This window comes from Chryseobacterium takakiae (genome assembly GCF_900129385.1).
In the GTDB taxonomy this organism is placed as follows: Bacteria; Bacteroidota; Bacteroidia; order Flavobacteriales; family Weeksellaceae; genus Chryseobacterium; species Chryseobacterium takakiae.
Map to the genome: position 1 here is coordinate 1 of NZ_FQVO01000007.1, position 57,671 is coordinate 57,671.

Annotated in this window: 39 protein-coding genes and 2 pseudogenes (1 of these 41 running past the window's edge); 33 read left to right on the forward strand and 8 right to left on the reverse strand. The window is 38.3% G+C overall.

The genetic code is table 11. The annotated features are described in order from the left end of the window. Positions 1–380 precede the first annotated feature (380 nt). The 4 genes and pseudogenes from BUA76_RS19575 to BUA76_RS10095 form a co-directional block, all read right to left on the reverse strand. Positions 381–494 (reverse strand): annotated as a pseudogene (locus BUA76_RS19575) (IS982 family transposase); the annotation flags it as partial. 427 nt (positions 495–921) lie between these two features. Continuing rightward, positions 922–2,481 (reverse strand): Rne/Rng family ribonuclease, encoded by a 1,560-nt coding sequence (locus BUA76_RS10085; RefSeq protein ID WP_072884694.1) that lies wholly within the window; start codon positions 2,479–2,481, stop codon positions 922–924. Between the two features lie 362 nt (positions 2,482–2,843). Next, positions 2,844–3,134, reverse strand: a complete 291-nt coding sequence (locus BUA76_RS10090) for an HU family DNA-binding protein (protein ID WP_027388329.1) — start codon at positions 3,132–3,134, stop codon at positions 2,844–2,846. Between the two features lie 140 nt (positions 3,135–3,274). Then, positions 3,275–3,946 (reverse strand): response regulator transcription factor, encoded by a 672-nt coding sequence (locus BUA76_RS10095; RefSeq protein WP_072884695.1) that lies wholly within the window; start codon positions 3,944–3,946, stop codon positions 3,275–3,277. Positions 3,947–4,124: 178 nt separating this feature from the next. Between BUA76_RS10095 and tssO the strand changes: the two genes are divergently transcribed. From tssO to BUA76_RS10230, 26 genes and pseudogenes are all read left to right on the forward strand, one after another. Beyond that, positions 4,125–4,661: a type VI secretion system TssO gene (gene tssO / locus BUA76_RS10100; protein ID WP_072884696.1), complete on the forward strand. Its 537-nt coding sequence runs from the start codon at positions 4,125–4,127 to the stop codon at positions 4,659–4,661. Between the two features lie 11 nt (positions 4,662–4,672). Further along, a complete protein-coding gene (locus BUA76_RS10105; RefSeq protein WP_072884697.1) occupies positions 4,673–5,200 on the forward strand; it encodes a type VI secretion system transmembrane protein TssO in 528 nt (175 codons plus the stop codon). A 53-nt stretch (positions 5,201–5,253) separates the two neighbouring features. Beyond that, positions 5,254–6,159: a PKD domain-containing protein gene (locus BUA76_RS10110; RefSeq protein WP_072884698.1), complete on the forward strand. Its 906-nt coding sequence runs from the start codon at positions 5,254–5,256 to the stop codon at positions 6,157–6,159. Between the two features lie 45 nt (positions 6,160–6,204). Further along, a complete protein-coding gene (gene tssR / locus BUA76_RS10115; protein ID WP_072884699.1) occupies positions 6,205–8,604 on the forward strand; it encodes a type VI secretion system protein TssR domain-containing protein in 2,400 nt (799 codons plus the stop codon). A gap of 95 nt (positions 8,605–8,699) precedes the next feature. Next, positions 8,700–9,203: a DUF4280 domain-containing protein gene (locus BUA76_RS10120; RefSeq protein ID WP_072884700.1), complete on the forward strand. Its 504-nt coding sequence runs from the start codon at positions 8,700–8,702 to the stop codon at positions 9,201–9,203. A 24-nt stretch (positions 9,204–9,227) separates the two neighbouring features. Further along, a complete protein-coding gene (locus BUA76_RS10125) occupies positions 9,228–12,374 on the forward strand; it encodes a peptidoglycan DD-metalloendopeptidase family protein (RefSeq protein WP_072884701.1) in 3,147 nt (1,048 codons plus the stop codon). Positions 12,375–12,387: 13 nt separating this feature from the next. Then, a complete protein-coding gene (locus BUA76_RS10130) occupies positions 12,388–13,050 on the forward strand; it encodes a hypothetical protein (RefSeq protein WP_072884702.1) in 663 nt (220 codons plus the stop codon). A 302-nt stretch (positions 13,051–13,352) separates the two neighbouring features. Beyond that, positions 13,353–13,883, forward strand: coding sequence for a hypothetical protein (locus BUA76_RS10135; RefSeq protein ID WP_083573208.1), 531 nt, complete (start codon positions 13,353–13,355; stop codon positions 13,881–13,883). Between the two features lie 94 nt (positions 13,884–13,977). Further along, the gene (locus BUA76_RS10140; RefSeq protein WP_072884703.1) at positions 13,978–14,940 is read left to right on the forward strand and encodes a hypothetical protein; all 963 of its coding nucleotides are present in this window, start codon (positions 13,978–13,980) and stop codon (positions 14,938–14,940) included. A gap of 188 nt (positions 14,941–15,128) precedes the next feature. Then, complete coding sequence (gene tssD / locus BUA76_RS10145) at positions 15,129–15,533, forward strand: type VI secretion system tube protein TssD (RefSeq protein ID WP_029296853.1); 405 nt, start codon at positions 15,129–15,131, stop codon at positions 15,531–15,533. Between the two features lie 272 nt (positions 15,534–15,805). Further along, the gene (locus BUA76_RS10150) at positions 15,806–18,301 is read left to right on the forward strand and encodes an ATP-dependent Clp protease ATP-binding subunit (protein ID WP_072884704.1); all 2,496 of its coding nucleotides are present in this window, start codon (positions 15,806–15,808) and stop codon (positions 18,299–18,301) included. A gap of 45 nt (positions 18,302–18,346) precedes the next feature. Then, positions 18,347–19,219: a lytic transglycosylase domain-containing protein gene (locus BUA76_RS10155; protein ID WP_072884705.1), complete on the forward strand. Its 873-nt coding sequence runs from the start codon at positions 18,347–18,349 to the stop codon at positions 19,217–19,219. 42 nt (positions 19,220–19,261) lie between these two features. After that, positions 19,262–21,199, forward strand: coding sequence for a type VI secretion system Vgr family protein (locus BUA76_RS10160; RefSeq protein ID WP_072884706.1), 1,938 nt, complete (start codon positions 19,262–19,264; stop codon positions 21,197–21,199). Positions 21,200–21,201: 2 nt separating this feature from the next. Continuing rightward, positions 21,202–22,833: a T6SS phospholipase effector Tle1-like catalytic domain-containing protein gene (locus BUA76_RS10165; RefSeq protein WP_072884707.1), complete on the forward strand. Its 1,632-nt coding sequence runs from the start codon at positions 21,202–21,204 to the stop codon at positions 22,831–22,833. Beyond that, positions 22,826–23,902: a DUF2931 family protein gene (locus BUA76_RS10170; protein ID WP_072884708.1), complete on the forward strand. Its 1,077-nt coding sequence runs from the start codon at positions 22,826–22,828 to the stop codon at positions 23,900–23,902. The genes BUA76_RS10165 and BUA76_RS10170 overlap by 8 nt, the downstream gene beginning before the upstream one ends. A gap of 379 nt (positions 23,903–24,281) precedes the next feature. Continuing rightward, positions 24,282–24,692, forward strand: a complete 411-nt coding sequence (gene tssD, locus BUA76_RS10175; protein WP_083573209.1) for a type VI secretion system tube protein TssD — start codon at positions 24,282–24,284, stop codon at positions 24,690–24,692. Between the two features lie 210 nt (positions 24,693–24,902). After that, on the forward strand, positions 24,903–27,065 hold the full coding sequence (locus BUA76_RS10180; protein ID WP_072884861.1) for a type VI secretion system Vgr family protein: 2,163 nt from the start codon (positions 24,903–24,905) through the stop codon (positions 27,063–27,065). A gap of 11 nt (positions 27,066–27,076) precedes the next feature. Then, the gene (locus BUA76_RS10185) at positions 27,077–28,336 is read left to right on the forward strand and encodes a tetratricopeptide repeat protein (protein ID WP_072884710.1); all 1,260 of its coding nucleotides are present in this window, start codon (positions 27,077–27,079) and stop codon (positions 28,334–28,336) included. Between the two features lie 137 nt (positions 28,337–28,473). Continuing rightward, entirely contained in the window at positions 28,474–33,186 is a 4,713-nt protein-coding gene (locus BUA76_RS10190; protein ID WP_083573210.1) for an RHS repeat-associated core domain-containing protein, read from the forward strand. 9 nt (positions 33,187–33,195) lie between these two features. Continuing rightward, positions 33,196–33,798 carry a hypothetical protein gene (locus BUA76_RS10195; protein ID WP_072884711.1) on the forward strand — a complete coding sequence of 201 codons (603 nt, stop codon included), beginning with the start codon at positions 33,196–33,198 and terminating at the stop codon, positions 33,796–33,798. A gap of 102 nt (positions 33,799–33,900) precedes the next feature. Beyond that, a complete protein-coding gene (locus tag BUA76_RS10200; RefSeq protein WP_072884712.1) occupies positions 33,901–34,251 on the forward strand; it encodes an immunity 51 family protein in 351 nt (116 codons plus the stop codon). 136 nt (positions 34,252–34,387) lie between these two features. Continuing rightward, a complete protein-coding gene (locus BUA76_RS10205) occupies positions 34,388–34,945 on the forward strand; it encodes a YdeI/OmpD-associated family protein (protein WP_072884713.1) in 558 nt (185 codons plus the stop codon). A 431-nt stretch (positions 34,946–35,376) separates the two neighbouring features. After that, a complete protein-coding gene (locus tag BUA76_RS10215) occupies positions 35,377–35,775 on the forward strand; it encodes an immunity 22 family protein (protein WP_072884715.1) in 399 nt (132 codons plus the stop codon). A gap of 28 nt (positions 35,776–35,803) precedes the next feature. After that, entirely contained in the window at positions 35,804–36,133 is a 330-nt protein-coding gene (locus tag BUA76_RS10220; RefSeq protein ID WP_072884716.1) for a hypothetical protein, read from the forward strand. A 17-nt stretch (positions 36,134–36,150) separates the two neighbouring features. Continuing rightward, positions 36,151–36,537, forward strand: a complete 387-nt coding sequence (locus tag BUA76_RS10225; protein ID WP_072884717.1) for a hypothetical protein — start codon at positions 36,151–36,153, stop codon at positions 36,535–36,537. Positions 36,538–36,680: 143 nt separating this feature from the next. Beyond that, a pseudogene (locus BUA76_RS10230) lies at positions 36,681–37,232 on the forward strand (FEKKY domain-containing protein). Positions 37,233–37,343: 111 nt separating this feature from the next. On the opposite strand, the gene polA reads toward BUA76_RS10230, so the two are convergent. Beyond that, the gene (polA, locus tag BUA76_RS10235) at positions 37,344–40,181 is read right to left on the reverse strand and encodes a DNA polymerase I (protein WP_072884862.1); all 2,838 of its coding nucleotides are present in this window, start codon (positions 40,179–40,181) and stop codon (positions 37,344–37,346) included. Positions 40,182–40,572: 391 nt separating this feature from the next. Between polA and BUA76_RS10240 the strand changes: the two genes are divergently transcribed. Continuing rightward, positions 40,573–43,437 carry a M16 family metallopeptidase gene (locus tag BUA76_RS10240; protein WP_072884863.1) on the forward strand — a complete coding sequence of 955 codons (2,865 nt, stop codon included), beginning with the start codon at positions 40,573–40,575 and terminating at the stop codon, positions 43,435–43,437. Between the two features lie 231 nt (positions 43,438–43,668). After that, positions 43,669–44,235 carry an REP-associated tyrosine transposase gene (locus BUA76_RS10245; RefSeq protein WP_072884719.1) on the forward strand — a complete coding sequence of 189 codons (567 nt, stop codon included), beginning with the start codon at positions 43,669–43,671 and terminating at the stop codon, positions 44,233–44,235. Between the two features lie 174 nt (positions 44,236–44,409). Here the strand turns inward: BUA76_RS10245 and BUA76_RS10250 are convergent, their stop codons facing one another. The 3 genes from BUA76_RS10250 to ligA all read right to left on the reverse strand — a co-directional run bounded on the left by BUA76_RS10250 (position 44,410) and on the right by ligA (position 49,851). Next, positions 44,410–46,548, reverse strand: a complete 2,139-nt coding sequence (locus BUA76_RS10250) for a S46 family peptidase (protein ID WP_083573211.1) — start codon at positions 46,546–46,548, stop codon at positions 44,410–44,412. Between the two features lie 528 nt (positions 46,549–47,076). Next, on the reverse strand, positions 47,077–47,721 hold the full coding sequence (locus BUA76_RS10255; protein WP_083573212.1) for an MgtC/SapB family protein: 645 nt from the start codon (positions 47,719–47,721) through the stop codon (positions 47,077–47,079). Between the two features lie 114 nt (positions 47,722–47,835). Continuing rightward, positions 47,836–49,851, reverse strand: coding sequence for an NAD-dependent DNA ligase LigA (ligA, locus tag BUA76_RS10260; protein WP_072884720.1), 2,016 nt, complete (start codon positions 49,849–49,851; stop codon positions 47,836–47,838). Positions 49,852–50,037: 186 nt separating this feature from the next. Here ligA and BUA76_RS10265 point away from each other — a divergent pair, with 186 nt between their 5' ends. The 5 genes from BUA76_RS10265 to BUA76_RS10285 form a co-directional block, all read left to right on the forward strand. Next, a complete protein-coding gene (locus tag BUA76_RS10265) occupies positions 50,038–50,778 on the forward strand; it encodes a glycerophosphodiester phosphodiesterase family protein (protein WP_072884721.1) in 741 nt (246 codons plus the stop codon). Positions 50,779–51,104: 326 nt separating this feature from the next. Beyond that, on the forward strand, positions 51,105–54,080 hold the full coding sequence (locus tag BUA76_RS10270; RefSeq protein WP_072884722.1) for a SusC/RagA family TonB-linked outer membrane protein: 2,976 nt from the start codon (positions 51,105–51,107) through the stop codon (positions 54,078–54,080). 11 nt (positions 54,081–54,091) lie between these two features. Continuing rightward, positions 54,092–55,546, forward strand: coding sequence for a SusD/RagB family nutrient-binding outer membrane lipoprotein (locus BUA76_RS10275; protein WP_072884723.1), 1,455 nt, complete (start codon positions 54,092–54,094; stop codon positions 55,544–55,546). 75 nt (positions 55,547–55,621) lie between these two features. Next, a complete protein-coding gene (locus tag BUA76_RS10280; RefSeq protein WP_072884724.1) occupies positions 55,622–57,205 on the forward strand; it encodes a calcineurin-like phosphoesterase C-terminal domain-containing protein in 1,584 nt (527 codons plus the stop codon). A gap of 240 nt (positions 57,206–57,445) precedes the next feature. After that, a protein-coding gene (locus BUA76_RS10285; RefSeq protein ID WP_072884725.1) for a 3-ketoacyl-ACP reductase crosses the window boundary here: on the forward strand, positions 57,446–57,671 show its 5' end (the start). It continues 488 nt past the right edge of the window; 226 of the gene's 714 nt are visible here — the first part of the coding sequence; it begins with the start codon at positions 57,446–57,448; its stop codon lies beyond the right edge, outside the window.

Below are 57,671 nucleotides of genomic sequence, written 5' to 3' on the forward strand. Positions count from 1 at the left end.
TAAGCCCACCAGCGCCGATGGTACTGCTAACGCGGGAGAGTAGGTCGCCGCCAGTTTTTTTTTAAACCTCATACAGCAATGTGTGAGGTTTTTTTGCTTGCTACCGTAAGGGAGACGTAAAAGGTGAGAAGTGAGAAGTGAGAAGTGAGAAGTAAGAGGTGAGAGGTGAGAGGTGAGAGGTAAGAAGTAAGAAGGATATTCAGGTGTACGTTTAACGTTCAGGGTTTAAAGTTTCAGGGTTTAAGTTCAGGGTTTAGAGTTTAAGACTTAACGTTAGGGTTTAAATTAAGATTGAATATTCAGCGTTTGATGTTTTGATATTTAAAATATTTACGATCAGATTGGGAGTCCAGGACTTTATTATTTAACCTGAGTTCGGTTTAAGCAAAATTTAAAAATAATTGACCGTCTTTTACTGTTTTCAGGTTAAGTGACGGTTTTTTGGTAAAGAAGCAATGAGCAGTTAGTACACCCAAAATGTTCATTTTATTATTTAAATTCAGGCAGCATACAGGAACACCCTGTCAATATCTTTCCTCTATCACTCATACCTCTTCTTCACGACCTAAAACTTTACCTCTTACCTCTCACCTCTCACTTTTCTTCTTACTTCTTACTTCTTACTTCTCACTTCTTACTTCTCACTTTTTCACTTCCTCCTAGCCTCGATAGAAACGGTTACCCCGCAGCAGGAGATGAAAAGAAGGGGATTATGCCCGGAAAAACCCCGGCGCGAGGAGTATGAGTGGATAGCGAGAGAAAGCTCCTTGAACAAGATATTATTGCACTATCAGACCTTGAAAATAATAAATGATTGTAATGCGTTAAAGTGCCAAAATTGAAGGTTTTATCGTTAATATGTTTATGCATTATTACAATAAAAAAACCTCCGGCATAAAACCGAAGGCTGTAAATTTTTATTTAATTAGAATATCCTATCAATTCTTCCTTTTTTGAATTGTAAATTCTGTATTCTAAATATTTAAATGAGTCTCTTGGAACGACGATAACCCATTTTTTGTATTTCATGAACCATTTCATCTGGATGCTGTTAAAGCCTTTGGTAAGGTAAGCTTCCACAAATGGATGTACATGCAGGTAAAGCTTGCCTTTTTCCTTTTGCATGATGGTTCTGAGGGTTTCTCCCATTCGTTCGACAATAACGATCGGAGCAACGATTTCTCCGTCTTTATTGGGGTTTTCTTCTTTGGTCTCAATCTGTTTTTCCGGACGGTTTCTTTGTCGGGTAATTTGAATAAGGCCGAATTTGCTTGGTGGAAGTATTTTATGTCGTGCTTTGTCACGTTTCATTTCTTCCTTGAGATGTTCATAAAGATCTCTTCTGTGTTCCGGGTTTGTCATGTCGATGAAATCGATTACGATAATTCCTCCCATATCACGAAGACGGAGTTGCCGGGCGATTTCGGTGGCAGCCATTTTGTTGACTTTCAGTGCATGTTCTTTATTCACGGCTGTTCCGGTAGTAATATTGTTTCCGGAGTTTACATCAACCACATGAAGGGCTTCTGTATGTTCTATGACAAGATACGCACCTTTTGAGCTTGGAATGTTAACGTGTTTTCCAAAACTTTGCTTAAGCTGTTTTTCTACATTGTAATATTCCAGAAGAGGAATATGGGAATCATAGAAATGGACAATATTCTTTCTTTCAGGAGCTATAACCTCGAGGTAATTTTTCATTTCACCCACCATTTGTTCGTCATCACAGGTGATGCTTACAAAATCCTGGTTAAAATTGTCTCTTAATATTGCTGAAGCTTTATCATCTTCACTCAGGACTCTTGACGGAACCTTGTTTTTCTGGATATTTTTAAAAGCAGTTTCCCATTTCTGGATCAGCTGATTCATATCATTATGCAGATCAGCAACTTTTTTTCCTTCGGCAACTGTTCTGATGATTACCCCAAAACCTTCAGGCTTAATACTTTCGATAAGGGTTCTCAGCCTTTCCTTTTCTTCAGAGCTTTTAACTTTTTTTGAAATAGATACTTTATTATCAAAAGGGATGAGCACCAGAAAGCGGCCTGTAAGCGAAATCTGGGTGGATATTCTCGGCCCTTTTGTAGAGATGGGCTCTTTGGTAATCTGAAGCAAAATTACGTCATCTTTGGCGATGACTTTATCTACAGTTCCGTTTTTATCTATTTCGGGTTGTATCTCGAAATTTTTTAAGCTTGATGTGCTTTGCTTTTTGGAAATTGTATCCCTTAGAAATTTTCTGTAAGTAAGATATTGCGGACCCAGATCCTGGTAATGAAGAAAAGCATCCTTTTCATAGCCGATATTTACAAACGCAGCGTTCAGGTTGGGAGCCAGCTTTTTAACTTTCCCGATAAACAAATCTCCAACTATAAAGTCACTTTTGTCCTCTTGCTCATGAAGTTCACATAGTCTTCCGTCTTCCAGCAGTGCAATCTTCGTTAGATCATCTTCATGCGAAACGATTAGTTCTTTCTTCATTTTATTGTAAGATAAAAATTGTTAAGAAGGTAGAAAACAGGCGTATATTTCATCATATAAATTTATCCTTAAATTAAGAATTAGTATTGAATGATCCGTATTTTTTTTAATAAAAATATATAATCCTGATTATCGCATCTTAATAGTTGCAAAAACAAAATATAGTCGGTGAACCTTTAAAAATTTAAAATCACCAACTATATTATATATTTAAATCTCAGGAAATGAGATTATTTTTTCTTATGTCTGTTTGCTCTTCTTCTCTTTTTTCTTTTGTGAGTTGCAACCTTGTGTCTTTTTCTTTTCTTTCCGCTTGGCATAATTATAATTTTTTAGTAACTAGTTAATATTCAGTTAATTCTTTATTTTACGGTAACTTTCGTTTTTACTTTCTCCACAAAAGATTTTGATGGCTTGAAAGCAGGAATGTTATGTGCAGGGATTTCAATTGCAGTGTTCTTGGAGATGTTTCTTCCTGTCTTAGCTGCTCTTGTTTTAATGATAAAAGATCCAAAACCTCTCAAATAAACATTATCTCCATTATACATAGAAGTTCTGATTTCTTGCATAAAAGCTTCTACAACTTTCTGTGTTTCATTCTTTTCGGTTCCCAACTTATTTGAGATGGTGTTTACCAATTCTGCCTTTGTCATTTCCTTATTTTAATTTTAAATTTTAGGTGTGCAAATTTAGTTAAAAAAATTGAATATTAGCAAATTAGTGGCAAAATATTTTTCGGTAAGCGATTGAAAACTGACTGTTTACTTATTATGAATGGACTGTTAAATCACCATTACATACTGGAATTATAGTATCCGTTCTCTACACAGAAGCGGATAAGGTGAAGTTTTGTCTTCAGTCCCAGTTTTTCCGTAAGGCGGTTGATGTAAGTATCAATTGTTCTGGTACTGAGGTTCAGCTTTTCAGCAATTTCTTTATTGCTGAAGCCTTCATAGCAGAATTTCATAAGCTGGATTTCCGTTGGCGAAAGTTCTTCCTGGCTTTTTTTCTGTCGTTCCATGTACTCCATCACAGCCAGGGGCTGCTGCTCCCATTGTTTGCTGTATGATTCATAATCAAAGTTTTCGCCGGTTACTTTCCCTTTGATAATATCTTTAATGATATTGCTTTTTTTCTGGCAGTAATACAAATTGGGAATTTTGGAAAGAATTTCCGCCATATCTTCCTGGTAAGTCCCGGAATAAGTGATGATGGGCGTTTCTGTATTGCTTTTACGGATATATTTTATCGCTTCAAGCCCGCTGAGTACCGGCATAAATAGTTCTACAATAAATACGTCTTCCTGTCTTCTGTAATTTCTGCTGATCAGCTCATGGCCATTATTGCAGTCGTTAAGAATTATATAGAATGGGTTTTCGGTAAGCATTTTAATCAGGATCTTTTTAAAATAAAAATCACTGTCTGCTATGGAAAACCGCACAGTTTTTGTTAATAATTTGCTCACGTTAATATCGATTTGGTGAATGATGATTATAATCAGATTACTAAATTAGGAAAATTAGCTGAAAGTGAAAATTAAACTTAATTTAATTAAAAAATTAATATTATTTCATTAAAATTCGTAAATTTTGTGAATAAATTATTTTTTTATAATTTCACCAGACCAAACAAATCACAAACATATGTCTTCGAACCGGGAGAAAAAATTAAACAAAGCAGACGTCAGGATAGGCATTTGGAAATTTATTCTATCGTTTATCGTTCTATCAGGTGTTTCCTTCATCTGTGTCTTTTTCTTTTTTAAAAGCTACGACATCCAGAGGCAGGGTATTAAAAAAGAAGCAGACGACTACCGCTTCCTTCTTACCAGAAGCAATCTTCTTAAAGATCATGTAGACAGTATATTTTACCGCATGGATCAACTGGATATTAACAGGGTGCAAAATGATATTTTTCTGAGAAATGCAATCATGGAAGATGTGCGTAATGCAAGAAATGCCATGGATAAAGACAGTGCTGATCATTTTAAGCATTATTCCATTCTCATGAAGCAGATCGAGCCTATGCTGGCCTTAAAGAAACAGATTATTGATGTTTCCTACCAAGAACAGGTAGCTTTGAGGAATCTCAATGAATGTAAAGGAAAGATCGGAATCATCAACAATGAACTTAAAGTAGACCCAACCAGAAAATTTTCAGGAATGAGGCGAAGAAGATAAAAACGAACACTATGCAAGGACAAATCACATTATCAAAAAAAGAAAGGCATTATCAGTTTTTATATTTAATCTTAATGCTTTTTGCGGCACTTATTTTTATGGGAATCATTTTCTTACGGGCTTTTCAGTCTCCGTTTTCAGATAACGATATAGTTTCTATACAGATGCTTGAAGAAAAGGCCAAATTCGATCAGAAGCAGAAGTCATCTTTCAAAGTGATGGACAGTACATTTTCTATGATTAATAAACTTACGGATGAAGCTCCACAGCCTTTTGTGGAAAATAATATCATGTACGGAATCAACGATGTGGCCGGATATTATCAAAACGGAGAAAATATCAACGATATCAGAAAAGAGGCATATCCGCAGATCGCAAAGTTTTATAAAATGTATTTCAACGACAAAAAAATTATTTCCAGCAAAACGGAGAATATTAAAAACTTTGAAAAGCAGTTTGATGAATGTTCCATAGGGTTTAAAGAAAAGAGAAGCCAACTCTTTCAGCGAGAAACCGCTTTACAATCGAGATCCCAGTAAACACAAACACCAAAAAATACACTAAAGCACAATACACATCACAATCATTAACTATGAATTACTTTCAGAAAAACAAGAAAAACATTATTATCGGTGTTATAGCAACATTGTTAATAGCTGCGCTGGTGGCATTATGGCTGCAGAAGAAAGTGATACATTCCTCAGACGATATTGTCGGGGTTGTATATCCATCTACCCTGAAAGTGGGAGATACCCTTTCATTTGAGGACAAAACACAGTTCGCCAAAACCAAATTATGGAATTTCGGGGACGGTACTACCAGCAATAAAAACCAAGGCATCCACTTTTATAACAAGCCGGGATATTATCAGGTAACCTTAATTATTGATAATAAATATTCCAAATCTTTTCCCATCATCGTCTCTGCAAGGACAGTACCTAAAAAGGACAGTGTAAAAACGGTAACACTTATTGATGCTCCATCGCAGGCTATGCAGTTTGAAAACGTGCAGTTCCGTGCTATTTCAGACGGGAAACAGTTCACCTGGAAGTTTGGGGAAACCGGAAGAATTGATTCCAAAGACAAATTGGCAATCTATTCTTATCAAAAGCCGGGCGATTATGTGGTAAGCCTTATTACAGATGAAACAGCAGAGCCTGTGCTTCACCAGATTAAAATTTTGCCTGCTTACGATGCACTGGAAGAAGAAGTAAGCGTGGAAGACAGTTATGCTAAAATTGATAATGATTTTAAATACCATCTTCAGCAGATAGCCTACGGAAACAGCTTCAACATGCATTACAATTACCTGTTGAGGACCTACCTGTGTAACAACGAAAATACAGTTGTAAAGGTAAATGACAGCAAGGTTAATAATTTTTATATGTATTGTGCAGGACTTCAGTTTGATAAAAACAATATCATTCAGACCGTTAAAGTAAATTTTGACGATGCGCAGAACTGCGTTACAAAAGTTGACATTAACCAAAGCAAATAACCACGCCTTTTCAGGGCATCACACCAATCATAAAATATAAAAAGGATGAAAAATAAACTTCCTCTAGCAGCATATTATATCGGATTATCAGTATTGCTGACAGCCTGTCAGGTAAAATTGCCGTCCAAAAGAACGCCTGAACCTTCACATTACGGGCAGGTAGATAATTCTTCTGTAGTTAATGGTTTTCCTAAAAAAGCAGTTCCGTGGATTGCCATTTCGGACCGTTCAAGAAATACGGCCTATCTCGATAAAAGTGACGAAAAATCATACAAAGAAGTTAAATTTCTCGAGCCGCTCATGGTCCTTAAGCACAGAAATGGCATGGTGAAAGTAGCGGAATATATTCCCGATGCTTTAATGAAAAAAGTATCCTCCAAACAGGTGAAAACCTACGGCTGGATTCCGGAATCTGATCTTCTTTTATGGAGCAGTTCGCTGAAAAGCGAAAAAACAGGCTTCCCAGTAAAAGTTGCAGTGGTACCCAATAATACTGAAGTCATCAAAAATTCCGAAAGATATTATAAGAATGATTCCATCATGGTGTTCAATTCGCCAAGCCTTATCGAGCAGGCAGATGTGAAAATTCCGAATGGACAGATGGTGTATGTTTATAAACAGGCAGAAAACAACAAGCGATTTCTGGTAGGTAAAAAGCCTAGTATTGATATAGACAGTATCGGAACGAGCCTTTACGGGTGGGTAAGCTCAAACGTAATTTCAAGCTGGGGTGAGCGTTCTGCCGTTAAAATGAAAAATACAACCGGAATTACGGAGACTACTTTAGGCATACATGAAGGATCTCCGGGAGGAAATGATTCGGAAAATCGTGTTGCAGTTCTGCTTACCGATGTTAATAAAAGAACACCGCTTGAGAATATTTTTCCGGTAAATTTACCGCTGAATGAACCACCTGCTCCGGATTCCAAAACCAAATATTTCACCAATATTCTGGATTACAGTAAAAATTATGTATTCAATGTATTAGGAGAACCTATTTATTTTGACAGGTATAGAGAAATCACCGAGAAAAATAAAAAAATCAATATTGTATTTACCCTTGATATCAGTGCTCCGAACGCTCCATATGCTCCAATTGTGAAATCTCTTTTACAGGATTTACAGCTGAGATTTGAAAAACCTTCTTATTTTAATCAGGTACGTTATGGTGTGGTGTTGTATAAAAATAATCCTTGCGGAGACAATGTGGCGGTGTCTCCGTTAAACACAGATTATAGCAAGATCACATCCTTCATTGATCAGAAAAGCAATGAAATGAACTGTGCCAGCAACAGCGGATATCAGCCTGTAAATGAAGGATTGATGGCTGCGGGAGATCTTCTCTCCAATTTTCCGGACGAAACTAATATTGTTGTTACCGTAGGAACCTCAGCCGCACAAAGCGGAAACATGTACGGCGTGATCAATTCTCTTACACAGGCCCAGGCAAGACTCATCATGTTCCAGACAAGCGCACGATCATCAGATACCTACAATGATTTTGTACTAATGTCGGAGAATGTAGTCACGAATACCGCCAAAAATATTGCTGAACTGAAGAAGCAGAAAATTATTAATCAGAATGACGTTTTAACCAAAAATAATTTCAATCTTGTAGAAGGGGATGAAGGTTTCTTTTCACTAGATTATCCTAAACAAAGTATGGCCCAGGGATTTGTTATCTTCCCTAAAAAAGGAGACATTGCAACGCCGGGATATTTGAAAAAATCCGTAGACAGCCTTATCGCCCAGGTAACTTTGGATAATACAACGTTGGATAAATCTTTAAATGATTATTTTCATTCATCGGTTGGAGCCGGAAGAACGGATGTAGACCTGAAGTACAAATATCTTTATCCCGGACTTACAAATCCGGTTCCTGCAGGTATTGCGGCACAGCTTATCAATTACGGAAACCCGTTCCTGGTAAAAGGATATATTCCGAAAGAGCTTAAAGACTTTAAACCCGGACTTGAAAAAGGAATTCTTATTTCTGAAACCGAATATGATAATTTAAAATTATTCTATACCGAAGTCTATCAGAAAACGGGAGCAGAAAGAGCAGATTTCAGTCAGGCAAGAGCTGTGAGGGAATATGTAAAATTGCTGAAAAAATATAATCCAACCTTAAAATTTCTGGATAAAGGCGATCTTTACAAACAACCTATGGCTTATTCTGTGGGGGTAAGCACTGGTTTTGATAATTCAGAAGAAGAATTGATGTCGAAATACATGCTGAAAGGCTGGAAAAAATCTAAAATTGTCACCAACGAAACGGCCCGAAATTATTTCCGTCATTATAAAGATCTGGCAGAAAGAATGCTTTCGCACAGGAATGATCCGGCTGTAAAAATCCAGCAGAACGGACAGACTTTTTATTGGCTGAATGAATATTTTATGCCAACCATGCAGCCTACTGAGCAACCCGAATATACTAAACATTAATAACTTATAATATTAAAAAGCGGAATTTAATTCTGCTTTTTTTATTTTTTAATGTAATTTTTTTTATCTTTGATGCTACCCAAATCATAAATATTATGTCACAGCAATCATCTCCTCATGACGGAAAGCACTTCGTCGTACAGAAAGGTAAAGCCCAGTGCAATCAGGGTGATCAGTTTCCTCAGTATAAAGTGACTTCCCATCAGAAACATTTCTGGAATGACTCTGATGGTAATAATGATTTTCTGGCCGTTACAGAAGATGATCTTCAATTTACACCTTCCGGTCCTAGTTTTGGAAAATGCAAGCTGAAGCCCAGCTCCGGAGGAAATCTTCCTTGTTCTTATGCGCCTGCCGGAAAATGGCAGAAAACCTATGATAAAGTAAAGATCATGGATAAAAAAATCGTTACGGAAGTATCGGAGCTGCAATGTGTCGTTGGTGGAAAAATAACCATTAAAGATCATGGCCAAAGAGGGCAGATGAGCAAAAAGAGTGTAAAGAATGCCGACAATAAAACGGTACAGCATATTAATCCGTTGGTCAACATGCAGGACTATAAAGAAACCGTTCTGGAAAGTGAAATTGACGCTTATTAATTCATCCTTATAAAAACGCTTTCTATGTCTAAAAAAGGAGTTTCAAAAATTTCAGGAAATCCAACACCTGCCATTGGGGAAAAAACCACCTATATCGTTACAGACTGGTATCCTTCGACACCCGCCGGTGAGAGAAATCCCGCTGCTGTAACCTGGGAGCTTTTTAAAAAAAGAGCCAACGGAAGTTTTACCACAACCAATATCAAAAAAAAAGGGGATGGAAGCTTTACTTTCGGTGAAGTTGCCGCGAAAAATACTTATCGCCTGGAAGCGTATCTCCATGAACCCGAAGGCAGCGGTCCGACAACCATCGATATTACTCCTCAGCTTGCAGGAACACCGGAAATTACAAAAGTGGAACTCCGCTATGCAGATGATACTCCGGGAACGGTGTTCAGCTATACCGACAAGCTTATCGCAAAAGCGATTTGCATAAATCTTACGGGAAAAAAGCTGGTATTTACGCTCTGGGAAGATGATGCTGCAGGAAACGGTCATAATGCCGGTAATCTTTTTGTAGACAGCCGTGAAGCTATTGTCGACAGAACCGGAACTGCAACTGCCGAATTTGTTTTAACAAAAGCTTTAATGCAGAAGGCGGCTCAGGGTGAAACGGATCCTCAGAAACTTGAATTTTATGTTACCGTAGAATATTACAGCAACAGAAAGCATGCTACCAATAACGTCGAAGTTCAGAATCCGGAATATAGAGAACCAGCTCAGCAGACACAGCAATCAGGTTCGCCTCAGCAAAATTCCGGACCTTCGCAGCCTTCACAACAACAGCCGGTTTCAAGAACTCAACAAAGCGGAGCGGAAGATAATGATGCAACGCAACCCGATGCTTCTAATCAAACGAACGGAACAATAGAACCGGAACAGCAGCCAACTCCTCAGCAACCGGAAGGAAGAACAACAAGCGTTGTAGAGGAGCCCAAAGCTGAAAGTCTTCTCGATGCCTATTTTGCAAAAGAAGAATTCACAAAGGAAACTGATGAAACGGATGGCAATTACACCTACACATTTGCATCAAACAACAATAATATCAACAAAGATACTGTCGCGCAGATTATTAAAGGCAAAGTTGACCCTGCCGTAAAAAAGGATAAAAAATACGCAAAATTTGAGACCATAAAAAGTGCGCTCACCAAAACCTCCTATGCAAAGGGCGAAACGATTTCGTTTGCTTTATATAAATTAGGACCTGTATTTGTAAAAATAAATAATGCACCGCTGGAAGAAGAAGTATATGTTGTGGCAACTACCATGCTCCTTGATGGGAAAGAAGTCAGCATAAACATAAAAGAAAAGGAAGCGATATTAATTGAAAATGATGCCAATCTTCCTGTATTGGAAGCGAAAGAAAACGGAGCCGAAATAACAACCTTAAAAGCAATAGCACAAAACGGACTCGCTAAAGTTAAAATAAAACTCCGCCCGCAATCCGATGATACGCTGAAAGAGTGGAAGGAAAAATTAACGGGAATAAAAGACGGAACTCATACATATACATTCGGAGGAAACGGAAATAATACAGCAACAGCACAGCAAAAAAGAAGAATCGCAGGAATTATCATCAATAAAATAAAAGCCGAGCTGGCAGAACAGAAAAAATTTGCAAAGAGTGAGGCGATAGAAAAGGCACTTACCAAAGAAGTGTACAACAAAGACGAGCAGATTACCTTTGATGTTTATAAAAGCGTTACCGAATATTTGTGGCTAAAAGCCGAATGCACAGGAAATTTACAAAAGCATGAAGGCGAATTCCTGAAAAAAGACGGAGCCTATTTCGAGATTGGTAAAAAATGCCCTAGATGTACGGAGAAAATTACCATTGAACAAATTGAAGAGCTGTACGGTTCTTTACCGGCTCATAAAGCTTTCAGACAGGAGGTGGTGGATAATCTGAACAAATACATCTTTGATTCGGGTAAAGAAATACACATCAATACGTGTCTTAGAAAAGCACATTTCTTTGCGCAGGTTGGTGCCGAAACATTAGGAATAAACCCGGACTGGATGGTGGAAACAGATAAATTCCGGTACTCAAAATCACGAAGTTTGAGTATTTTCGGGCAAAGAGCTGCCAATCTCAATGCTGCCGGACTGCTGGAAACTTATTGCAGCGAAAATCCGCAGAGACGACTGATGAATTATATGTACGCCGCAGAAAACGGTTTTGGAAACGGAAATGGGAATGAAGCCAGCGGCGATGGCTACCTTTTCAGAGGAAGAGGGCTGAAACAGCTTACCGGCCGCGGAAATTACAGAAGTGCTGCCAATTATATCAAAGAAATTTTCCCTGATGAATACACAGACCTCGAAGCAGATCCTGATAAAGTAAAAGAAGCGAAGTATGCTGTTTTAACCGCAATTGCTTTCTGGGAAAAACACGAAATCTGGAAAACGGCAGACACGGTAAAAGTTTCTACATTGGATAACGTGAAGAAAGTAAGAAGGCTTGTTAATCCCGGACTGGCAGGATTGGGAGATGCCAAATCGTATTTCGATAAAGGGATTACCGTATTCAAAGTAAATTCGTGTTCTCCTGTTGAAGGCGGCGATTCTACTTGGCATGACCCGATAGACAATCCGCAAAGGACTTATTATAATTCCAGCGGTGTACACAGGGAACAAAACGGAGCCTTCGGGCCGGTAAGAACAAGAATCGTAAACGGTCAGGCTGTTCCAAGAAACCATCAGGGGCTGGATATTTTTGCAGACGTGGATACTCCCTGCAAAGCCTGTCTGGACGGAACAATTGTGAGCTATACAAATGAAGGAAGTGCAGGATACGGAAATGTACTCGTTCTGGAAGTCAGTGGAGAAGATTTAAGAAAAGCCAAAAGAAATTATACGCACGAATTTACGGCGGAAGTAGAAAGTGGATCAGGTTTTGATATTAATGCTGATAAATTTTATCTTCGTTATGCCCATTTAAAATCAGCAGTAAAAACCAGCGGAGAAGTTACGGCAGGTGAAACAATCTGCTATTCAGGTGATTCCGGAAATGCAAGCGGGGTTCCGAATCCGCACCTGCACTTTGAAGTTGCTATGAACGCCACCGGAAACGGAACAGGCCTGCAGAACAGATACAACCCAGCCTATTTTGTAAGGCTTACTGCAATCGATCAGCCGGCGCAGCAGGCTGTAAAGGACGCAAGATCTTAATGTAAAGAAAAATATGTATAAATCATTTTTTAAAATATCACTCTTACTGTTCGGGTTTACCCTGTTCAGTTGTAAAGAAAACAGGCAGACGGCGGCAGATCAAAAACACGTGGCAGCGCCATCTGTTGTTCAGGCTGCCAACCTCAACGTTGCCGAAAGCAGTAAAAAAACACCGGAAAATGCAGATCGTGAAATTTCTTTCGATATTGTAAGTCCTTTCAAAAAAGATGATTATGAAAACTGTTATGTTCATGGAACAACAAAGCTTATCCATAAAACCGATAACAGCTTTATGCTTACCAAAAAGGATTTTGCGATTACGGATGTAGACTTTTCAGATATCAATTACGAAGGACCGGGTTATACCATCTATTCTTATCAGTCTTCAGCCAATAAAAATATGGAGGTTGTGATCATTGAAGGACAGGCAGATATCGGTACGGCCTGGTATTATGTAGTAGTTCTGGATGGTGAAGATCTCGTAGACAAATTTTATGTAAAAGAGCCGAGAGCCAATTCGGAAAATACGGATATGAAAGATTTTATCAATGTTGCATTGAAAGATAAAGATCTGGTGCTGAAATTTAAAAAAGATAAAATTGCCGCATATTCAAAGCCTTTGGCGAATTTAAGAACAGAAGGAAGTTATTTATGTTTAGACAAAAAAATTAAATAAATCTTACATTATAAAAAGTAAAGAGACCTGCATCGTGTAAGGTCTTTTTTGTTTTTGAAAAGCTATTAATACGAATATTAAGATTAACCCTTAAAAACACTTAAGATATTTTCCTTACTTATTCTTAAAACCTTACTTCTTCTTAATACTCAAATTGCAAACGCAAAAAGCTTTAATTCAAATCAATAGAAGAAATGCTAATCAGAATCGGTCAAAGAAAATTAGCCTCACATTCAAATAAAATATTTTCATACAGAAAAATATGTATTTTTGATTTATCAATCACATAAGTAAAACTTTTTATGATCAGTAAAAACTTTTCCGTTATAGGCCTTGTTGCTGTGTTTTCTTTGGTTTCATGCAAAAAAAATGAAGGCCAACATTCAAAAAATACTAAAGATTCTTCAGTTGTTTCCAACGTGATAAAGGAAGATCCAAAACCTGTTCAGCATCAGAAAATGGAAAAGACAGATTCTGCTGCCGGAGAAGATGAGCGTAAAGAAAATGCAGCAATACCGGTGTCTAAAAAAAACGTAGACGGGATTTTTGTTGCCAATAGCTGTGACGGCGGAAGATTTTCAATAGAGTTTAAAAATACGGGCGGACAGTCCACATTCAAAATATTTGATAAAAAGAAAATCATTGCAGCAGGAAATGTGTCGGCAGAAACCGATGAAAAAACAGGTGAAATAACCAATCTTGAAATAGGGGAGATCGGAGGTCTTTATCAGGGCGATAAAATCGTTATCCAGAATTACGGAAATTCTATGAATGAATTTGATCATTTTACGCAATGTGGCGACAAATATCTTGAATTCAACAGGATAAAATAACATTTCCAGTACTTTTACCACAGCAATTACTTCAAAAAACTATTTGTAAAATAAAAATTTTACACTAAATTGTGGTAAGCCAAAAACAGAATATATGATCGTTCATTTTATACTTTCCGGAGAAACACTGGAAAGCATATCTGAAGAAATTCATCTTGAAAACCCGAAATACCTTAAAGAATTTCACAATACTTATTGTGCAAGAGAAGATTTTATACACGATACACTCATTCCCGGAAAAAAACTGCTTATTCCCGGCATTAATAAAGTACAAGAGTACAACAGCCTTAACGATGCTCCCTTTAAAAACCCCAAACTGAATCCTGAAATACCTTTCAGTCCGGAAAATTTCAGCAGAATATATGCTGTGGTTAATAAAGAATTATATGAAAACGAGCTTGAAAAAAAGCATGCTGTTCTTACCTACACGGTTTCCGTAAAATGGATTCGCAACGAAAACGGCTTTCATCTCTTTCATCTTTTTAAAAATAATTTTTCAGACGGACAGGGAAATATGATGACAGATCTGGCTTCAGAATCTATCCGTTCGCTTAACCCGCTGGAAATTAAAACTGATCTTAAAGGAAATGTGGTGGCCATACAGCTTACCCGGCAGACGGTAGATCATTTTGGAAAAATTATGGAGCGTTTGTCTAATCTTTTCCCTGATAAATACGCAGAGATTTATCTTGATGAATTTGAAAGGGCTGTGCGGAACAGAAATATTTTTAATGCAAGAATGAAAAATGATGTCTTTATTAAAAACTATTTTGCATCGGTTAGAAATTCATTCGTGAACGGGAAATCAGTTTTTCAGCAGTCTGTCGGAGAAGAAAATACGGACATCATTCTTCGGCAGAAAATTGAAAATCCGGAATACGATAATGAAATTGTAATACTTCAGGATCCTGAAGACCATGAAAGGGATATGGCATTTTCCGGAAAATATACATTATATACAAAAACAGGTTTAATTAAAAATATAGATCTATATTACAAGATCTCTCAATTTGGATTTAAAAATACCAGCTTCTTTACCATCACAGAATTATCCTAAGGTTCATAAACAGGGGCAATGTTAAAGGTTTGTTAAATCATTTGTCGTAGAATTACGACATCAAGTCGTAGTATTACTACAAAATATCAGATAGTGGTGAAAAAACTTTTCTAAGAAATTTTACCCTCCTACCTTTGTTACACAATCACCGAATCACAAAATATTATTAACGATTAAAATTTACCATCATGGCAGCAAATTCAAGAGGAATTCTTAAATTCAATGGAGGAGAAGGTCAAAAATTATTAAAGCTGAACTACAGCGTATCCAGATCCACAGACGTATCGGGAAGAGTAGCTTCAGATCCTTCCAACGCAATCATCAAAGTAACTGTAGAAGCAACTGAAAAATCAGATATTCTGGAAAGTTTACTGAACGGAAAATACAAGCCTACAACAGGCGAAATCACTTTCAACAAATCTCACGAAGAAGGAACGTTAATCACATTAAACTGGGAAAACGGATATGTGATCCAGCATGAAGTGGATTTCGATGCGGTAGACGAAAACAGTATGTTGATCAGCTTTATCATCAGTGCAGAAACAATTGATTACGGAAATTCTAAGTATGAAGGGCTTTGGCCTTCAAGCTAAAATCAAACGTAATTTAATATTCATAAGGGGAAAGACTGTCATCACGAGGCGGTCTTTTTTTACCATTACCAGCAGCCGTGTATTATTTATTAAATTATTACTGCTGCTTTTTCAAAAAAACATATGTTTTTTACTCTCAAAAAAAACTGATATATTAGTAGAAAGGTAAAATTTTCAGGAGGTTATGGATTAATTTTTGCTGCTGTTTAGCGAAATATGACCGATGAAATTACCACACCAAAACAAAATATTAATCTGAGAAAAAAATCGAAATGGGAGTACTAGTAACCAATGATACAGTAAAACAGCTATTTCATATCGCACAGTCTATCGCGAAAGAAAATTATAACGGAACCTACGGCGGACCGCATATTCTTCAGGCATTAATGCATAAAGATATCGGCATTTCGGATTTTCTGAAAAGCATTGATAAAGATCCCGGGTATTTCTACGAATGGGCAGATGTACGAATCGAAGATTATCCCAAAACAACCCATCTTCCGGATGAGGTAAAAGAAGATGAATCAGTAGATACAATCGTAGAAGAAGCGGATGATATCCGTTTGAAGCTTGGTCTGGATGAGATCACACCAATTTGCATTCTGACAGCAATTGTAAAACCCCAGGTGGCTTTTTCATTGCAGCAGCTGAAATCACTGCCGCTCAGAGAGCATGAAATTTTCAATCTTTACCGGAAAGATACGCCCTACGAAAATTCAGGAAATCATGAATTTTCTTCTCTGTTTTCAAATGGTTCAGATTATTCAGATAATTCATTTCCTTCCATTAAAAATTATTGTGTCGACCGCACAGCGCAGGCCAGAAAGGGAGAAATTGAAAATATTATCGGACGAGATAAAGAGCTTAGAATGCTGGTGGAAATTCTTTGCAGGAGAAGCAAACCGAATGTTATCATCATTGGTGAACCAGGAGTAGGGAAAACCGCACTTGTAGAAGGGTTTGCGATCGAAATTACAAAAGGAAATGTTCCGGACATGCTTAAAAACGGAACTTTGCTTGAACTTGATACCGGCGCTTTACTAGCCGGAACTTCGTACAAAGGTGAAATTGAAGACCGTCTAAAAAAAGTAATCAACGAGTGCAAAAAGATAGAGAAAGCCATTCTTTTTATCGATGAAATTCATACGCTCCTGGATCCGAAAGGCAGTATTGGGAATGTTGCTAATTTACTAAAGCCGGAGCTCGCAAGAGGGGAAATCACCGTAATTGGCGCTACCACTCAGGAAGAATACAGGAAAATTATAGAACCTGAACAGGCTTTTAACAGAAGATTCGAAGTACTTACGGTACATGAACCGGATGAGAAAACCTGCGTTAAAATGATCGATGTTCTGCTCGAAGGCTATAAAAAACACCACGGAATTGAAGTTGAAAAAACGGCGCTTCCGGAATGTGTGCGTCTTGCCAAGAGATATGCGAAAGGTAAAAAATTACCGGATGCGGCTATTGATCTGCTTGACAGAACTATGGCTGCTATCAAAATGCTTGATGAGCTTTCGGAAAAAGAACTGGAAAGCTGGAAAAGCAGATATGATGAAATTCTTAATGAAGAATTTTTTGATGAAAAGGATAAAGCAGATGAACTGATCTGGACCTACAATTTACTGAGGGATAAAATCAGCCCGATTTTGTGGGGATCGCTCAGCGAACAGCCGCAAATAGACAATTCAATGCCGGTAGAGCAGATACAGAAAACCATTGAAGACACCTATGCGGAACTGTTGCAGCATGCCGCCAGAAAAAGAGAGAAAGTAGACCGTCTCGAACTCGCAGCTGTAATGGCTGCGAAAACCAATATTCCGATCGGAAAAATTCAGGCACAGGAAAAAGAAAAGCTTCTGAATATGGAATCTTTACTGATGAACAGAGTTGTGGGACAGGATCATGCGCTGAAAATCCTTTCTGATGCTATTGTGGAAAACCGAAGCGGATTGAATAAACCGGGACAGCCAATTGGTTCTTTCTTCCTTCTCGGACCTACCGGAACCGGAAAAACAGAGCTGGCAAAATCAATGGCCGAGCTTCTTTTCAATGATGAAAAAGCGATGGTACGCTTTGATATGTCGGAATTTAAAGAAGAACATTCGGCAGCGCTTCTTTACGGTGCGCCTCCTGGATATGTCGGGTACGAAGAAGGGGGAATGCTGGTGAATAAAATCAGGCAGCAGCCTTATACCGTGGTTTTATTTGATGAAATTGAAAAAGCGCATCATTCGGTTTTTGATGTCTTCTTACAAATTATGGATGAAGGAAAAGTACATGATAAATTAGGGAAAGAAGGAGATTTCAGCAATGCCTTGATATTATTTACTTCGAATATCGGAAGTGACGAAATTGTAAAGCAGTTTGAGGAAGGCAAAGTTCCGGAATCATCTTCTTTAATGCAGATTATGTCTAATTCGGGACGTTTCAGACCGGAATTTTTAGCAAGGATTACAGAAATTATTCCTTTTGCACCAATCACCGAATCAATTGCTGAAAGAATTTTTAATATTCAGTTAAAATCACTTCACACCTCATTAACAAGATTGGGAATGACCTTGAAAATTTCAGATGAAGCCGTGAAAAATCTTGCATTGGGAGGATTCAGCAGTAAATATGGTGCAAGGCAGATTTCGGGAGTAATCAGATCTCAGCTCGCAAGGCCTATTTCTAAAATGATTGTTAGGGAAGAAGTGAAAGCGGGGCAGACGATTCACGTAGACTGGAATACAGAAGAAGAAAAATTAACCTGGAAAGTAGATTAAACAAAAAGATATACGTTAAATTCCCTATTTACGTTAAATAAGTATATGAAACCAAATCTCAACAATATTATCCTCACAGGAATCCTGCTGTTGTGTTCGCACGTTATGAATGCACAGTTTCTTGCTGCCTCAGATACCTCTGAGAATAGTGTGAGAAAATATAAGAGTATCATCAGTTCCAATAAGGAAATCGTTGGATTTATAGAATATTCTCTAGCTCAGAAGGGTCTTCCGAAACACCTCAGAAATCTTGCTTTAATTGAATCGCATTTCAACAGGAATATTACTTCGGGAGCAGGTGCGGTAGGTGTCTGGCAGTTTATGACTTCACATGCCAACCAGTATGGTCTTACCCAGCAGAACAGAAATGACCTTTACAAAAGCACGAAAACCGCAGTCATTTCACTTACCAAACTATATAAAAAATACAACAACTGGATAACGGTAGTTGCTGCTTATAATTGTGGTGAGGGAAATATTGCAAAAGCTATGACTGCAGCCAACTCATCACAATATCATATATTTTATAAATTTTTACCGGAAGAAACCATCAATCATGTAAAAAAATACCTGAACGCCTGCTATGCTACCGGAGAGCTGCAAAGCGTTTTGAGTAATTACAATTCTTCCAGAATGAATACCGTTTTTTTTGTGAACGGCGGAAGCGGAAAAAACAATGAGCAGCTGGCTGAAACAGATATCAACGCAGGATTTAATTTACATGTCATTGCAGATGAACTGGATCTGGACCTCAACAGGCTTCTCACCTGGAATCCCGGGATTTCAGAAGATCTTCAGAATAAAGGAGAAGGAACTCTTTATCTGCCGAAAGATATCATGCCGGATTTTTTATTAAAGAAAAACAAAATCCTTTCGAGATCAGTAAAGGAAACTTACACACCCAACACCAAACAGTAAGAACACAGACGATAATCTTTAACCTTACAAATCACAGGTACTATGAAAACAGAATCTGAAAATATACTTAAAAGCCCTTCATTCCGGCCATCGCAGAATGCTGACGGAATTTCGGAGAATCATCATGCAGGAATCAACAGGCTTGTAAAACTTTCTCTTGTTATCGAAGGAAAAGTTATTAAATATTACAAACACTTTAAACTTACACAAAGTACGAGAAGACATCATGAGTTCAGTCTTACATTGGCTCATGACGCACTTGGCGACCGCCAGACGCATACTCTTGAAGAAGCCAATAAATTTTTAGGAAAGCGGCTTACCGTTGTTATTTCCTACAAAGATATTGATAACAGCCCGGAAAGAACATTTGTAGGAGTAATTACCGGTGTCGGCTTCAGCCAGGAAAGAATGAGCTTGGGAAATATTGTTTTAACAGGCTACAGTCCAACCATTTTATTGGATGGTGCGCCGCATATTCAAAGTTTTGGAGGAGCGTCTCCCGTGAATATGGGAATTATCGCCAATGAAGTCATCAGACAGGGAATCGATTCCAGCCGTTTCGATGTGAGAGTTGATACCAATGACTATTCGCAGATTGTTTACAGCAGTCAGTATGACGAAACACATTATAATTATCTGGCGAGAATGGCTGAAGCATACGGCGAACAGTTTTATTATGATGGCGAAGTACTTCATTTCGGCAAGCTGCCGCCTCAGAATAAACCGATAAAATTAACATATGGAAGCAGCGCAAATGATATAAAGGTTGAATTAAAGGCAGTTCACACAAAACCTCAGTTTTACGGCTACAACAGCAGTAAGAATGAAAAGCTCAAATCTGGGGACACACCGGTTCAGCATGTGGGAGATTTAGCCAAAACAGCCTATGCCCACAATGAAAAAATTTATAAAACTCCTGCACTTCAGGTGGCTCCTATTAAAGCATCAACACATCTTGATGTGGAATACTCACAAAAAAGCACCTCCGGAAGTCAGGCGGTCAATGTATTTTCTTTATCGGGAAATACAACGGTTCCTTTTCTTCATCCCGGCTGTGTAGTAGATGTTCAGATGCGTAAAATTGATACCAATGAATCCTCATATTTTACAAGAATCATGGTGACGGAAGTCTCTCATGAAGTAGATACGAGAGGGCATTATACGGGAAATTTTGAAGGAATTGCTTCCGATACAGGATTTTTACCCAAACCTGAATTTAAAGTTCCTAAAGCAGAACCACAGATTGCAACCGTAATTTCCAATGCGGATCCGGAAGGACAGGGAAGAGTGCAGGTAAGATTCGACTGGCAAAACAGCGATACTACCCATTTTATCAGGATGATGAGTCCTGATGCCGGGGGAACGGATAAGATTACCCAGAACAGAGGTTATGTGGCTATTCCTGAAGTAGGAGATCAGGTGATGGTAAACTTCGTACACAGTCATCCCGACAGACCTTTCGTGATGGGAGGAATGTTTCATGGTGGTGTCGGACTTGGAGGGGGCGCAGACAACAGAGTCAAATCAATCCAAACCAGAAGCGGGCACCGAATTGTTTTTACCGAAGATGAAAGCATTATTATTACCGATAAATCAGGAAATGAGATCCATCTCGACACAACAGGAAGCAATATCACCATTACCGCTCCGGAAACCATGACATTGAATTGTAAAAACATGAATATCAATGTCGGAATGAATATGACCACCACTGTGGGAATGAATAAATCTGATACGATTATGGTCAATCATACCGAAAGCGTGGGATCCATGAAATATCTTTCCACCGGTGCAGATTTCATGACGAATGTCGTTGGAAAAATGAGCCATTACGTAAAAGGAGATATGGAAGTGTATGGAGAGAAAGATCATAAGCTTACTTCAATGAAAGGTATTCAGGTAAGCAGCGAAGGAAAAGTGGAACATCATTCGGAAAAAGAAGTTCAGAATAATAGCGGAGAGAAATCTAAAAATTATTAGTCATGAGCATCGAATATTTTGTAGAGGGCAAAACAGTCACCCAGACAGGGGGGAATTACAGAGCCTATGCTAAAGAAGGTATCAATCACAGCAGCTCGGTTTCGGTGGAGCAAAAAGGAAGAGAAACAGGGGTAAGCTACAATCCCGCTCAGAAAATCAATCCTAATGACAAACCTGTCAGTACTATCGATGTAACGCTGAATCTTTTTTTTGACGGAACACTTAACAACAAAACAAACACACAGGCCGGCGCAAGACAGGATAAGCCAAAAGGAAGCTATGCCAATGACTTCAGTAATGTGGCCAGAGGGTACGATTGTATCGACCCGAATGCACAGAATCAGGTTGCTTATTATGTTGAAGGAATCGGTACGGTAGATCATAAATCTGATAATGATACATTAGGATTGCCGGTGCGAGGCGCGGGGATGGGAATAAGTGCCAGAGGAGTAAAAGCCAAAGCGACAAAAGGCTGCGTAAAAGGAGCGGAGGCAATTCAAAAAAAATTCCAGGGCAAAAAAATTGATGTCCTCACGGTGAATGTTTATGGGTTCAGCAGGGGAGCGGCTGCGGCCCGCCATTTTTTGCATATTGCCGGTACTGCCGTCAATTCACAGAAAATTTCAGATAAACAAATCCTTGTATATCCGCCGGAAGATTACGAAAAATCGGATGCCGAACCGAAGCCTAATCAATATGTTATTGTCAACGAACCCGATTTTCCATTGCTTAAGTATGGATATTTCGGAGCCTGTCTTATTCAGCAGAAGCTGAAGGTTAATACGGTACGGTTTAATTTTGTTGGACTTTATGATACTGTTGCCTCATTTGGAGTCAATCATAAGGGTACTTCATTATTCGGATTCAGCATTATTGATGACGATTCCAAACAGCTTGGGCTAAATGCCGTGAGAAATGCATCTTTTGTGTTGCAGCTCGCCTCATCCGATGAGTATCGTGACAATTTCAGCCTTACCAATATAGACAGTGCGGGAATCAGGGGATTACAGCTTACTCTGCCCGGGGTGCACTCAGATATCGGCGGAGGGTATGTAAATAATGATAAAGAAGATGTTTTATTGCATGAAGAAATTAATTCCAGAAGTGAATGTGAAAGGTTCAGGAATATATTGATTGAGGAAGGATGGTATAACCCTGAAGAAATCACTATTGAATCCGGAATCATTCCATCCCGTACCGCAACCATAAAATATAAATTGTGGGGAAGAAGAAAAAAAGTATCGAATGAATACGATAAGGTATCACTTCATAATATGTTTTATTACTCAAAACAGCTTGAGGTAAAATATGTTGAAGGCTTGGTGGCAGATCATCAGATTAAAGATGGTTTTATTGCAGATGTCAGCAACAAGCTTACTGCAAAATATATCGCTTCCTGCAATAATTTAAGGAATCAGTATGTGAAAGAATATAATGCAGGAAAGCACCCTTCGGCAGGAGAATACATAAGCCGTGCAGGAAGTTATTCTTACCTGGATTCCGGGATAGATATTAAAAAACTGAGGAATGTCTATTTACATTGGTCTGCCAACCGAGATTCATTCGGTATGGGACCGAGATTTTCGGGACCGAAAACAGCAGCAGAACGTAAAAGATATATATTAAATGGATAAATGGAAAGCTCTTATAATCGCTCTGGGAATGCTCCAGCTGATGAACTGTCAGGATATGAAGAAAAAAGATGATATGCCTATGCCAACGTATGATGTACAGATTTCACACCCGTGGAACAACTATCTGATCACCCCTGTTGAAGACAAGATCATAACACTGGAAGGTATTCCGGCCGGTTTGCCGTACGGAAGTTCATCCGGAACATGGGGAGATTCGGGGAAAGGTTTTACGGAACAGTCGGGAACGCCTATTGGCGCAGATATTGTGTACTTCTCCAGATATGAAGATGCTTTTTATCATCTTAAAGCAGATTTTCCGAAGGATAAAGTGCTGGATTTGATCCAACGAGCCTATGCCAACAACGAATCCGACTCTTCCGATGAGCCGTTAAAAGAGTTTATTAACATCAAAGAAGAGCCTGATTATAACGAAAAATATAATAAAGCAGGAATGGCTTATTATAAATTCGGAACCCTCGTATTTGGATTTGCTCCCAAAGGGATGGTTGTTGTATGGATTAAATTCGGATATGTTTCGGTACAGCTCGGTGAATTTCAGGCCGAGGTGGTAAAAGACGACAAAAAATACGCTGATAAGCTGTTTTCTAAAATTTCGCAGACGCGGGAAGAGATCAAAAAAAATATGTTTATCCCTGATGTTTCATCTAAAGAATGGAAAGATTATCAGAAAAGATATTTTTGGAGTCCAAATATTATCTCAGGAAATAAAGATTTCCGTTTATTTAAAATACAATCGGAATATTACAATGGCGAAAGGGAAATTATGCTCCGTCCATGGGTACTGAAGCCACCAATGAAAGAAAGAGCTGTTCCTAAAGAAATCACTTTCTTCTGGGAAACAGGAAAAGGACAGGCTTATGAAGGACGTGTATTTTTTAACTGGGAAAATGCCAACGAAGTACTGGAAAAATCCGGGAAAGATTTTAAACTTAATATTAAGGTAGCGCCAGACAATACTAATATGGAAATCATGATCAATGAGCAGAAGGTTTCTGTAGACAGTACAAGAATTTATCCAAGTGATCTTACTTTTAAGGAATCATATTGATGATACGGAGTTCAATCTTAAAATAACTCGGACATTATAAGATCCGGCAGGTCAAAATTCACTGCCGGATTTTTTGTTGTCCATATGTTAAAGCTAGTTTAAATTACCATAAATAAATCTTAATATTTCCCGTTTTTGTGTAATGATATTTTAAATTACTAGACACATTATAGGATTAAAGTTTTGATTTTTAAATAATTGTGTCTGTTTTTATTTCATTTGTAGTAGAATTACGACATCAAATCGTAGAATTACGACAAAAAATAAAATTAATATTACAAAACTTTCGGAATTAAAAATTGTGATCTATCTTTGAATCAACAAATCAACAAAACCAACCAAATCACAAAATATTATTAACGATTAAAATTTACAAATCATGGCAACAAATTCAAGAGGAATTTTAAAATTCAACGGAGGCGAAGGTCAAAAATTATTAAAGCTGAACTACAGCGTTTCAAGATCAACAGACGTATCTGGTAGAGTAGCTTCAGACCCATCAAACGCATTGATTAAAGTTACAGTGGAAGCCACTGAAAAATCAGACATTCTTGAAAGCTTACTGAACGGAAAATACAAGCCTACAACAGGTGAAATCACCTTCAACAAATCCCACGAAGAAGGTACGCTTATTACTTTAAGCTGGGAAAACGGATATGTTATTCAGCATGAAGTGGACTTTGATGCCGTAGACGAAAACAGTATGCTGATCAGTTTCGTGGTAAGTGCCGAAACAATCGACTACGGAAATTCTAAATACGAGGGTCTTTGGCCAAGCAGCGGTAACTAATCCCTACAATCATCTTAGTAAAAATAAAATTGGTTACAGAATAGCTCAGCTCGTAGGAGTAGCTATTCTGTTTTTTCTTTTCTGAAGAAAATTATTTCATGACTGTCTGCATATCATAACAAACGATATGAAAGAATTTATTTGATGCATTTTCAGGTAAATTTTAGCATTTTTAAAATAAAACACAACATCAACCAAAATATTAAGGCCATGTTTCAAGATGATCATCCACCGAAAATGCCTTCATCCGGTAAAAGTACTTCCTTACCCTCTGCAGATGCTGTTAAAAAAGCAACTGAAAACCAGTTGATAAACCAGGCTTCTGAAAAGATTGGCGAGGAAACGAAAGCTCCTGATACACAAAAAATGTCCCGGTTACAAGCCTACAACGGCTTTGTGCAGAACAATCCCAATTCCGGAATGCTTCTTAACCAAAAGCTGCAGCCTAATACTCCTACTCTGGTAGAAAATAAGGTATGGTCTCAGCAGCCTACTTCAAAAATCCACAATGCTAATGCAATCCCTGGAAGCCAGATCCAGGGAATAAACCGTGTTGTAAAACTTGACATTGTTGTAGAGGGTAAACCGGTAAAACATTTCAAACATTTCAGCCTTAAACAAAGTGCAGTAAAGCATCATGAATTTAATTTAATGCTGTCTCATGATACACTGGGAAATGCCGAAAACCACAATCTTGAAGAAGCACAAAACTTTTTAGGAAAAAGAATTACGGTTACTTTCAAATATAAAGATCTTGAAGACGGCCCTGAAAGAAGTTTTATAGGCGTTATTACAGAAGTAGGATTCAGTCAGGAAAGAGGAAGCCTGGGAAATATTGTATTAAAAGGTTACAGTCCTACCATTCTTTTGGATGCCGCATCACATATTCAGAGTTTTGGAGGTGTGCAGGAAATTAGTCTGAACAGCATTGCCGATCAGGTGATTAAAGAAGGACTTGGAAACGGAAAATTTGATTTCAGGGTTGATGCTCAGCATGGTAATATTCCCTACAGCTCACAATATGAAGAAACACATTACAATTATCTGGCAAGAATAGCTGAGGCTTACGGAGAACAGTTTTATTATGATGGAGAAGTGCTCCATTTCGGAAAACTCCCTCCTCAGGAACAGCCGGTAAAGCTTACCTACGGAAGCAGCGTGAATGATGTTAAAATAAGAATGAAAGCACAGCACGTTAATCCAAGTTTCTACGGCTACAACAGCAGTAAGAATGAAAAGCTGGCTGCCGGAAGCTCTAAAATTACCCATACTTCGGATATTGCAAAACGCGCTTATGAAATTTCGGAAAAGACGTTCACTACTCCTTCATTAAGAGTAGCTCCTATAAAGGCGGTTTCTTTTATGGACGTGGAAACCTCACAAAAAGGTACGGCCGGAAGCAAAGCCTCGGATGTGTTTGTTACTTCCGGGACAACCACGGTTCCCTTTTTATATCCGGGATGTGTTGCAGATATTGAAATGCGAAAAACCGATAGTAATGAAACTTCCTATTTCACCAAATTAATGATTACCGAAGTATACCATGAAGTTGATGCAAGAGGATATTACACAGGAACATTTGATGCAATAGCCTCCGATACAGGGTTTATACCACGTCCGGAATTTCAGTTTCCGAAAGCAGATGCACAGTTTGCTAAAGTTGTCTCCAATACCGATCCGCTGAATCAGGGAAGAGTGCAGGTACAATTTGACTGGCAAAGCGGATCCTCAACAACAGAATTTATCCGTGTGATGACTCCCGACGGCGGTGGCAGTGAAAAAGTAAGCAAAAACCGGGGCTTTATGGCTATTCCGGAAGTAGGAGATCAGGTAGTCGTAAATTTTGCACACCAGCATCCTGACAGGCCTTTCGTCATGGGCGGAATGTTTCACGGAGGAGTTGGCGGCGGCGGTGGCGCAGGAAATAACGTGAAAAGTTTAAGCAGTAAAAGCGGGCATATCATAAGCTTGGATGACGGCGGAGGTATGACCGTAAGGGATAAAGACCAGAATACGGTTTCCCTGGATGGAGCCGGAAATATCAGCATCGACAGTAAAGTGTCTATTGCGCTCACTTGTGCAAGCAGTTCTATTGTCATGGACAAAGATGGAAATATCATGATCAAAGGGAAGGAAATTTTTGTTCAGGGAGATAATATCGGAGTAGGAGGCACAGCTAGTGTCGGAATAGGAGTCGGTCCGGAAGGCGGAAACCCCACTTCAGGAATTGGCATCGAAGCTACAACATTGGATGTAGGTACGACTACACTTTCTATGGGTGCTAAAACAGAGGCCAACCTCAGCAGTGCCAAAATCAATATCGGCGGCGGTAGCGAAACCAACATTGTCAGCGGAACGGTAAAACTGAATTAAACGGAAGCTTTATGAACCCGGTAGATTTGGAATTGGTTAAACTAAAAAGAAAATGGCATCAGGTTATTAAAAGTAATCCGGATAAACCCATGTTGATTGCTTTAGGCGAAAAACATGAAACCGATCTTTTTGACGGATTTATAAAGTCACGCTTATCTGAAGATTATGATGGTGAAGATATTTTCCTTCTGCACTATCAGGAATTTAACGGAATGAATTCTTTCGGGCAGGGTTTATGGGAAGAATGGAAAGAATATTATGAAATGCTTGAGAAAAGCCAGGAAAATATTCCGGAATGGGAAATTACGGGTTCAGATCAGCATTTTAAAACAGATGCATACAAAGCTTTTTATCCTTTATTGGATTTAAAAAATAAATTTCCAGCAATTAAAGATTCACAGATCTTTTTGTATATCGCTCCTGTAAGAATCAGTGATATTGATGAACTGTCATTATGGATAAAAGACTGGTGCAGCCTTTGTGAAAAATCGGGAATAAAAGAGATCAAACTGGTTTGGGCAGAACATCATACCTACAAAACCCTTCCGGAAAATCTCTCAGCCTACCGATTCAGAGTGGAGGTTGATATTCATCAGTTAATGCAGAACACAGCCGCCCATACCAACCGAAAGAAAAACAGTGCAGATACGGATTTTCAGCAGCAGATCCTTATCGCGAGCAATCATCTGAGTAAAGGAAGATTTCGTGAAGCAGAATTTGCGTTGGGTAAAGCGGTAAAACTGGCCCGGGAGCAGAATAATAAACAAGCTGTAATTTCCGCCTATTTTATGCTGACCCAGACTTACGTGGCCGACAGGAAAAAAGAGAAAGCGGAAGATACATTCCGGAAAATATTTGAAGAAGTAGAACCCGGTTCTCCATTGGAAATCCAGATGTATATGAACTACGGAAGTTACTGCCTGGGAAATTCTAAAAAAGCAAAAGCCGAAAAAGCATTTGAAAAAGCAGCGGAAACAGCCTTGAAAATAGCAGAACATGCGATGGCCATTGAATGTTACAGAATTATCGGAACCTTAAATGACACCGTTCTTACCAGAGATAAGATGATTCGTTATTTTGAAAAATGCCTTGAGATAGCAAAGCTTATGAATCCTGCAGCGAGGGAATCAAGCAGCCTTAAATTTGTAGCCTCCATGCTGTTTATCAAATATGAAGGAGACACAGAAAAGATGACGGCATTGGATCATGAAATGACAAATTATTTTGGCAAAGACTGGAAAGTCAGTGTGGAAAAACCGAAATATGATTAACTAGAATCAAATTTCACCATTAAAATTTAGCTAAGAAGTTTACAATTATAATTTCAATGCTTTAAAGGAAATCTATTTTGATTTTTTATTAAAAACTAAAGTTCTGCGGTAAATTATAAAAACCAAATCACAATATCATGGCAGATCACAATAAAATAAAAAAGATTAAGGTTCCAAAGCCAGATATGAATCCGGACCGGTCGTGGAAAATCAATGCGGATGTTACCTCATTCAGCAAAGAAAAGACTACACAAGGCTGGAAAAACGGGATGAAAAATAATTTCGAATCCCTGAATCCTGTTTCAATGGTCAGTTCAGCAGCAGGAAAAGGAAACGGACAACCGCAATCCGGAGGAACCGGCAGTAGCGGAGAAACTTCCGTTACCGTAGAAAATGCAACCCCGCAAAGCAAGGTGAAATTGATTAAGGTTAATTCACCGGCCATTACGCCAACCGCAGTTCAGCACACCAGCAAACATTTTGATATTGTCCTGGCTATTGATATCCACTGGACATTGATTCCGCCGCCTCCGTCTTTTATGCTCATCCCGCTGCCGCTGCCGCATCCTTTCATCGGAATTGTATTTGATGTGATGGATTATATTCAGTTTACCATCCCGATCCCGCAGTTTATCAGAAATTTAAAGCCGGACCTTCCGGAAAGTATTCCAATGGGAGGCTCCATATATGTTCACGGAAGACATAAAGCGACCACCACAACCAGTGTCATGGGAGTTGTAATACCATTCAGGCATATTACTTCTCTCATTCCGGTGTATATGATTCCGTTTCTCCAGGAAGCACCGCACGAAGGTGAAGTGTATTACGGAGCCCAAACTGTTTTGGGTCAGGGAAGTAAAATGAGCGGGAACCAGCCGCAGCAGGTTCTTACCTGTATGGGATTACCTTTCGGAATGACCATGCTTCCCGCTATGCCGGATAAGCCTAAAAAAAATCCTTTAGCCTATTTCGCATTTTACAATAATTTCTCAAGCTTATACATTCAGATTAATACCGGAGCACCGGTCCTTGTTGGAGGAACATTTGTTCCGCATGTCTATACACCGGGTGAAATGCTGATGCGCTTTGCAGGAATGGCTTTAATGAGAGGTCTTACCAAAAAGCTGGGTAAAGCAACTGTAAAATTCAACCATTTTCTGCAAGGGAAATTCGGGAAAAATAACCCTGTTTCAAAAGCATTGTGTAAAGTCGGACTGGAACCGGTAAATTTTGCTTCCGGGGCGATGTTGTTTGAATGGAATGATTTTAAGATTGAAGCGGGAACACCTTTGGAATGGAATAATGTATGGTACAGTGACAGGCCTTTTAAGCAGGGAATTTTAGGAAATGGAATATTTAATGCCCACGATCTTTATATTGTTCCTGATGAGGAAGACCATGTTGCAGCCTGGATTCATCCTGAAGAATTGCAGCCCATGCCTATTCCCGTGCCGCCGGTAACGGAGGAATTAAATTACTATAGAAGTCAGAAAATCTGGCAGTACCGCCCGGATGATAACACATGGATTATTAGAAAAGGAATGGATCTCTATACTTACAAACGTTTTAATCATGCTGCTGAAGGAAGTGTTTTTAAAGTAATCCAAATTGAATACGGCGACGGAACTATCCGCGAGTATGATTATGAAAGCAGAAATATTGTTTTAAAAAGTATCAGAGATGTTAAAAGCGGATTTAGCATCGAAACCGTTATTCATCCTGAACTCAAAAAAATTACGGGAGTTTATTATTGCTATAAAAACCGGAAAGATTTGCAGGTTGTTTATAATTATGATGAACACGGAAATCTTACTCATGTCTGGGATATTCATAAGAAAGCAATTGTTTTTGAATATGATGAGCAAAACAGGGTAATCCGGAGAACCAACAGAAACGGGATGAGCTATCATTGGGAATATGATAAAAAAGACAGGGTTATTCATACAAAAGGTTCCGGAGGTTTTATGGAAGGTTTTTTAAACTATAATGACGAAGAAAGATACACTGAAGTTATCTATCCAAGGCAGAATAATAAAACCGAAAGATATGATTACGATGAAGATTTTCTGGTATACAGACAGATTGACGGTGAAGGAGGTGAAACCTGGTACGATTATACCTCACATCATGAATTGAAAATGACGGGAACGCCCGAAGGAAGAGTTCAGGGATATACATATGATGAATTTGGCAATATTAAAATTTTTCATACTTCGGATGGTGAAGAGTATCATTATCAGTATAATGAATTCGGGCAGGTTATTGCAAGGTTTTCTCCTGCGGGAACTTCGGAAACCTGGATGTATGATGAAGAAGGAAGGCTTATAAAATATACTGATCCGGCAGAAGAAACAATTGTTTACCAGTACTCAAATAATGAAAAGCTTCCTGAAAGCAGTAAAAAAGGTGAAGTAGAAACTTATTACGAATACAACAGCAAAAATCAGGTAACAAAACAAAGCAACAATATTGGCAGTGAGCAATACTGGAAATATGATGAGTACGGAAGACTGCTTACTTTTAGCACTCAACCGCTGAACAGGACTATTTGGAAAAGAGATAAAATGGGGCGCGTTATTGAAGTAAATGAGCAGGGCCAACTGCCGTTAAAAATTCATTATGATGCTTACGATCTTCCGGTTTACGCTACAGATGGTAAAGCAGAGTGGCTCATGAGTTACACTCCGTTGGGAAGCCTGAAACGCCAGGTGCGGAGAAATGCTTTGACTTTAAAAAAAGAAGAAACTTTAATGTTTGGATACAATGCTTATGAAAACCTCATGACTATTACCAATGAGAAAGGAGAGGTATATCGTTTTGAAAGAAATAATAATGATGAAATTATTTGTGAAACCGACTTCGACGGGCAGCAGAAGTTCTTCATGAGAGATAAGGACGGGCTGGTCACTCAGACAAAAAATCCGGACGGTAAATATATCTTTTATGAATATGATCTGGCGAAAAGGTTAACACAAGCACATTATCCTGACGGAACCTGGAAAGCATATCAGTACGACAGTGCCGGTATGCTGATAAAAGCAGACAACGAAAACAGCAGTGTAACTTTCCAAAGGAATAAATTAGGATGGGTGATTAATGAAAAGCAGGGCGATCATTCCATTTATTACGAATATGATGATGGTGGAAACCTGGTGGGATTAAAGAGCAGTTTAGGAGCGCAAATCGATTATTCTTACAATGAAATCGGTCAGCTGAAAACTCTGAAAGCAGCAACAGCAGATACTTACCAGCCCTGGAAAATGAACCTCAATATTTCGGAGAACGAAAAATTGCTTACCCGTGAGATGACTGGTGGCGTGGAAAGTATTCTCGATTTTGATCATACGGGAATGCCGATGAGTCAGAAAGTGACAATTAATAAAACCAATATTGCTTTTCATAAAGAGTATCACTGGGCTGCCGGAAATCGCTTATTTCAGGTTTTAGACCGTGTGACAGGCGGCAGGACAAGATTTGATTATGATATTTTTGGAAGTCTCATGGCTGCAGAATTTTCGAATGGGGAAATTCAGTACAAAAATCCGGATGAAACAGGCTGCATATATGAAAGTGCAAAACAAACCGACCGTATTTATGACAAAGGAGGAAAGTTAATGAGGGACAAGAACTGGTTTTATCATTACGATGAAGAAGGAAATTTATTGCTGAAAAGTAAAAGACCGGTTAATAATATCAAATCAGATCGTGAACAAGAACAAAACCTTAATTATCCTTACTACAGGCCCATTGGGGAGGATTGGCTGAAAGAACCCAAACTGAAGGATGAAAAAATGCTGCCGGATGTCAGGGAAGATTTTCAGGGAGACGTCCAGAGTCAGGAATGGAAACCTGGGGATTGGGCCTACTTCTGGAATGCAGCAGGCCTGCTGGAAAAAATAAAACGTCCGGATGGAAAGGAAATACATTTCGAATATGATGCATTGGGAAGAAGAATTTCGAAAGCCGGGAACAAAAAGATTACCCGTTATATCTGGGATGGTAATGTGCTTCTTCATGAATGGAGTTATGATATTGATGAAAAACCCAAAACGTTGGTTGATGATAACGGTAATATCGTCAAAAGTGAAGAAAAGGCCGAAAACGTAATAACATGGATTTATGAAACAGGAACCTTTGTCCCTTCTGCTAAAATAGAAAACGGCTGTTTGTATAGCATTGTTTCGGATTATATAGGAAGGCCGGTACAGGCATATGCTCAAAACGGAGATGTGATCTGGCATGTTGAGTATGATATATTTGGACAGCCGGAAGTTATCAAAGGAGATAAATATTTTATTCCGTTTCGCCAGCTTGGCCAGTATGAAGATATTGAAACAGACGGATTGTATTATAACCGGTTCAGGTTTTATGACAGTAAAAGCGGAAATTACATCAGTAAAGATCCGATAGGCCTCAAAGGTAAAAACCCCAATCTGTATGCTTTTGTTTTTGACAGCAATATCTGGGTAGATATTTTCGGGCTTGACGCATTCTACCAGTTATTCAATAATGGAACTCTGGTATATGAAGGAATTACGGAAAGAGCAGTTCAGGAACGCTTTATGGAACATGCCCGCGACGGTAAAATATTTGATGAAGTAAAATATGTTGATAATCTCAATGGAAGAATTGCTTCGAGAAATATTGAAGGATCTGCGCTGTTTCACCATAAAAGCTTAAATTTATTGAATAAAAGAAGACTGGACGGAGGTTTTTACCATTCTTATGATCCGGGAAATCTAAAACCAGGTAGAAAATTCTATTCTCTGGCAGACATAAATGATATTATGAATAAAGCTGAAACTAAAGCTGTTGAAAGCAATGGCAAATTTAAAGTTGAATGTAAATAACGATTATATATGAGTAATATACCTCAAAAGATCAGGAAAAATATTGAAAATATTAATCAGCTTAAAGAAAAAATAGAAAATTGGAAAAAGCTGGATGAAGAAGAAATTTTTTTATTAATAAAAGAATTTGAAAAAACACCAAGACTGGAAGTTTCAGTTTATTATAATGATCTTTTTAATGATCCGCATTTTGCTAAAACTCTTTTAGATATATACAGCAGTTATAAAGATAACGCCAAACTTACCGTTCTCATCATTTCTGCGATCGGGAACATGATGCAGCGTTACAATCTCCCGGAAACTGAAGAAATTTATGACTTTATGGTAGAGAATGCATACAGGAAGAATGTTGGCCCTTATGTCGCTGTATTTCTGCCACGTATGTCACATTTCAACGCTTACAGCGATCCTTGGAAATACTTTATGGATGTAAAGGAAATGGCACCTAAAAAAGTTGCACAAAGTTCTTTCGAGGTTATTATGGATCTGTTTTTTAACGAAATTCCGGATAAGTATAAAAGCGATGCAAAAGAATATTTTATTAAAAAATCTGAAGAAGCCAATAATGAATACGGAAAAAAACATTATTCTGATATTGCAAAAAAAATCTGATTTTAAATAATGGATACACTCAGATAAAAGTTAATAAATGTTATAAAATAGCATCGGTGCTCAAAATTTATTATCTTTAATATCATTTAAAAATAATAAAGTATGGAAGCGTACAATTTTGAAACGGCAATCAAACCCTTCTATTGGGTAGCCTCAGAAAAGACTTTTTCAGTATGTTTAAATGCAGGAACCTACAAACCCGAAATTTTCGAGTGGCGCAAAGATGAAGGTTTCGAAGGCAATGGATACGATTGGGCTTCGCTGGCGAAAGTTTTCGTAGAAGAAAAAAGGCCCGATCTTGCAGATGAAATTAAATTTGATCCGGAAGCTGACATGTTCTGTGCGTACTCCAACAATCCGGAACGCTTAAAAGAATTTGTGACAGACTTTAAAAAAACCTGTGAAGATGATATACAGATTCAGGATCTCTTCCTGAAAGCAGAAATAGATTAAAAAGAAAAAGGCCTCGATGAGGTCTTTTTTTATTTAAAATAATAAAAAGTTTCGGGGGCGGGAGCGAAGCTCCCGCCCCCGAAACTTTTCCAACCCATGATAAGAAAAATAAGTATTTTAGATGAAAGTTTAAAAAATGAAACCTACCTTTTTTTCCACGCCGCAGGAATTCAGAAAATGGCTTGAAGAAAACCATCAGTCGGGAAAAGAGCTGCTTGTCGGATTTTACAAAGTCGGAACCCGGAAACCATCCATGACGTGGCCGGAATCGGTAGATCAGGCCTTGTGCTTCGGGTGGATCGACGGCGTGAGAAGATCGATTAATGAAGAAAGCTACAGTATCCGTTTCACACCGAGAAAACCCACAAGCATCTGGAGCGCAGTCAATATCAAAAAAATGGAAGAACTTACGAAAGCAGGCCTTATGACAGAAGCCGGGCAAAAAGCTTTTCGGCTCAGGAAAGAAGAAAAATCAGGGATTTACTCTCATGAAAATGAAACCGCTTCATTGAGTCCGGAATTTGAAAAACAGTTTAAAGCCAATAAAAAAGCATGGGAATTTTTCAACAGTCAGGCGCCGTCTTACAAAAAAGTAATGCTGCACTGGATCATGATTGCCAAACAGGAAAAAACAAGATTGTCAAGACTGGAAAAGACGATTAAGGAAAGCGAATCGGGGAAGAGAGTTATGTAATATGCAGGAAATTTTAATTTTTACGGCAGTCTTACTTGGAGTATCAAATTTTCATTATTTTCTGTTTTTTAGGAGGGAAAATAAGCAATTGAAGTTAAAAATATATTTAACCATAATTTTTGCTGTTTCGATGATATTAAGTCTTTACATTATTATAATAACTCCCGGTTTCTTCTATGATGAAGTATTGCAGAACTGTTTCTTTTTGGTATTGATGAATTTTTTAATTCCAGGGTATTTTTTAATGCTTTACGGAATCAATTCCGTTTTGGAAAACATTCCGATTATTCGTGGGTATTTTACCTTTAATGTTATATTTGGTACTTTATTTCTTAGTGCTTCAATGCTGTATTATTTTTTAAGCATATTTATTTTATCATTCAGATTATATTAAATATCCTAACTTTGAAGCTTTAAATAACAAAATAACAATGCATACAGACACATTAGATTTTTGGGTAGGAAATTTCAACAGTGAAGAAGATTTTTATGATTTTGTGGAAGAAGATGAAAATTATTATCTCTTAGAAGAATCTGATGATACCCATATTTCAAAATTTGCCGCTTCACAGAATGTAGTTTGGCTCGATCATGATTTCGTAGAATATGGCTTTGAAGACGGCAACAGGACCATTTATGAAAAATTTGCCGCGTATTCCTTTGCCGAACAATGGCTCCCGATATTGGTGAACAGGCTCAATGAAATCAATCTGAAATTCGAAGTCAATGCCATTATTTTCCTTAACAAAGGCCAGGTTCCGAAACCCGTTTCCGTAGAAAATGACTTTTTCTCTCTAACGTATGTCGGCGGGATTGAATTTAGTGCTTAAAAGATTAAACTTAATTTTATACTAAGCCATGAATATTAATTCCGTTCTGCAGATCGGTGATTACCATCTCAATCATTGCGAAGACTTCCTGATCACAAAGAAAATTGGAAGCAATAAAATTTTGTGTGCGGTCATGGACGGATGTTCAACAGCCATGGAAAGTCAGTTTGCATCTGCTTTGTTCGGCAAGATTTTACGGAAAATAAGTATTGAAAAAGGGTATAAAGAATTATATGAACCCAATCATAAAGAGGATCTCGAAGGAGAACTTGAAACTATTGTAAAAGAACTTGTTAAAGAAATCATTGTTCTTAAAAATCATCTGATGCTAGATGAAAAGAGCTTCTTACAACGTTAATTCTTCTTCTTTATGATATGAAAACAGATGAAGGAATCATTCTAAACATCGGTGATGGTTTGATTTGTATCAATGGGAAAATTACTGAATTTGAAAGAGATAATAAACCTGATTATCTTGCTTATCACCTAAAAGATAATCTTGACGACTGGTACAACAATCAGACTCAGAAAATATTTTTCAATCAGATGAAAGATGTTTCCATTGCAACAGATGGAATTTCTTCTTTTACAACCGTTAAAAAGACCTCTCACAATGAGAAAATGGATCCTATTAATTATCTCCTGATAGATACAGAAAATATGGATTCCGAAGAAATGCTTTCCCTGAAACTAAAACGGTTGGAGCATCATTACGGAATGAAGCCTACCGATGATCTGGCTATTATCAGGATTACAAAATAACTAAACCATGAAACAATTTAAACTTATCTTAGTATTATCTTAATTAAATCATGGTTTCTAAAAAGCTGCTCACTATCAATATTGTTGTTGTATTGCTGCTTATTTCAGCGCATACTTTAGGCGGCTATCTCATTATGTATCCGATGAAACCGGACATTTGGACGGTTGTATCGGAAAGCAGTCCGCAATACCTTTTGATCGCTTTAGCTTTGTTTGCTGTGATTGCTTGGTTAATTAGCCATTTGAGAATTAAAAATGTAAAACCTGAAAATAAATTTCTTTTAGCATATACAATACTCTGCGGTGTATTGTTAACATTCATTATATATTTTGATGCAGCGACTTACATATCAACCCGAAAAGCAATCAGAGAATCTGAAAATGAATATATACAGCAGGCAAAAGAAGATATCAAAAAAGACAAAATTATGTACCGGTTTGCAGGTGGGCTTTCTATCCCGCAATATGATGCAAAAACGCAGAATAAAATAGACAGTATCCGAAAAAAATTTGGAGTAACTTATTTCAATACAGGCTGCATGGTTGATGTAATTGATAGGTAAGGACAACAAAAATATGAAGAAACGGTAAAGCCTTACCTCGAAAAAAGAAACGGAAAAGGCTGGGAAGAAAAAATGAATAAGGAAATTGAAAATTTAGATAAAATAAAATTTCCCCATTCTTACAACAGATGATAAAAATGCTTCGACAGGTTGCGGATAACATTACTAAAATTTACCGTTTCAAATTAACAGTTAGTATTAGTGTTGTCATGCTGAGCCTGTCGAAGCATCTGTATTATAATCTTAATGCGCTTCCAGCCAGTTATTCCCAACACCCACTTCCACCAGCAGCGGAACCTGCGTTTCAATGGCATTTTCCATTTCCATTTTAATAATGTTGGTGGCCACTTCAATTTCGTCAACCGGAGATTCAAAAACCAATTCGTCATGTACCTGGAGCAGCATTTTGGTCTTTAATTTTTCCTTTTCCAGCTCTTTCTGAATTTTAATCATCGCCATTTTTACCACATCGGCTGCGCTTCCCTGGATTGGGGCATTCACGGCATTTCTTTCCGCATGTCCGCGGACCACAAAATTATTGGAATTAATATCTTTTAAATGGCGCTTTCTTCCCAGAATGGTTTCCACATAACCGATTTCACGGGCTCTTTTCACCTGTTCTGCCATATATTCTTTCAGTTTCGGATAAGTGGCATAATAGGCATCAATCATTTGCTTCGCTTCGCTTCTGGACAATCCGGTCTGCTCTGCAAGGGCAAAAGCGCCCTGTCCGTATAAAATTCCGAAATTTACCGTCTTTGCCTGGCTTCTCTGGATTTTTGAAACCTCTTCAAGCGGAATGTCAAACAGCCTCGCCGCGGTTGAAGCGTGAATATCCTCTCCGTCTTGGAACGCCTTGATCATATTATCTTCTCCGGAAATTTCAGCGATCAGTCGAAGCTCGATCTGTGAATAATCCGCAGAAATAATCTTTTTCCCTTCTCCCGCCACAAAAGCGCCACGGATCTGCTGGCCTCTTAATGTACGGATCGGGATATTCTGAAGATTCGGGTTGACACTCGCCAGACGGCCCGTTGCAGCAGTCGTCTGTGAGAAATTCGTATGAACGCGGTTGTCTGTTTTTTCAATCTGTGACGGCAAAGCATCAACGTAGGTTGATTTTAATTTCTGATACGTCCTGTATTCAAGAATATGCTGAATAATTTCATGCTTGGAAGCCAGCTTTTGCAGAATATCTTCGGAAGTCGCATATTGTCCGGTTTTGGTTTTCTTGGCTTTCGGATCCAGCTGCAGCTTTTCAAAAAGAATATCGCCAAGCTGCTTCGGGGAATTGACATTGAATTCCTCCCCGGAAAGTTCAAAAATTTTCGCTTCCAGTTGCTTCAGGTCATTTTCCAGATCTACACTTTCCTGGGCCAGCCATTTTTCATCGAGGGAAATTCCGGCAAGTTCCATCTTAGCCAAAACTTCCATCAGAGGCATTTCGATATTGAAAAAAAGGTCTTCTAAATTTTCTTTTTTAAGCTGCGGGGCAAAAAGCTCATACAGCTGGAAAGTTACATCAGCATCTTCCGCCGCATAATCGGTTTGGGTTCTGAGATCCGCATCCCTGAAGTTTCCCTGTTTTTTACCTTTTTTTCCGATAATGGTTTCAATGGAAACGGGTTTGTAGCCCAAGTATATTTCAGAAAGATAATCCATTCCGTGTCTTCCGTCAGGATTTAAAAGATAGTGCGCGATCATCGTGTCGAACATCGCGCCTTTCACGGTAATATTATATCTTTTTAAAATTTTATAATCGAATTTTAAATTATGTGCTACCTTAATCAGATCTTCCTTTTCGAAAAACGGCCTGAAAATCTCAAGCGTCTGCAATACTTCACCCTGATCTTCCGATAGCGGAATATAATAAGCCAGTCCTTTTTTGTAGCTAAAACTCATTCCCACCAGCTCAGCTTCCAGTTCGTTCAAAGAAGTCGTTTCGGTATCGAAGCAGACAACTCTTTGTTTCAGCAGGTTTTCAACAAGAATTTTTTGCGCTTTCGGATTATCGATAAACTGATACAGATGATCATTATGCTCAATCGTGGATTTTGTGGAAGTGGCCTGGTCCAGCTCTTCATACGTGGCAAAAAGATCAAGCTGTCCCACTGCCTGCGCCACTTTTTGCTGCGGTATTTCGGCAGTGGTAACGTCTATTTCGGCAACCACAACAGTTCCTGTAACTGCCGGGGAAAAGGCACGGTAAAGATTTTCATACAGCCTTCTGAATTCTATTTCGTCAAAAACTTCTTTTACCTTTTCAAAATCCGGAGTCTCCAGGTCATATTGTTCCTGATGGAATTCCACAGGCGCATCGCAGATAATGGTTGCCAGTTTTTTAGATAAAATTCCGCGCTCGGCGGAAGCCTCTACTTTTTCTTTTAATTTACCTTTTAATTTGTCGGTGTTTGCTAAAAGGGTTTCAATATTTCCAAACTCTTTCAGGAATTTCATCGCGGTTTTTTCACCCACACCATCAAGCCCGGGAATATTGTCAGATGAATCTCCCATCATTGCCAGGAAATCGATTACCTGTTTAGGGTCTTCAATCTCATATTTAGCTTTTATTTCTTCAATACCAAGAATTTGAACATCTCCGCCTTTATATCCAGGTTTGTAAATTTTTATCTTGTCCGTTACTAATTGACCAAAATCTTTATCTGGAGTAACCATATATACAGTATACCCTTCTTTTTCTGCTTTACATGCTATTGTTCCTATTACGTCATCTGCTTCGTATCCTTCAATTCCTAGCCGAGGCACATGCATTGCTTCTAAAATGCGGTGAATGTAGGGAATTCCTATTTTGATAGCTTCTGGTGTTTCACTTCTATTAGCCTTATAGTCCGCATAATCATTTGTTCGAATACTTGCTTCACCTACATCGAAAACTACTGCTAAATGTGTCGGTCTTTCTTTTCGAATTAACTCAATCAAAGAGTTCATAAATCCAAAAATAGCAGTTGTCTCTAAACCAGAATTAGTATATCTCTGATTTTTATACATTGCGTGAAATCCTCTGAAAATCATTGCATAAGCATCGATCAGGAATAATCTTTTATCTTGTGTTGCGTCCATATTGTCCATAAAAAACAAATATAAGAAAAAGAGTTCTTTTAAAGGGGAAATGAGGAAAAGGATTAACCGAAGATGGTATGGGTTATTTTTAGCAATGTACTTTAAAAACCACCCTTTTTGCTTCAATTTTGAACCTCTAAGGCTTGTTGTTGAATCTTTTAGATTCGTAGGCGGGTCTTTTAGGCTCGAAGATGAAATAAAAATCTTCAAATCAGGCATGCTCTATTTTTGTTTAAATCTCCTATGCATTTTAATTTAATCAAATGAACAAACAGTATTCAGGTTATTTACGATTTTAATAAGATATGCTAATCCTGACAAAACATACAGAGTTCATTTTCTATTCCTTACATTTGTATGGCATTCTGATGTAGGAATGAAAATGATTGATATGACAGATAAAAAATACAGTGAAACGATTCATAAAGATGGAAATTACGAATATATTACCGTTTCCCATGATGAAAATAACGTAAGAATTTATACTTTAAAAAACGGGCTAAAGGTTTTTCTTGCTCAAAATTTTGATGCTCCGAGAATCCAGGCTTATATTCCGGTACGAACGGGAAGCAATAATGATCCGGCCGATAATACAGGACTGGCACATTATCTCGAACATATGATGTTCAAAGGGACTTCAAAGCTCGGTACACAAAATTGGGAAAAGGAAAGTGAATTGCTGAACCAAATTTCAGATTTGTATGAAGAGCATAAATCAACATCCGATCCTGAAAAGAAGAAAATCATTTACCGGAAGATAGACGAAATTTCTCAGGAAGCAAGCCAATATGCGATTGCCAATGAATATGACAAGGCAATTTCTTCATTAGGCGCTACGGGAACCAATGCCCACACCTGGTTTGATGAAACCGTTTATAAAAACAATATTCCCAATAATGAACTTGAAAAGTGGCTGAAAATTGAAAAAGAAAGATTTTCAGAGCTGGTGTTAAGACTTTTCCATACCGAGCTGGAGTCGGTGTATGAAGAATTCAACAGGGCACAGGATAATGATTCCAGGCTGGTTCAGTACGAGCTGATGGATGCGCTTTTTCCCAATCATCCCAACGGACAGCAAACCACCCTGGGAAAGGCCGAACATTTGAAAAATCCTTCCATGAAAGCGATTCATAAATATTTTGATGAATATTACGTCCCGAATAATTATGCAATGGTTTTGGTGGGAGATCTTGATTTTGATGATACCATCAAATTGGTAGATCAGTATTTCGGAACGATTCCTTACCGGGAATTGCCCAAAAAGTCTCCGGTTATCGAACAACCCATTACAAAAATAGTGGAAAGAACCGTGAAAAGCCCTACCACACCAAGAGTTCAGCTGGCCTGGAGAACCGAAAGCTACGGAACAAAGGAAGCCATGCTTGCGGATATTGTAGCCAATATTTTAAGCAACAGGGGAGAGGCCGGATTGATAGACCTGAACATCAACCAAACCCAGAAACTGCTTTGGGGACAGGCTTATTCCGTAGGGTTAAAACAATACGGGTATTTCTCTATTGTTGCGGTTCCTAAAGAAACACAGACGCTGGATGAAGCAAAAAATCTTGTGCTGGAGCAGGTAGAACTGGTGAAAAAAGGAAATTTTCCGGACTGGATGTTAATGGCCATTATCAATGATTTTAAAGTACAGAGAATGAAGGGACTGGAAACAGCAGATGGCCTGGCTACCAATCTTTACGATACCTACATCAAAGGCAGAACCTGGGAGCAGGAACTGAACGAAATGGATGAATATGCAGCAATTACAAAGGAGGAAGTGATCAATTTTGCCAATGAATTTTTCAAAGATAATTATGTAATTGTTAAAAAAGAAAAAGGAACCAACGATAAGCTGATCCGTGTGGAAAATCCTGGAATCACACCGGTAAAGATCAACCGTGAAGCGCAATCTGATTTCCTTCGGGAGATTTTAGCTGAAAAAACGAAAGATATTCAGCCTGAGTTTATCGATTATCAGAGAGAGATTCTCACGGATAGTATTAAAGATAAAAAACTGAGTTTTGTTAAAAATAAAAGCAATGATATAGCCCAGGTGCATTTTATTTTTCCTTTTGGAAGCGACCATGATCGGGATCTCGGTATTTCCACACAGGTTCTTCAATATTTGGGTACGGATAAATTTTCCCCGGATGATCTTAAGAAGGAATTCTTTAAAATCGGAATTACCAATGATTTTAAAACAACCAATGATCAGCTTATGATTTCACTGGCGGGACTTGAAGAAAATATTCCTGAAGGAATCGGGCTGCTCCAGCATTGGATGAAAGAAGTACAGCCGGATCAGCAAATTTATAATCGGTTTGTAGAAACGGTGCTTGAAAACCGGGCAGCAGTAAAAAAAGACAAAGCCCGTATCATGACGGCTTTAACGAATTATACCAAGTTCGGCTCATTCTCAAGGTTTACGGATATTATTTCTAAAGAAGAACTCGAAAGCACCCATGTGGCAGTCTTTACGGAAAGAATGAAGAATTTATTCAGGTTTCCATATCAGATCTTTTTTTACGGACGGAACTTTGAAGGTTTTAAAGGATATATCGGAAAATATATCGAAACGGAAAACATGGCAATTCCCGAACCTAAAAAGTATCCGGAGCCGGAAACTACGGGAAATGTCTATTTCACAAACTATGACATGGTACAGATGGAAATGAGCAGAATCGGAAAAGGAAAAATGGTGGATACAGGGAATTTCGGAAAGATTAATGTATTTAACGAATATTTCGGAAGAGGTTTATCTTCTATTGTTTTCCAGGAAATCCGTGAAAGTAAAAGTCTTGCTTATTCTGCGTATGTTTCTTATGCGGCTAATTCGGAACTCCATCATCCTGATTATATCACAACGTATATCGGAACACAGCCGGATAAACTGCAGATTGCCGTAGATACCCTTACTGAACTGATGGGTGAACTTCCTGAAGTTCCGGCACAGTTTGAAAACGCCAGGAATGCAGCCTTAAAACAGATTGCTTCCGCAAGAATTACCAGAACCAATATTTTCTTTAATACGTTACGACTCAAAAAACTTAATATTGATCATGATTTCAGGAAAGATATTTATCAGCAGATTGAGAGCCTGACTTTTGATGATGTTAAGGAATTTTATAATAACTACATCAAATCGGTCCATTTTAATACAGCTATTATCGGGAAAAAAGAAAACCTGAATATGAGTGCCGTCAATCAGATGGGAGCTTTTAAAGAAGTAACTTTAAAGGATATTTTTGGACATTAATAATATTGAAATGCTTCGGCAGGCTCAGCATGACACCGCTACAATTGACTTTTAAATAAATAACAGATAGTATTAGAAATGTCATCCTGAGCTTGTCGAAGCATCTGGAGACTTAAAAAAATAACACAATACTGCCGCGAAGACTTAAAAAAATAACACAACGCTGCCGCGCGATTCCATCGCGTGGCTTTTTGTTTTTATTTATTTTTATCTTTATCAAAACATACATTGATGAGTAAAAATTATAAATTTCACAATCCTGAAGGACTGTATTTCGTAAGCTTTGCTGTTGTCGGCTGGCTGGATGTGTTTATAAAAGATGAATATGTGCAGCTGCTGTTGAAAAGTTTAAGATTCTGTCAGAAGAACAAAGGAATGGAAATACATGCATGGTGTATTATGCCCAATCATGTACATTTGGTTTTCCGAAGTGTGACTGGTCAGAAACCTGAGCTTTTGCTGGGTGATTTCAAAAGGTTTACCAGCAAGGCTATTGTAGCAGCAATAAAAGAAAACGCAGAAGAACCCAGAAACAAATTCTTATTAAACTTTTTCCTGAAAGAAGGTTTAAAAACATCCAATGTCAATCAGTATCAATTTTGGAGACATGATAACCATCCAATTGAATTATGGAGCAACTGGGTAATCTGGCAGAAGATTAACTATACCCATCAAAATCCTGTGAAAGCTGGTTTGGTAATGCGTGCGGAAGATTACAGATACAGCAGTGCGATAGATTATGCTGATGGGAAAGGGCTTTTGGAAGATATAGTTGTTTTTAGGATGTTTAATATTTAGGATTATTTATTTCGCGCGATACAATCACGCGGCAGCGGTGTGTTATTTGACTAAAGCGCAGATTTGTGATATTTTACGCTTTTGATTTATATAAAATTCTTAATATATTTTTATATTTATTTCAAAACAAAATCCCGAAAAACTTTCGGGACTTTGATATTGCTTTATTAAAAACTATTTCACAATTTTCATTTCATTAATCAGCCATTTGGAATCGGCGAATTTATCAATGATGAAAAGAATGTATTTCGTATCGACCATAATGTTCCTGCTGAAGCGCGGATCGTAGTTGATGTCACTCATCGTTCCTTCCCACTGTCTGTCAAAATTTAATCCTACAAGATTTCCGTACGCATCAAGCGCCGGACTTCCGGAGTTTCCTCCCGTTGTATGGTTGGTGGCAGTAAATCCTACGGGAACATCTCCTGTTTTATCTTTATAAACTCCAAAATCTTTCTTGTCATAAAGATCGATCAGTTTTTTAGGAACGTCAAATTCATAATCTCCCGGAACATATTTCTCCATGACACCGGCTAAATGCGTCTGATAATTGTAGGAAACAGCATCTCTTGGTGAAGAACCTTTTACTTTTCCATACGTTACGCGCAGCGTAGAATTGGCATCCGGGAAGAATTTTCGGTCTTTATCCGTTGCCATCTGCTGAGCCATATACGTTTTCTGCAGCGCATCAATTTTTGTCTGGAGAGCAGTAAACTGAGGATCTGCTTTAGTCACATAAGTGTCTCTTAACGCAGTATAAATCTGGAATACAGGATCTTTTTTCAGGGTTTTGATTAATTTATCCTGATTGGAAAATGCTTTATCAATATCCTTGCTTAAAGAAGCGCCGTTCACCTCACTTCTTCCTGTGATGATAGAATTTTTAGAGGCATCTTCTATAACCTGAATATTCTGCGCTTCATTTTTATACTTTTCAAATCCTGCAGGTAAGAATTGCGCATCAGTTTTGTTGGCATACAAAGCCAGCAGTTTTGCCGTAACTTTTGCATCAAGTTCCGCATTGTAATCTTTATAGAAAGAAGTTAACCTGTTTTTTAAAGCCACTGCACCTTTCTCATCCATTCTTCCTGCTTCCACGGCAGCGATATAATTGTAATATAGATTGGCAAGCATCAGCGTTTCTGCATTTCTGATGGTTTCAGAATAATAAGCGTTGTTTAATGCATAAGGAGCCTGATCGTTATATAATTTGTTTAATTGGTCTAAAGTACTTTTAATCTCATTATTTTTAGCGACTAAAGAGGCTTCATACTTTGCTTTTTTCTCTACCGCATTTGATTTTTTCAAACCTTCCACCTCGCCGATCCACTTTTTCCAGTAATTGGCTACGGATGCATATTTTGAAGCATACTGAATCCTTGTGGCATCATCAGTACGCATTTTTTCATCTAATGTTTTCAACGCAACATCTCTCACCGCAATTCTTGCCGGATCAATTTCTTTCATGATTTTTTCAACAGCAATAGCCGGAAGATATTCCGTGGTTCTTCCCGGGAAACCGAAAACGAAGGTGAAATCATTTTCATTTTTGTCTTTGATGGAAACCGGAAGATAATGTTTAGGCACGTAAGGAACGTTATCTTTGGAATATTCTGCCGGTTTGTTGTTTTTATCGGCATAAATTCTGAACATTGAGAAATCTCCCGTATGTCTCGGCCAAACCCAGTTGTCGGTATCGGATCCGAATTTCCCGATGCTTTGCGGTGGAGCGCCTACCAGACGAATATCTTTGTACGTTTCAATGGTATAGGCATAAAATTTATTCCCATAATACATTGATTTTACAGAAATCGATTGGTACGGCTCAGTTTTCTGAGAGTTTTTGTAAATCTCAATATTTTTGGCAATCTGCTTAGAAAGTTCAGGTTCCGTAAGATTGTCTGTTCCCTGAAGAATCTGGCCGGTAACTTCTTTGATATCAACAATAAAATCAACAGTTACACCGGGATTAGGAAGCTCACCTTCGGTATTTTTAGCCCAAAAACCGTTTGATAATAAGTCATTCTGAACCGTTGAATGCGCCTGGATCTGTCCATATCCACAGTGATGATTGGTAAGCAGAAGGCCCTTTGGAGAAATAATTTCTGCTGTACACCCGCCGTTGAACTGTACCACGGCATCCTTAATGCTTGCTTTTTGAGGGTTGAAGATGTCTTTTGCAGAGATTTTCATTCCCAGATCTTTCATTTCCTTTTCATTCAGCTCTGTCGGGATCCACATTCCTCCGTATTGCTGTGCAAATGTCATAACAGCCGGCAAAAGAAATACGGATAAAAGTATCTTTTTCGTCATAATCAAAATTTTGCTCCAATTTACGAAGAAAATACGAGTTTGAAATTTTGGGGTATATTGACTAATTTATTATTGGAAATCAATAATTTATACTTTTCATATGTTAAGTTTAATTATATCGCTTATTGTGAGAAGACTGAAAATTTTCACTAAAATATTTAAAATTGAGAAAAAAATACACTGCTTTTTTATGCAATCTAAATTTAACCGTAAAAGAGCCTTAAGATACTATTAGAGGTTTCATAGAGTAATAAAAAGCTTTTATAGCTTTGACTCCGTCGAAACTTTGGTTTGCGGTAAAAATATCCCACGGATTGCACAGATTTTCACAGAGATATTAACATATGAGTCACAGAAGAACTTTTTAAAATAATGAAAAAAAAAATTTTAGAACATATTAGATAAAATCAAAGATTTTTTAAAAACTACTGTGTTCTAAAATAATCGTAAAGCTTTATCTTTTAATCTAATATGACTTATGTGTTTTAAAATTTTGTTGAACTTTGCGGTTAAATAAAAGATTCATTACTAAAACTGATAGGCGATAATGCGATCATCCTCCATCAGGCTTTTCATTAAAGCTTCATGATAAACGTTTTTGCCGGTAATAATCCATGAGGTGGAAAGATTTCCCTGGGTATATTGCTGTTTTGAAATGGAATATTTCAGGTGATGCTTTCTGAAAAGTTCTTCACAGTAAGGTATGTCGTGATAATTGATAACGGCAATTTTGTATTCCCTGATTTTATGTTCTCGGTCAATCAGCTTTTCGAAGCTGTTGAGAGAACTGAGAATCAGCAGGACTAAAACGGTTCCCAAAACGGCAAGATAAACGTATCCCGATCCGACTGCCATCCCGATGGATGCTGTTGCCCATATTGTGGTAGCTGTGGTAATTCCGTCTATTTTATTATCTCCTTTAAAAATAACTCCTGCTCCCAGAAAGCCGATTCCTGTAATGATATTGGCAGCGATACGGTCCGGATCATCGACACCTATTTTTATGGAAAGAATGGTAAACAGGCAGGACCCGAAACAGATCAGAATGAAAGTCCGCAATCCGGCAGATTTGTTGCGGTATTCACGTTCTGCACCAATCATTATTCCAAGAACCACTGAAATAAAAATCAGCAGCAATTCATTCTGGATGGAGTGATCTTTTAGAAATTCCATGCGTAATAATTTTAATAGCCAGAATAAATTTAAATAAAATCTTTTTTACAGAATATGAATGAAATCAGTTTTTAGCAATATCAAAAAAAGCTGCCCGAAGACAGCTTTAATAATTTATTTTTTCTCAATCAGATCCAGAAACTGCTGCTCATCCAGAATTTCAATGGTTCCGATATCCTGGGCTTTTTTCAGTTTGCTTCCGGCTTTTTCACCGACCACCAGATAATTCAGGTTTTTAGAAACGGCTGAAATATTTTTTCCGCCATGTTTTTCCACCATTTCTTCTGCCGCTTCTCTGGTGAATAAGGATAATTTCCCAGTGAAAAGGAAGGTTTTCCCGTCCAGTACATTAGATAAAACTTCATTTGTGCTTTCGCCTTTTTCAAGCTGTACACCGTAGGATTTTAGTCTTTCAATCATCAGGATATTTTCCGGATTGGCAAAAAACTCGGCAATGCTTACTGCGATTTTGGTTCCGATATCTTCCACCTGGCAAAGCTCTTCCACCGTAGCATTTTTAAGCTCTTCTATGGTTGGGAAATTTTTAACCAGTTTCTTGGCAACCGTTTCTCCCACATGTTTTATTCCAATTCCGTACAATACTTTTTCAAAAGGGATTTCCTTTGATTTTTCAATTCCGGAGATGATATTCTGTGCAGATTTTTCCGCCATTCTTTCCAATGGAAGCAGCTGTTCTTTTTTCAACACATAAAAATCGGCAGGGTTTTCAATGAGCCTTTCTCGATACAATTGCTCAATGGTTTCACTTCCCAAATTGTCAATGTTCAAGGCCTTCCGGGAAACATAATGGATCATTCTTCCCACCACCTGAGGCGGACAGTGCAGTTCGTTCGGGCAGAAATGAATGGCCTGATCTTCAATTTTCACCAGCTCCGTTCCACATTCCGGACAGTGTTTGATGTATTCTATTTCTTTGCTTTCCGCAGTTCTTTTTTCTGTATTTACGCCTACAATTTTAGGAATAATTTCACCTCCTTTTTCTACATACACGAAATCATGCTCATGCAGGTCAAGTTTTTTAATAATATCTTCATTGTGTAAAGAAGCTCTTTTAACAATGGTTCCTGCCAGTAATACAGGCTTAAGATTGGCTACAGGAGTAATGGCGCCGGTTCTTCCCACCTGGTAAGAAACGGTCTGCAATTCGGTTTCCACTTTTTCGGCTTTGAATTTATAAGCCATCGCCCAACGCGGGGATTTTGCGGTGTAGCCCAACTGCCGCTGCTGTTTCAAGGAATTCACTTTTAAAACGATTCCGTCGATTTCAAAAGGAAGATTGTGTCTTTCGATATCCCAGTAACTGATAAACTCTTTTACCTCGGCTAATGTTTTGCAAAGCTTGGCCTGCTGTGATGTTTTGAAACCCCATGATTTTGCTTTTTCCAGCAGTTCCCAATGGGATTCGGCAGGAATTTCTTCGGAAATATACTGGTACAGAACCGATGAAAGTCCGCGTTTTCTTACCTCGCCGCTGTGCTGCATTTTAAGGCTTCCGCTGGCGGTATTTCTAGGATTCATGAACGGATCCAAACCATCTTCTTCACGCTGCTTATTGATTTTATCAAAATTTTTTCGGGTTAAATAAATTTCACCACGCATAAAAAAATGAGCAGGGAAATCACCTTTAAGCTTTAAAGGAACATCAGAAATAGTACGGACATTAGCCGTAATTTCATCACCCTGAAAACCATCGCCCCGCGTCACAGCCTGAACCAGTTTTCCGTTTTCGTACAGAATGGAAATAGAGGCACCGTCATATTTCAGTTCGGCTACAAATTCTACGGGTTCATCAATGGCTTTAATGATTCTTTTTTCCCAGTCTTCAAGATCGTCGAAATCATAAGAATTATCAAGGGAATACATTCTGAATCTATGCTGAACGGTCGGGAAAACTTTGGTAATTCCGCCGCCAACTCTCATCGTGGGAGAGTTCTCGTCATAGAATTCAGGATATTTTGCTTCCAGATCCCGGAGTTCTTCAAGGAGCATATCGAAATCAAAATCTGAGATCGTAGGGGTGTCCAGAAGATAATAGTTTTCATTGTGCTGGTGAAGTTCTTTTCTAAGATCTTCTATTTTTTGCTGTATGTTTTCAATATTGTCGGGCATGGGGCTCTGTCTTTCCAGCAAAAATAATAAGTATTGGGGAGATTTTGATGATTAGAATTAATATTAATTTTATATTCGATGTAAAGCATTATCACAAATGTCTTTCTAAATTTGTTCGTTCATTTTTCCGCTTTTCTTTTAATGATAAGATTGGCGGAATTTCAATAAAGAATAATTATTTGTATTATGAAAAAAGTTATCTTAGGGTTAGCAGTTATAAGCACCGTTTTCATGAAGGCACAAACCCGGATTATCGCACACAGAGGCTATTGGCAGACGCAGCCGCCGACCACGGAAAATTCTCTGAAATCACTAGAAAATGCTCAGAATCTAAAAATTTATGGTTCCGAATTCGATGTTCGTATGACCAAAGATGGCGTCCTGGTTGTAAACCATGATGAGCATCATGCAAAAATGGAGATTTCCGAAACGGATTTTAAAGAGCTTAAAAAAGTAAAGCTTTCCAATGATGAGCCTTTTCCTACATTAAAAGATTATCTGAAGCAGGGAAAAAAAGATAAAGCTCTGAAGCTTATTGTTGAAATAAAACCAGATAAAACAAAAGAAAAGGAAGATGAGCTTACGGCAAAGACCATCAAAATGATTAAAGATATGAAGCTGGATGAACAGTGTGAGTTTATTTCCTTCAGTCTGAATATCTGTAAAGAAATTAAAAAGCTGGAACCAAAGTTCAAAGTTCAGTATTTGAAAGGGGAGCTTTCTCCACAACAGGTTAAAGACGAAGGGCTCGATGGAATCGATTACCATTACAGTGTTTTCCAGAAAAATCCAACATGGATCACTGAAGCAAAAGCATTAGGATTGATCACCAATGCGTGGACGGTAAATGATGTTACGATTTCAGATGAGCTTAAAAAACAGGGAATCGGGTTTATTACGACTAATATTCCGGATCAGCTAAAATAAATTAGCTTAAATTAAGTAATGAAAAGTCTGTCTCCTGAGGCAGGCTTTTTTATTGCTGTTTTATACATAAATTATGAATAATTCAGTATTTATGGTAGGTATATGGTATTTGTTATTTTCTCAGGAAAAGACAATAAAGATAGGCAATTGTGTAAGAAAAAGAGCATTAAAAATCCTTAATAAATTTAAATGGTTGTGAACCATGATGGTATATATATTCGTTAATCATAAATTAATATAGTGTTTAATAATCCTTTAATAAATGTTAAAATCAAGTTAAAACCTTAACCATAATGTCGGACTAATTTTGCGCAAACAAAAAGGATATGCGTAAAGAGAGACAAAAAGTACTGATATTATCACTATTAGGATTGGTCAGTGTAAATGCGATGGCCCAGCAAAAAGCAAAACGGGATACGATTAAAAGTATCGACGAAGTTGTGGTAACAGCATTGGGTATCAAAAGACAGGACAGATCTTTGGGATATGTTGCGGAAACCATTAAATCTGATGAAATACTAAAAACTCAGAACAATAACTGGTCGCAGGCACTGGAAGGTAAGGTGGCAGGTCTTAAAATACAAACAGCCGGAGCAGGGCCCCTTGGAAGTTCCATTATCAAATTAAGGGGGGATATCTCCATGAACCCTGATCAGAACAATGCTCTTATTGTAGTAGACGGCGTTCCTCTGAACAACAATACTACAGGAACCGGATTCTCAGCATACGGTGCGGGAGCCAAGGCAGATTTACCTATTGATTACGGAAACGGGATCAATACCATTAATCCAGATGATATCGAATCTATTACTGTTCTCAAAGGATCTACAGCATCGGCCTTATATGGCTCAAGAGGAGCAGGTGGTGCGATCATGATTACCACAAAATCCGGAAAAAGCAAAAAAGGAAAAGTTCAGATCAGCTTAAATTCATATTCTAGTTATGATACAGTGCTGAAATGGCCGGATTATCAATATGAATATGGACAGGGAACGCTTCAGAAAGACACGCAGGGCAACTTTTTCTATTCGTACGGAGCTTCTGCAGACGGAATCAATACAGGTTCTACCAGCAGCGCGTACGGGCCGAAATTCGCCGGTCAGTATTATTTCCAGTATGACCCGGATCTGGAAGGGCAAAGTGCCGAAAGAAAACTCTGGCAGCCTTACAAAGATAATATCAAAGGGTTCTGGGAAACGGGAACTACCTTTTCAAACAATATTTCGGTAGAAGCTTCTAATGAAAACACATCGTTCAGGTCATCTTTAACCTATTTGAAAAATGAATGGATGATGCCAAATACCGGTTTCGACAGATTTAATGCTGCTTTTTCAGTAGACCATAAGCTGAATCAGAAATTAAAGATGGGGATCAAGTTAAACTACAGTAAAACAAAAAGTGACAATCTTCCCGCTACCGGTTACAGCAACCAGTCGATCTCCTATTTTATGATTTTCCAGAATCCGAATGTTGATCTTTCCTGGTACAGACCAATCTGGAAAAAAGGCAAAGAGCAGGTTGACCAGATCCATCCGTTCAGCTCATTTATTGATAATCCTTACCTCATCGCTTATGAAATGCTGAATGGAGTCGATAAAAATTTTCTTACGGGAAATGTAAACCTCAACTATAAAATCACCAAAAACTTAGATGTAATGGTACGATCCGGTATGGAGTTGAACAACGAGCTTCGTACCCAGAAAAGACCGTGGAGTTCTGCCAATTACCTACAGGGAATGTACAGGGAGCAGCACATCAGATTAATGGACTTGAATAATGATGTTTTATTCACCTACAGAAATTCATTTGGTGAATTCGATTTCAGCGCATCTGCCGGAGGAAACATCCGTTATACGGAATACACAATGAATGATTATATTGCGGAAGGTCTTCTGAAACCGGGAGTTTACACGCTTCCGAACGGTATTTCAACCATTTCAAAATTTGCAAGACCGAATGATAAGCAGGTCAACAGTGCTTATGCTTTGGCAACATTAAGCTACAAAAACAAAATATTCCTGGATCTTACCGCAAGAAACGACTGGAGCAGCACCCTGCCGAAAGAAAACCGTTCTTATTTCTACCCGTCGGCCGCAACATCGTTTATTCTTTCAGATATTTTCAATCTGTCGTCAGATCTTTTCAATTACTGGAAATTAAGAGCATCCTGGTCTAAAGTAGGAAATGATACGGATCCTTATCAGCTTATCAAATATTACAACAACAGTGATTTTGTAGGATCTGTGGAGTCTCCGTCCTTATACCCGAATCCGAATTTAAGACCGAATATGATCACCAATATTGAAGGCGGGATGGATTTTACCATTCTTAAAAACAGAATCAATTATACCATTACGGCGTATCAGAATAACTCTAAAGACCAGATTATCAGGATTCCTACTTTATGGGAAACAGGGTACAGTACTAAAGTAATCAATGCCGGTGAAGTGAGAAACAGGGGTCTTGAAATGACATTAAATGCGTATGCCGTGAAAAACAAAAAATTCTCATGGAGTATTAACGCCAACTGGTCGATGAACAGAAACAAAATTCTCTCGCTGCCTGAAGAATTCAACGGAGAGCCTTACACCATGGGAAGTGTGGGAGGAGTGGTTTACTTTAATGCTTTTGTAGGAGGTTCATTAGGAGATATGTATGGTTACGGACTGATGTATTCTCCGGACGGACAGGTTATTTACAATGCTACGGACGGTCTTACCGCGAAACCAACCCAGATGAAAAAAATTGGTAACGCATATCCGAAATGGAGAGCGGGAATCCAGAATGAATTCAGGTATAAAGGAATTACCGTAAGTTTCTCATTTGACGGACAGTATAAAGGAATGGCTTATTCTCAGTCACACCACAAAATGACAGAACAGGGAAAACTACAACACACTTTATTCGGAAGAGAAAATCCTGGAGGAATGATTGTAGGGGAAGGGGTAGTACAGAATGCAGACGGATCATTCTCTCCGAACACAAAACCCATTTTACTTTCAGCATATTATGCCGATTATTACAGAAGAGCCAATGTTGAGACGAATACTTTCGATACCTCATTCATCAAACTCAGAGATGCAAGAATTGCTTACACATTCTCTAAAAATGTTACCGATCAGCTCAAAATAACCGAGCTTACCCTGGCGGTTTTCGGAAGAAATCTGTGGATGTGGACAAAATTCCCATTATTTGATCCCGAAGCGGCAACGCTGAATGACAATCAGATCACGCCGGGTGTGGAAATGGGACAATTGCCTACAGCAAGAACGGTAGGTATCCAGCTTAATGTTAAATTTTAAAATCTGAAAACATGAAAAAATTACTTGTAAATACATTATTAATTGCAGCCATCGGTTCTGTTCCGGTAGCATGCAGCAGAAGCCTTGATGAGGTAAACACCGACAACAGCAGAATCAGTGAGCCTGCAGCATCAAAATTACTTGTTCCTATCGAATATAATATGTCTGCTGTTAATTATATGAGAGCCAATGATTTTACATTCGATCTGATGCAGGTCTCTCTGGACTTTCCAAATGAAGGAAATACGCTCAGCAGGTATAATATTACCGAAAATACAGGAGCAGGATTCTGGAACAACAGCTATAAGTGGCTAAAACAGGTTAAAGACATGAGAATGGCTGCTGAAAAAGATAATGATCCGAATTACGTTGCCATTGCAATGGTTCTTAATGCATGGATCTATTCTAATCTAACAGACACGTATGGTGATGTTCCGTTTTCCGAAGCTTCCAGCCAGGATGAAGGCAATTCACAGCCAAAGTTTGATAAGCAGAAAGATATTTATGTAAAACTGCTGGATGAGTTAAAAACGGCAAATTCACTTTTCGTTACTACAAAATCGCTTACCGGTCCTGATATTTTCTACAAAGCGGAAAGCGACGTCAACGGAATCATAAACTGGAAAAAATTCTGCAATTCACTTTCATTACGTCTGTTAACAAGGATTTTAAGCAAAAATGGGGAGGTGAATGTTAATGAAAGAATTCAGGAAATCATCAGCGATCCTGTTAAATATCCTATTTTCCAGAATAATTCAGAAACAGCAAAGGTTAATGTCACGGGAGTGGCGCCGCTTCTTCCTCCGATTGCAAGGCCGCAGGATTTTACCACCGGTAGGGCAGCTTCAGAGTTTTTTGTAGAAACCCTGAAAGCGAATAACGACCCGAGAATGGCCATGTTTTTCGGGCAGGCTAAAAGTATTCCCGGAAATGCAAACATCGGCTACAAAGGTGCCCCGTCCGGATATGCTTACGGTACCGTTTTCAACTACCAGCCTTCCAATATGAACCAGAATCTTTCAAAAGCGCCGTTGAATATTTTGGTATATCCTTATGCTGAGCTGCAGTTTACCCTTGCCGAACTGGCTTTTAAAGGAGTTATTCCGGGAAATGCGCAGACGTATTATGAAAACGGGGTTAAGGCAGCCATTGAACAGTGGGGAGCAACTGTACCTGCCAATTATTTCACCAACCCGAATGTTGCTTATAACGGAACATTGGAAAGAATCCTTCTTCAGAAATATGTTGCTTTGTTCTTTGTAGATCAGCAGCAGTGGTTCGAGAAAAGAAGAACAGGATTCCCGGTACTTCCAAACAACGGAGGATTGCTTAACAACGGTGTTCTGCCTTCAAGATTGATGTATCCGCCAAATCCAAGGGTATTGAATACGGCCAATTACCAGTCGGCAGTTCAACAGATGGGCGGAGACAATATCAACGTTAAAGTATGGTGGAATAAACCATAAGCTTATCAGTAGGGGTTTTTTAGAAAAAATAGTCAAATTGGCTTCAGCCAAAACTTACATTTAAATATCAATCAAATGAATATAAAATTTTTAATGCCGTGTTTGCTAATTTCAGCGATGGCATTCTCACAGACTTCTGTTTCGGGGTATGTATATGAAGACAGCAACAGAAATCAGAAAAAAGAAAACAGGGAAAAAGGAATTGAAGGAGTAGCTGTTTCCAATGGGGTTCAGGTGATTCTTACCGATAAGAACGGGAGATACAGTTTGCCGATTCAGGAAGGGCAGTCGGTTTTTGTCATCAAGCCTTCAGGATATATGACGCCGGTAAATGCCAACAATTTACCCCAATATTATTATCAGTATAAACCGAAAGGTTCGCCAACAGATTTCAAATACAAAGGATCTGCGCCAACAGGTGAACTCCCGAAAGAAATTAATTTTGCCCTCAACAAACAAAACGAAAGCAAAAATTTTGACATCCTGGTTTTCGGAGATCCGCAGCCTTATACCGAGAAGCAATTGGATTATTTTAAAAGAGCAATCGTTAATGAAGTGAAAAATACCAAGAAGAATGCGGTTCTGGGAATCAGCCTCGGAGACTTGGTAGGCGATAACCTGAGCCTGCAGAAACCGTATGCCGATGTAATGAAGGAAATAGGATTACCTTGGTATAACGTGATGGGGAACCATGATATGAATTACGAAGCCAAAGAAGACCTTCTTTCTGATGAAACTTTTGAATCGAATTTCGGACCGGCCAATTATTCCTTTAATTATGGGAATGTTCACTTCATTATCTTAGATGATATTCTGTATCCGGATCCGAGAGACGGTAAAGGATATTGGGGCGGTTTCCGTGAAGATCAGATGAAATTCATTGAAAACGATCTTAAACTTGTTGAGAAAAATAAATTAATCGTCGTTTCTTTCCACATTCCATTGGAGCACAAAAACGAAAATAATTTCAGGAATTCCGATCGCCAGAAATTATTTGACTTTTTAACACCATTTAAAAATGCGTTGGTTTTATCAGCACACACGCATATTCAACAGCAGCTTTTCTATGGAAAAGAAGCAGGATGGAATGGTTCTAAAGAGCTCCATGAATATAATGTAGGAACTACCTGCGGCGACTGGTGGTCCGGAACATCGGATGATCTGGGATTACCAACTTCTACCATGAGAGATGGAACAGCAAAAGGCTACTCTTTCATCAGCTTTAATGACAACGAATACAAGGTTAAATATAAAACCGCAGGAAAGCCGGAAGACTATCAGATCAACTTATACGTTCCGAAAGTAATTCCTTTCCCTTCTAAAACATCTGCAAAAGTATTGGCCAATTTCTTTATGGGAAGCAAAAAAGACAAAGTGGAATACAGAATAGACGGTGACAAATGGGAAGAAATGCAGTACGATGAAACAGTAGATCCAACTTTTGCGATGTCAGTTTTCAAATGGGATACCACTAATAATCTTTTCCCGGGAAGAAGACCTTCCAACCCTGAAACATCAAAACATATCTGGACCGGAGATTTTTCCAAAAAACTCTCGTTGGGAAAACATAAAGTTGAGGTAAGAGCCACGGATATGTATGGAAATCATTTCTCGGCTTCAGAAGAATTTGAAGTTCAGAATCAGATTCTTATCCCTTAATTTTTTTTTATTACTATACTTTCAAAGAAACCGGCCTGTTTTTGGGTCGGTTTTAATTTTTTTTAACTTAAACGCACTCCAAATCCTAAAGGTTTAAAATCTACAGTTTTTTATTTATTATTTTAGAATACTTTACACATAAATATTTATTATATCAATCATCACAATAAATTTTAATCTTTCTCTTTCCAAATCATCTTTCGTAAATTTGCATCAACAAATAAATAAATTCAACAAGAAATGAATATCAACGGAAAAAATGCCATCATTACCGGTGGAGGAAGAGGTTTGGGTAAAGCTGTTGCGCTTGCTTTGGCCGCAGAAGGAGTACATATCGGAATAACAGGAAGAAACGAAGAAAACCTGAAAATGACGGTGGACGAAATCCGTAAATTGGGAGTAAACGCAGGATATGCCGTATTCAGCATTGACAACGAAATACACGTAAAAGCGGGAATCGAATCTT

Coding starts and splice junctions, on each gene's coding strand:
- tssD (WP_083573209.1), top strand. CDS start 24,282: ATGGCAACAAATTCAAGAGGAATTTTAAAATTCAACGGAGGCGAAGGT.
- BUA76_RS10165 (WP_072884707.1), top strand. CDS start 21,202: ATGAGCATCGAATATTTTGTAGAGGGCAAAACAGTCACCCAGACAGGG.
- BUA76_RS10205 (WP_072884713.1), top strand. CDS start 34,388: ATGAAACCTACCTTTTTTTCCACGCCGCAGGAATTCAGAAAATGGCTT.
- BUA76_RS10275 (WP_072884723.1), top strand. CDS start 54,092: ATGAAAAAATTACTTGTAAATACATTATTAATTGCAGCCATCGGTTCT.
- BUA76_RS10130 (WP_072884702.1), top strand. CDS start 12,388: ATGTATAAATCATTTTTTAAAATATCACTCTTACTGTTCGGGTTTACC.
- BUA76_RS10085 (WP_072884694.1), bottom strand. CDS start 2,481: ATGAAGAAAGAACTAATCGTTTCGCATGAAGATGATCTAACGAAGATT.
- BUA76_RS10225 (WP_072884717.1), top strand. CDS start 36,151: ATGAAAACAGATGAAGGAATCATTCTAAACATCGGTGATGGTTTGATT.
- BUA76_RS10135 (WP_083573208.1), top strand. CDS start 13,353: ATGATCAGTAAAAACTTTTCCGTTATAGGCCTTGTTGCTGTGTTTTCT.
- BUA76_RS10140 (WP_072884703.1), top strand. CDS start 13,978: ATGATCGTTCATTTTATACTTTCCGGAGAAACACTGGAAAGCATATCT.
- BUA76_RS10090 (WP_027388329.1), bottom strand. CDS start 3,134: ATGACAAAGGCAGAATTGGTAAACACCATCTCAAATAAGTTGGGAACC.
- BUA76_RS10105 (WP_072884697.1), top strand. CDS start 4,673: ATGCAAGGACAAATCACATTATCAAAAAAAGAAAGGCATTATCAGTTT.
- BUA76_RS10125 (WP_072884701.1), top strand. CDS start 9,228: ATGTCTAAAAAAGGAGTTTCAAAAATTTCAGGAAATCCAACACCTGCC.
- tssD (WP_029296853.1), top strand. CDS start 15,129: ATGGCAGCAAATTCAAGAGGAATTCTTAAATTCAATGGAGGAGAAGGT.
- polA (WP_072884862.1), bottom strand. CDS start 40,181: ATGGACGCAACACAAGATAAAAGATTATTCCTGATCGATGCTTATGCA.
- ligA (WP_072884720.1), bottom strand. CDS start 49,851: ATGCCCGACAATATTGAAAACATACAGCAAAAAATAGAAGATCTTAGA.
- BUA76_RS10220 (WP_072884716.1), top strand. CDS start 35,804: ATGAATATTAATTCCGTTCTGCAGATCGGTGATTACCATCTCAATCAT.
- BUA76_RS10110 (WP_072884698.1), top strand. CDS start 5,254: ATGAATTACTTTCAGAAAAACAAGAAAAACATTATTATCGGTGTTATA.
- tssO (WP_072884696.1), top strand. CDS start 4,125: ATGTCTTCGAACCGGGAGAAAAAATTAAACAAAGCAGACGTCAGGATA.
- BUA76_RS10250 (WP_083573211.1), bottom strand. CDS start 46,548: ATGACGAAAAAGATACTTTTATCCGTATTTCTTTTGCCGGCTGTTATG.
- BUA76_RS10170 (WP_072884708.1), top strand. CDS start 22,826: ATGGATAAATGGAAAGCTCTTATAATCGCTCTGGGAATGCTCCAGCTG.
- BUA76_RS10195 (WP_072884711.1), top strand. CDS start 33,196: ATGAGTAATATACCTCAAAAGATCAGGAAAAATATTGAAAATATTAAT.
- tssR (WP_072884699.1), top strand. CDS start 6,205: ATGAAAAATAAACTTCCTCTAGCAGCATATTATATCGGATTATCAGTA.
- BUA76_RS10265 (WP_072884721.1), top strand. CDS start 50,038: ATGAAAAAAGTTATCTTAGGGTTAGCAGTTATAAGCACCGTTTTCATG.
- BUA76_RS10180 (WP_072884861.1), top strand. CDS start 24,903: ATGTTTCAAGATGATCATCCACCGAAAATGCCTTCATCCGGTAAAAGT.
- BUA76_RS10270 (WP_072884722.1), top strand. CDS start 51,105: ATGCGTAAAGAGAGACAAAAAGTACTGATATTATCACTATTAGGATTG.
- BUA76_RS10185 (WP_072884710.1), top strand. CDS start 27,077: ATGAACCCGGTAGATTTGGAATTGGTTAAACTAAAAAGAAAATGGCAT.
- BUA76_RS10255 (WP_083573212.1), bottom strand. CDS start 47,721: ATGGAATTTCTAAAAGATCACTCCATCCAGAATGAATTGCTGCTGATT.
- BUA76_RS10245 (WP_072884719.1), top strand. CDS start 43,669: ATGAGTAAAAATTATAAATTTCACAATCCTGAAGGACTGTATTTCGTA.
- BUA76_RS10120 (WP_072884700.1), top strand. CDS start 8,700: ATGTCACAGCAATCATCTCCTCATGACGGAAAGCACTTCGTCGTACAG.
- BUA76_RS10160 (WP_072884706.1), top strand. CDS start 19,262: ATGAAAACAGAATCTGAAAATATACTTAAAAGCCCTTCATTCCGGCCA.
- BUA76_RS10190 (WP_083573210.1), top strand. CDS start 28,474: ATGGCAGATCACAATAAAATAAAAAAGATTAAGGTTCCAAAGCCAGAT.
- BUA76_RS10200 (WP_072884712.1), top strand. CDS start 33,901: ATGGAAGCGTACAATTTTGAAACGGCAATCAAACCCTTCTATTGGGTA.
- BUA76_RS10215 (WP_072884715.1), top strand. CDS start 35,377: ATGCATACAGACACATTAGATTTTTGGGTAGGAAATTTCAACAGTGAA.
- BUA76_RS10280 (WP_072884724.1), top strand. CDS start 55,622: ATGAATATAAAATTTTTAATGCCGTGTTTGCTAATTTCAGCGATGGCA.
- BUA76_RS10240 (WP_072884863.1), top strand. CDS start 40,573: ATGACAGATAAAAAATACAGTGAAACGATTCATAAAGATGGAAATTAC.
- BUA76_RS10155 (WP_072884705.1), top strand. CDS start 18,347: ATGAAACCAAATCTCAACAATATTATCCTCACAGGAATCCTGCTGTTG.
- BUA76_RS10150 (WP_072884704.1), top strand. CDS start 15,806: ATGGGAGTACTAGTAACCAATGATACAGTAAAACAGCTATTTCATATC.